Source organism: Cyanobacterium stanieri LEGE 03274, assembly GCF_015207825.1.
Taxonomy (GTDB): Bacteria; Cyanobacteriota; Cyanobacteriia; order Cyanobacteriales; family Cyanobacteriaceae; genus Cyanobacterium; species Cyanobacterium stanieri_B.
Map to the genome: position 1 here is coordinate 1 of NZ_JADEWC010000009.1, position 57,671 is coordinate 57,671.

Annotated in this window: 48 protein-coding genes and 1 pseudogene (1 of these 49 running past the window's edge); 23 read left to right on the forward strand and 26 right to left on the reverse strand. The window is 37.9% G+C overall.

What is annotated here, in order from left to right; translation table 11 throughout:
- Positions 1-135: 135 nt before the first annotated feature.
- Positions 136-1,206, reverse strand: a complete 1,071-nt coding sequence (mraY, locus tag IQ215_RS05560) for a phospho-N-acetylmuramoyl-pentapeptide-transferase (RefSeq protein WP_193800325.1) — start codon at positions 1,204-1,206, stop codon at positions 136-138.
- A 129-nt stretch (positions 1,207-1,335) separates the two neighbouring features.
- On the opposite strand from mraY, the gene IQ215_RS05565 reads away from it, so the two are divergent.
- The 6 genes from IQ215_RS05565 (at position 1,336) to purQ (ending at position 6,650) form a co-directional block, all read left to right on the forward strand.
- Positions 1,336-2,271, forward strand: coding sequence for a ribonuclease Z (locus tag IQ215_RS05565; RefSeq protein WP_193800326.1), 936 nt, complete (start codon positions 1,336-1,338; stop codon positions 2,269-2,271).
- 129 nt (positions 2,272-2,400) lie between these two features.
- Positions 2,401-3,732, forward strand: coding sequence for a TrkH family potassium uptake protein (locus tag IQ215_RS05570; protein WP_193800327.1), 1,332 nt, complete (start codon positions 2,401-2,403; stop codon positions 3,730-3,732).
- Positions 3,733-3,805: 73 nt separating this feature from the next.
- On the forward strand, positions 3,806-4,495 hold the full coding sequence (locus IQ215_RS05575; RefSeq protein WP_193800406.1) for an NAD-binding protein: 690 nt from the start codon (positions 3,806-3,808) through the stop codon (positions 4,493-4,495).
- 473 nt (positions 4,496-4,968) lie between these two features.
- Positions 4,969-5,565 carry a recombination mediator RecR gene (gene recR, locus IQ215_RS05580; RefSeq protein ID WP_193800407.1) on the forward strand — a complete coding sequence of 199 codons (597 nt, stop codon included), beginning with the start codon at positions 4,969-4,971 and terminating at the stop codon, positions 5,563-5,565.
- Positions 5,566-5,708: 143 nt separating this feature from the next.
- Positions 5,709-5,969, forward strand: a complete 261-nt coding sequence (purS, locus tag IQ215_RS05585; RefSeq protein ID WP_193800328.1) for a phosphoribosylformylglycinamidine synthase subunit PurS — start codon at positions 5,709-5,711, stop codon at positions 5,967-5,969.
- A 3-nt stretch (positions 5,970-5,972) separates the two neighbouring features.
- Positions 5,973-6,650: a phosphoribosylformylglycinamidine synthase subunit PurQ gene (gene purQ, locus IQ215_RS05590; protein ID WP_193800329.1), complete on the forward strand. Its 678-nt coding sequence runs from the start codon at positions 5,973-5,975 to the stop codon at positions 6,648-6,650.
- A 134-nt stretch (positions 6,651-6,784) separates the two neighbouring features.
- Here purQ and IQ215_RS05595 read toward each other — a convergent pair whose 3' ends face one another.
- The 3 genes from IQ215_RS05595 to IQ215_RS05605 form a co-directional block, all read right to left on the reverse strand.
- Positions 6,785-7,927, reverse strand: coding sequence for a radical SAM protein (locus tag IQ215_RS05595; protein ID WP_241735261.1), 1,143 nt, complete (start codon positions 7,925-7,927; stop codon positions 6,785-6,787).
- Positions 7,928-8,019: 92 nt separating this feature from the next.
- Positions 8,020-8,721 (reverse strand): hypothetical protein, encoded by a 702-nt coding sequence (locus tag IQ215_RS05600; protein WP_193800331.1) that lies wholly within the window; start codon positions 8,719-8,721, stop codon positions 8,020-8,022.
- Positions 8,722-8,848: 127 nt separating this feature from the next.
- Positions 8,849-9,844 carry a glycosyltransferase family 2 protein gene (locus tag IQ215_RS05605; protein ID WP_193800332.1) on the reverse strand — a complete coding sequence of 332 codons (996 nt, stop codon included), beginning with the start codon at positions 9,842-9,844 and terminating at the stop codon, positions 8,849-8,851.
- Between the two features lie 91 nt (positions 9,845-9,935).
- Here IQ215_RS05605 and IQ215_RS05610 point away from each other — a divergent pair, with 91 nt between their 5' ends.
- Both IQ215_RS05610 and gyrB read left to right on the forward strand, forming a co-directional pair.
- Entirely contained in the window at positions 9,936-11,138 is a 1,203-nt protein-coding gene (locus IQ215_RS05610) for a glycosyltransferase family 4 protein (protein WP_193800333.1), read from the forward strand.
- Positions 11,139-11,298: 160 nt separating this feature from the next.
- Positions 11,299-13,236, forward strand: a complete 1,938-nt coding sequence (gene gyrB / locus IQ215_RS05615) for a DNA topoisomerase (ATP-hydrolyzing) subunit B (protein ID WP_193800334.1) — start codon at positions 11,299-11,301, stop codon at positions 13,234-13,236.
- A 74-nt stretch (positions 13,237-13,310) separates the two neighbouring features.
- On the opposite strand, the gene moeB is transcribed toward gyrB, so the two are convergent.
- On the reverse strand, positions 13,311-14,489 hold the full coding sequence (moeB, locus tag IQ215_RS05620; RefSeq protein WP_193800335.1) for a molybdopterin-synthase adenylyltransferase MoeB: 1,179 nt from the start codon (positions 14,487-14,489) through the stop codon (positions 13,311-13,313).
- A gap of 183 nt (positions 14,490-14,672) precedes the next feature.
- Here moeB and IQ215_RS05625 point away from each other — a divergent pair, with 183 nt between their 5' ends.
- The 3 genes from IQ215_RS05625 (at position 14,673) to IQ215_RS05635 (ending at position 17,293) form a co-directional block, all read left to right on the forward strand.
- Positions 14,673-15,836, forward strand: coding sequence for a chromate transporter (locus IQ215_RS05625; protein ID WP_193800336.1), 1,164 nt, complete (start codon positions 14,673-14,675; stop codon positions 15,834-15,836).
- Positions 15,837-16,034: 198 nt separating this feature from the next.
- Positions 16,035-16,922, forward strand: coding sequence for an ABC transporter permease (locus tag IQ215_RS05630; RefSeq protein WP_193800337.1), 888 nt, complete (start codon positions 16,035-16,037; stop codon positions 16,920-16,922).
- 35 nt (positions 16,923-16,957) lie between these two features.
- Positions 16,958-17,293, forward strand: a complete 336-nt coding sequence (locus tag IQ215_RS05635; RefSeq protein WP_193800338.1) for a hypothetical protein — start codon at positions 16,958-16,960, stop codon at positions 17,291-17,293.
- Between the two features lie 163 nt (positions 17,294-17,456).
- Here IQ215_RS05635 and IQ215_RS05640 read toward each other — a convergent pair whose 3' ends face one another.
- On the reverse strand, positions 17,457-18,542 hold the full coding sequence (locus IQ215_RS05640; RefSeq protein ID WP_193800339.1) for a PIN/TRAM domain-containing protein: 1,086 nt from the start codon (positions 18,540-18,542) through the stop codon (positions 17,457-17,459).
- A 599-nt stretch (positions 18,543-19,141) separates the two neighbouring features.
- Here IQ215_RS05640 and IQ215_RS05645 point away from each other — a divergent pair.
- On the forward strand, positions 19,142-19,888 hold the full coding sequence (locus IQ215_RS05645; protein ID WP_206688520.1) for a DUF3153 domain-containing protein: 747 nt from the start codon (positions 19,142-19,144) through the stop codon (positions 19,886-19,888).
- A 41-nt stretch (positions 19,889-19,929) separates the two neighbouring features.
- On the opposite strand, the gene IQ215_RS05650 is transcribed toward IQ215_RS05645, so the two are convergent.
- The 3 genes from IQ215_RS05650 to IQ215_RS05660 all read right to left on the reverse strand — a co-directional run bounded on the left by IQ215_RS05650 (position 19,930) and on the right by IQ215_RS05660 (position 23,128).
- Positions 19,930-21,252, reverse strand: coding sequence for an AMP-binding protein (locus tag IQ215_RS05650; RefSeq protein WP_193800340.1), 1,323 nt, complete (start codon positions 21,250-21,252; stop codon positions 19,930-19,932).
- A gap of 345 nt (positions 21,253-21,597) precedes the next feature.
- Complete coding sequence (def, locus tag IQ215_RS05655; protein WP_193800341.1) at positions 21,598-22,158, reverse strand: peptide deformylase; 561 nt, start codon at positions 22,156-22,158, stop codon at positions 21,598-21,600.
- A gap of 100 nt (positions 22,159-22,258) precedes the next feature.
- Positions 22,259-23,128, reverse strand: coding sequence for a Tab2/Atab2 family RNA-binding protein (locus IQ215_RS05660; protein WP_193800342.1), 870 nt, complete (start codon positions 23,126-23,128; stop codon positions 22,259-22,261).
- Between the two features lie 264 nt (positions 23,129-23,392).
- On the opposite strand from IQ215_RS05660, the gene IQ215_RS05665 reads away from it, so the two are divergent.
- On the forward strand, positions 23,393-26,458 hold the full coding sequence (locus tag IQ215_RS05665; RefSeq protein WP_193800343.1) for a peptidase domain-containing ABC transporter: 3,066 nt from the start codon (positions 23,393-23,395) through the stop codon (positions 26,456-26,458).
- 68 nt (positions 26,459-26,526) lie between these two features.
- On the forward strand, positions 26,527-28,245 hold the full coding sequence (locus IQ215_RS05670) for an HlyD family efflux transporter periplasmic adaptor subunit (protein ID WP_193800344.1): 1,719 nt from the start codon (positions 26,527-26,529) through the stop codon (positions 28,243-28,245).
- A 431-nt stretch (positions 28,246-28,676) separates the two neighbouring features.
- Here the strand turns inward: IQ215_RS05670 and murD are convergent, their stop codons facing one another.
- From murD to mgtE, 6 genes are all read right to left on the reverse strand, one after another.
- Positions 28,677-30,035 (reverse strand): UDP-N-acetylmuramoyl-L-alanine--D-glutamate ligase, encoded by a 1,359-nt coding sequence (gene murD / locus IQ215_RS05675; protein ID WP_193800345.1) that lies wholly within the window; start codon positions 30,033-30,035, stop codon positions 28,677-28,679.
- Between the two features lie 43 nt (positions 30,036-30,078).
- Positions 30,079-30,687, reverse strand: coding sequence for an RDD family protein (locus IQ215_RS05680; protein ID WP_431355522.1), 609 nt, complete (start codon positions 30,685-30,687; stop codon positions 30,079-30,081).
- Between the two features lie 73 nt (positions 30,688-30,760).
- Entirely contained in the window at positions 30,761-31,096 is a 336-nt protein-coding gene (petJ, locus tag IQ215_RS05685) for a cytochrome c6 PetJ (protein ID WP_193800346.1), read from the reverse strand.
- A gap of 328 nt (positions 31,097-31,424) precedes the next feature.
- The gene (locus tag IQ215_RS05690) at positions 31,425-31,964 is read right to left on the reverse strand and encodes a DUF4330 domain-containing protein (protein ID WP_193800347.1); all 540 of its coding nucleotides are present in this window, start codon (positions 31,962-31,964) and stop codon (positions 31,425-31,427) included.
- Positions 31,965-32,044: 80 nt separating this feature from the next.
- Complete coding sequence (locus IQ215_RS05695; protein ID WP_193800348.1) at positions 32,045-33,568, reverse strand: WD40 repeat domain-containing protein; 1,524 nt, start codon at positions 33,566-33,568, stop codon at positions 32,045-32,047.
- 9 nt (positions 33,569-33,577) lie between these two features.
- A complete protein-coding gene (gene mgtE, locus IQ215_RS05700; RefSeq protein ID WP_193800349.1) occupies positions 33,578-34,978 on the reverse strand; it encodes a magnesium transporter in 1,401 nt (466 codons plus the stop codon).
- Positions 34,979-35,538: 560 nt separating this feature from the next.
- Here mgtE and IQ215_RS14365 point away from each other — a divergent pair.
- Positions 35,539-35,715 (forward strand): annotated as a pseudogene (locus IQ215_RS14365) (DnaJ domain-containing protein); the annotation flags it as partial.
- 761 nt (positions 35,716-36,476) lie between these two features.
- Here IQ215_RS14365 and IQ215_RS05710 read toward each other — a convergent pair.
- Positions 36,477-39,215 carry a phycobilisome rod-core linker polypeptide gene (locus IQ215_RS05710; RefSeq protein ID WP_193800351.1) on the reverse strand — a complete coding sequence of 913 codons (2,739 nt, stop codon included), beginning with the start codon at positions 39,213-39,215 and terminating at the stop codon, positions 36,477-36,479.
- A gap of 209 nt (positions 39,216-39,424) precedes the next feature.
- Positions 39,425-39,811 carry a thiol-disulfide oxidoreductase DCC family protein gene (locus IQ215_RS05715; protein WP_193800352.1) on the reverse strand — a complete coding sequence of 129 codons (387 nt, stop codon included), beginning with the start codon at positions 39,809-39,811 and terminating at the stop codon, positions 39,425-39,427.
- Positions 39,812-39,868: 57 nt separating this feature from the next.
- Between IQ215_RS05715 and IQ215_RS05720 the strand changes: the two genes are divergently transcribed.
- Entirely contained in the window at positions 39,869-40,837 is a 969-nt protein-coding gene (locus tag IQ215_RS05720) for an aldo/keto reductase (protein WP_193800353.1), read from the forward strand.
- A 118-nt stretch (positions 40,838-40,955) separates the two neighbouring features.
- Here IQ215_RS05720 and IQ215_RS05725 read toward each other — a convergent pair whose 3' ends face one another.
- Positions 40,956-41,381: a DUF4278 domain-containing protein gene (locus IQ215_RS05725; protein ID WP_193800354.1), complete on the reverse strand. Its 426-nt coding sequence runs from the start codon at positions 41,379-41,381 to the stop codon at positions 40,956-40,958.
- Positions 41,382-41,704: 323 nt separating this feature from the next.
- Here IQ215_RS05725 and IQ215_RS05730 point away from each other — a divergent pair, with 323 nt between their 5' ends.
- Genes IQ215_RS05730 through IQ215_RS05745 form a run of 4 tightly spaced genes read left to right on the forward strand, consistent with a single transcriptional unit; the run spans position 41,705 to position 44,918 of the window.
- Complete coding sequence (locus IQ215_RS05730) at positions 41,705-42,874, forward strand: FtsW/RodA/SpoVE family cell cycle protein (protein ID WP_193800355.1); 1,170 nt, start codon at positions 41,705-41,707, stop codon at positions 42,872-42,874.
- A gap of 13 nt (positions 42,875-42,887) precedes the next feature.
- Complete coding sequence (locus IQ215_RS05735) at positions 42,888-43,721, forward strand: hypothetical protein (RefSeq protein ID WP_193800356.1); 834 nt, start codon at positions 42,888-42,890, stop codon at positions 43,719-43,721.
- 6 nt (positions 43,722-43,727) lie between these two features.
- Positions 43,728-44,354 (forward strand): tRNA (adenosine(37)-N6)-threonylcarbamoyltransferase complex dimerization subunit type 1 TsaB, encoded by a 627-nt coding sequence (tsaB, locus tag IQ215_RS05740; RefSeq protein ID WP_193800357.1) that lies wholly within the window; start codon positions 43,728-43,730, stop codon positions 44,352-44,354.
- 6 nt (positions 44,355-44,360) lie between these two features.
- A complete protein-coding gene (locus IQ215_RS05745) occupies positions 44,361-44,918 on the forward strand; it encodes a hypothetical protein (protein WP_193800358.1) in 558 nt (185 codons plus the stop codon).
- A gap of 169 nt (positions 44,919-45,087) precedes the next feature.
- Here the strand turns inward: IQ215_RS05745 and ruvA are convergent, their stop codons facing one another.
- From ruvA to IQ215_RS05775, 6 genes are all read right to left on the reverse strand, one after another.
- Entirely contained in the window at positions 45,088-45,729 is a 642-nt protein-coding gene (gene ruvA / locus IQ215_RS05750; RefSeq protein ID WP_193800359.1) for a Holliday junction branch migration protein RuvA, read from the reverse strand.
- Positions 45,729-46,208, reverse strand: coding sequence for a 2-C-methyl-D-erythritol 2,4-cyclodiphosphate synthase (gene ispF, locus IQ215_RS05755; RefSeq protein WP_193800360.1), 480 nt, complete (start codon positions 46,206-46,208; stop codon positions 45,729-45,731). Before ispF ends, ruvA begins: the two co-directional genes overlap by 1 nt.
- A gap of 50 nt (positions 46,209-46,258) precedes the next feature.
- The gene (locus IQ215_RS05760) at positions 46,259-48,883 is read right to left on the reverse strand and encodes a DNA polymerase III subunit alpha (RefSeq protein WP_193800410.1); all 2,625 of its coding nucleotides are present in this window, start codon (positions 48,881-48,883) and stop codon (positions 46,259-46,261) included.
- A gap of 381 nt (positions 48,884-49,264) precedes the next feature.
- Positions 49,265-50,896 carry a DUF3352 domain-containing protein gene (locus IQ215_RS05765; protein WP_193800361.1) on the reverse strand — a complete coding sequence of 544 codons (1,632 nt, stop codon included), beginning with the start codon at positions 50,894-50,896 and terminating at the stop codon, positions 49,265-49,267.
- Between the two features lie 70 nt (positions 50,897-50,966).
- Entirely contained in the window at positions 50,967-52,214 is a 1,248-nt protein-coding gene (locus tag IQ215_RS05770; protein WP_193800362.1) for a glutamate-5-semialdehyde dehydrogenase, read from the reverse strand.
- 28 nt (positions 52,215-52,242) lie between these two features.
- Complete coding sequence (locus IQ215_RS05775; protein WP_193800363.1) at positions 52,243-52,629, reverse strand: hypothetical protein; 387 nt, start codon at positions 52,627-52,629, stop codon at positions 52,243-52,245.
- 100 nt (positions 52,630-52,729) lie between these two features.
- Between IQ215_RS05775 and IQ215_RS05780 the strand changes: the two genes are divergently transcribed.
- Positions 52,730-53,182 carry a nitrate reductase associated protein gene (locus IQ215_RS05780; protein WP_193800364.1) on the forward strand — a complete coding sequence of 151 codons (453 nt, stop codon included), beginning with the start codon at positions 52,730-52,732 and terminating at the stop codon, positions 53,180-53,182.
- Positions 53,183-53,224: 42 nt separating this feature from the next.
- Positions 53,225-53,806 carry an esterase/lipase family protein gene (locus tag IQ215_RS05785; protein ID WP_193800365.1) on the forward strand — a complete coding sequence of 194 codons (582 nt, stop codon included), beginning with the start codon at positions 53,225-53,227 and terminating at the stop codon, positions 53,804-53,806.
- A gap of 160 nt (positions 53,807-53,966) precedes the next feature.
- On the opposite strand, the gene cofG is transcribed toward IQ215_RS05785, so the two are convergent.
- Positions 53,967-54,896: a 7,8-didemethyl-8-hydroxy-5-deazariboflavin synthase subunit CofG gene (gene cofG / locus IQ215_RS05790; protein ID WP_193800366.1), complete on the reverse strand. Its 930-nt coding sequence runs from the start codon at positions 54,894-54,896 to the stop codon at positions 53,967-53,969.
- 96 nt (positions 54,897-54,992) lie between these two features.
- Here cofG and IQ215_RS05795 point away from each other — a divergent pair, with 96 nt between their 5' ends.
- Positions 54,993-56,294, forward strand: coding sequence for a DNA cytosine methyltransferase (locus IQ215_RS05795; RefSeq protein WP_193800367.1), 1,302 nt, complete (start codon positions 54,993-54,995; stop codon positions 56,292-56,294).
- A gap of 232 nt (positions 56,295-56,526) precedes the next feature.
- Here the strand turns inward: IQ215_RS05795 and IQ215_RS05800 are convergent, their stop codons facing one another.
- Positions 56,527-57,671 carry the 3' portion of a diflavin flavoprotein gene (locus tag IQ215_RS05800; protein WP_193800368.1) on the reverse strand. Its footprint extends 604 nt past the window's final position, so the window shows 1,145 of its 1,749 coding nt (coding positions 605-1,749); its start codon lies off the right edge, out of view; it ends in the stop codon at positions 56,527-56,529.

Genomic DNA, 57,671 nt, shown 5'->3' on the forward strand with positions numbered 1-57,671 from the left:
TACTAATATAACTAACTCTCCTCAAAATGGCAACTTTTTCTCGAAACTTTTTTTCAACTTCTGTCACAACTGTTACATATTAAGGCTTTTGACCTTTCAATCTTTTTTTCTTTTCGCTGGGCATCGCTCACTTTACTAATATAAATAGATGGTGATTAGGATAAGAATGGTGTTAATTAGATAAAAAATGCCCACTATTTGGGTTTCTGTCCAGCCGCTTAGTTCGAGATGGTGGTGGATGGGAGCCATTTTGAGGAGTCTTTTGCCTTTTCCATTTTCGTCTTTGGTAGCTTTGTAATAGGTGACTTGGGCAATGACGGAGATGGATTCGAGGAAGAAAAGCAGACTGATAATGAATAATGCCCAAAGATTTTGGCTTAAGAGTCCGATCGCACTTAGACTGGCACCAAGGGCAAGGGAACCTGTATCACCCATGAATACAGAGGCTTTGTTACGGTTGTGGAGAACAAACCCTAGACAAGCGCCACTGATGGCTAGGGAGAAAACGAGTAAGTCGGGGTGGGTGTTACTTATTAATATACCGATACCTAGAAAGGCGATCGCACTTGTCCCCCCTGCTAAACCATCTACTCCATCGGTGAGGTTGGTGGCATTACTTTCGGCGACGATAACAAAGGTAGCTAGAAACCAGAAGAAGAAACCGAGGGGCAAGATAATATTAAAAGGAAGGATGACGCTGGTAATTTCTGGGGGCTGACTGTTTGCCATCCAAATACAGAATAAAACGGCAAAAAGAATTTGGAGGGCGAGTTTTTGCTTGGCTGTTAAACCGAGGTTAGTTTTTTTTCGTAAAATTTGCCAATCATCTACCCAACCGATAAAGGCATAGGCAAAGGTAACGAGGGCGACGGCGATGGCATTACTAGAAAAGTTGGTAAAAATTAAACCGACAATGATGGCGGTGGGAATGAAGAAAATACCTCCCATGGTGGGGGTTCCAGCTTTTTTGAGGTGGGAGGAAGGGCCATCTTCTTGGATGATTTGACTGGCTTTGATTCTTTGTAGTTGAGGCACTATCACATAACCTAATGCCCCTGTGATGATAAATGAAGATAGAAAAGGATTAATTTGTTGAATATTTAAAAAGCTAAGGGCGATCGCACCTAATCCGCAAGTTAAGAGAATAAGTAAAGTTACCCCTGTAGGATTAGTGAGGGAATTAGTAAATTTAGAATTAGTTTGCATAGTCGATACTGATAGAAAATAAATTTATTATCGGTGGTTAGTTGTTTCTTGTCTATTTTTGTCAAATAAATTGTCCATGATGGAATGGTAAACTAGGATCAATCAAAAAGTATCAATAATATAGAAGTAGTGGAAGTAACTTTTTTAGGTACTAGTTCAGGAGTACCCACCAGATCGAGAAATGTATCCAGCGTGGCACTTAGACTAACCCAAAGGGGCGAAATTTGGCTATTTGACTGCGGGGAAGGTACTCAACATCAGATTTTACGCAGTGATTTAAAAACCTCCCAACTAAAAAAAATCTTCGTTACCCACATGCACGGGGATCATATATTTGGTTTGATGGGGTTACTGGCTAGTTGTGGTTTGGGCGCCCATGCGGAAAATGTGGAAGTTTATGGCCCCCCCGGATTAGATGCCTATTTAAAAGCCTGTATGAAATATTCTCAGACTTATTTCCCCTATGGTGTACATTTTAAAACTGTTTCCCCTGGGGTAATTTATGAAGATGATGAATATATAGTTAGTACAGAAATGTTAAAACATCGTGTTACTGCCTTTGGTTATCGTGTCAGCGAAAAAGATAAGGCGGGTAAATTTGATGTGGAAAAGGCGAAAAAGTTGGGGATTCCCAGTGGCCCTATCTATGGCAAGTTAAAAAAGGGTGAAACCATTACCCTTGATGATGGACGTACTATTAACGGTTCTCAATTATGTGGCCCTACGGAAATTGGGCGTAAATTTGTTTATTGTACCGATACTGTATTTTGTGAAAGTGCGATCGCCCTTAGTGAAGATGCAGACGTACTAATCCACGAAGCCACCTTCGCCCACCAAGACGCTCAAATGGCCTTTGAAAGAATGCACTCCACCACCACCATGGCCGCCCAAGTCGCCCTCGCCGCTCAGGTCAAAAAACTCATTATGACCCACTTTAGCCCCCGCTATGCCCCGGGAAACCCTCTTCAATTGAATGATTTACTTAAGGAGGCACAGGCAATTTTCCCTGAAACCATCCTCGCCCACGATTTCCTTAGTTATGAAATACCAAGACGAATTAATTAATTGATAATTGAGAATGGAGAATGGATAATGGATAATTACGGTAAATTGAAACAGTTTAATTTTTGGTAGAGAACCAAAATTGACTATCTATATTTCCGTAACACTTAATAATATGAGAATTAAGAACTGATGACCATTGCGCGTACTATTTGCCTTGGATTTTTAGCAGTTATTTCCGTTGGCACATTACTGTTATTATTACCTTTTTCTACGGTTGAGCCGGGCTGGGGAAATTTTACCACTGCCCTTTTTACTTCTACTTCTGCGGTATGTGTAACGGGCTTAATTGTCGTAGATACTGGGAGTTACTATACTTTTTGGGGAGAATTATTTATTCTTTGTCTTATTCAAATCGGTGGGTTGGGTTACATGACAACCACTACTTTTTTGATATTGTTAATCGGCAGAAAATTTGATTTTCGGGAAAAGTTAGCTATTAAAGAATCTTTTGATCGTCCTTTTCTCCATGGTAGTCAAAACCTTCTTAAATCCGTATTTGCCACTACCATTGCTTTAGAAACTCTGGGAAGCATCACTTTATTTTTGGTTTTTCAACAAGATTATGATAATCAACAAAGTCTTTGGTTAGCTATTTTCCATAGTATTAGTGCTTGGAATAATGCTGGATTCAGTCTGTTTGCAGATAGTTTAACTAGGTATCAAACTTCTATTCCTTTAAATATTATTATCTGTATTTTGATTATTTTTGGGGGGATTGGTTATCAGGTAATTATCGAATTCTATTTATGGTTAAGGGAAAAGTTAGACACATCTAGCAAGAAAGAATACCGATTTTCCCTTAATTTTAGGGTAGTTATCAGCACTACTATTTTTTTGTTATTGTTTGGGGCGATCGCCTTTTTAGTCACTGAATATAATAATCTGTTGGCTGAGTTTAACTTCAATGAAAAAGTAACTTTAGCGGTGTTTCAATCTGTAACTACTCGTACTGCGGGTTTTAATTCCATTGACTTAGGAGCAATGACCATTGCTAGTTTATTTCTTACCATTGGTTTTATGTTTGTGGGGGGTAGCCCTAGTGGTACGGCAGGGGGGATTAAAACTACTACTGTGCGCATTTTGTTTGAAAGTACCAAGGCGGTATTACAGGGTAAGCAAGATATTGTTATTTATGAAAGGGAAGTCCCTTCGTCTCTAATTTTGAAGGCGATGGCGGTGGTGTTTGGTTCAACAATTACGGTGTTAGTAGTTACTTTTAGTATTTCTTTTATTCACCCTAATTTTAATTTTATTAATATTTTCTTTGAGGTGGTGTCTGCTTTTGCAACGGTGGGACTTTCCACGGGCATTACGGCTGATTTATCTGGTTCGGCTCAAGTTTTGATCATTTTAACAATGTATATTGGGCGAGTTGGAGTATTATTATTTATGTCAGCTATTTTGGGTGATCCTCGTCCCAGTCGTATTCATTATCCAGAGGAAAATCTTTTAATCGGTTAATATTATTATGGCATCCAATCAACCTAATTCTGGTAGTAAGGGCGATCGCCCCAAGGGTATTTTTAGTCTTGATATTAGTTCGTTAAAATTTTTAACCAATTTACGAAAAGAAAGCCGTCAATTTGCGGTGATTGGTTTAGGCCGTTTTGGTAGGGCGGTATGTGAAACTCTCTACAATATGGGTTATGAGGTATTGGGTACGGATGTGGATGAAAAATTAGTCGCCCAAGCCTTGACTGACAAAATAACTTCTAGCGCCCTTCAACTTGATTGCACCGAAGTAAATGCTTTACGGGAAGCTGGTATTTTTGAACTGGATACGGTGATAGTGGCGATCGGTAATTATTTAGAAGAAAGTATTATTACCACCCTTAATGTCAAGGAGGGGGGTGTTAAATATGTGGTTGCTAAGGCTTCTTCTAGCACCCATGGCAAGTTATTAAAAAAAGTTGGGGCTGATTTGGTGGTATATCCAGAACATGAAGCAGGATGCGAATTAGCTTATACTTTAACAAAACCAGGTATTTTAGACCGTTTTGAACTAGATCCTGATAATAGCATTGTAGAAGTTTCCATCCCTGAGGAATTTGACGGTAAAACCCTAGCAGAGATAAAAATTCGTAGTCGTTTTGGTTTAAATGTGTTGGCGGTGGGTAATGATGATAAGTTTGTGATTAATCCTCCTCCTCAGTTTGTTTTACAAAAGGGTTTATCTATGGTGGTAATTGGTTCTAATAGTGATATAAATCGATTACAAGATTAAAATCTGGCTCAATGTTTGTATGGCTTTGTGTGTAAATTAAACTATGATTCATCAGGAATGGGTTGAAGATGTATTTTTTATCCGAATAATCTTGTTCATAAGGGGCGATGGTTAACATGGGTAGAGTATGGACTTTGGCAGTATAAACAATAATTAGAATGAACAGATTATTGTTTAACCAAGGGAAAAAATATAGAAAAATGGTAGGAAATTATCAATAGTGTTTACTGGATGATTAGCTTAAAAACTCACAGGTTACAGGTTTAAAATACCAGCAGTCTATGTTAATTCTTTGATGGAACTAAATACCAGAAAATTAATTAATATAAAGTTTTTGTAAATTTCTGAACCTGACACCCGATACCTTTACAAGACTATAAATTTTATCCCGAACTCAGGTTAATTAGTTGCAGTGCATTGAGAGCAAATCTGGGGTAAACTAGAATCGATTTTAGTTACGGAGACAAATAGCTATTTATACTGCCCCCCTCGCTCGTTTAATAGAGCAATTACAAAAGTTACCCGGTGTAGGGCCAAAAAGCGCTCAAAGACTCGCATTACACATCCTCAAACGTCCCGATAAAGACGCAGAAAATTTGGCTCAAGCTATTTTAGATGCTAAAAGAAGAGTCGGTTTTTGTCAGCGGTGTTTCCATCTCTCAGCCGAACCTATTTGTAATATTTGTAGTAATCCTAATCGTGATGAGACAATCATATGTGTGGTAACAGATTCTAAAGACGTAATTGCCTTAGAAAAAACAAGAGAGTATCACGGTAAATATCACGTTTTAGGGGGTGTTATTTCTCCCATGGATGGCATTGGACCAGAACAACTTAATATTACCCCATTAGTAGAAAGGGTAAGCCGAGAAAAAACCCAAGAAGTGATATTAGCTATTAATCCCAGTGTGGAAGGGGAAACCACCACTCTTTACGTGGCACAGTTATTAAAGCCTTTTACTAGGGTTACTCGTATTGCTTTTGGTTTACCCATGGGAGGAGATTTGGAATATGCTGATGAGGTAACTTTAGCTAGGGCTTTGGAAGGACGTAGGGACATTGACAATTGACGGTGGACAATGGACAATTGAAAAGGTTTTAGGTGTTCGCCTTGTGTACTCTATTTCTCAACTTCCTTATCGGTGGATATTTATCTGGGATTTGGGGGTAAGAGAATTTTTATTTAAGGTATTTTTATTTTAATTTATTGGTTATGAAAAAGTATTCTGTCCGTGTATATGTGACTTTAAGGGCTTCTGTACTGGATACAGCGGGAACGGCTGTGGAGTCTGGCTTACATCAATTGGGTTATGATGGTGTTGAGGGGGTGCGCATCGGCAAATATATTGAGTTGAATTTAACTGCTGAAAATGAGGAAAAGGCTCAAGCTGATTTACATCAAATGTGTGACAAACTTTTGAGTAATCCTGTTATTGAAAATTATCGTTTTGAGTTAAATCCTCTGGAGGCATAAACTATGAAGTTTGGTATTGTTGTTTTCCCTGGTTCAAATTGCGATCGCGACGTAGCCATGGTAACCGATGGGGTTTTTAATCAACCTACTCGTTTTGTTTGGCATCAAGATACTGATATTGATGATCTTGATATAATCGTTGTTCCAGGGGGATTTAGTTATGGGGATTATCTTCGCTGTGGTGCGATCGCCCGTTTTTCCCCCATTATGAATAGTATTATTAAACACGCAGAAGCGGGAAAATTTGTTTTAGGCATCTGCAATGGTTTTCAAGTTCTCACCGAAGCAGGATTATTGCCCGGGGCGCTCATCCGTAACCGAGATTTACACTTTATCTGTGATCAAGTTCCTGTCAAAGTAGAACATAATAACTCTATCTGGACAAAAAAATATTCCCCCGATGAAGTAATTCGTTTACCCATCGCCCACGGAGAGGGCAACTACTATGCCGATGAAGATACCCTCAAGGAATTAGAAGATAATAGTCAAATTTTATTCCGCTACTCCAATGAAAACGGTGATATTAACCAACAATCTAACCCCAATGGCTCATGTCACAATATTGCTGGTATTACCAACAAACAAGGTAATATTTTAGGAATGATGCCCCACCCTGAAAGGGCAAGTGACGAAGGACTAGGATTTATGGACGGTAAAAACCTATTTGCAGGACTTTGCTAATTACTGAATGAACTACCGTTAACCGTGTAATTAATTACACGGTGGGCGAGGATACAATCTATTTATAACGAATTATCCGACCTTGAGATAAAAGATTACAAAATGTGATCCCGAACTCTGGTTACTTACCCCCCTTAACTAGGAATCATTTCATTTTTTAAGGCAGAATCTTCGGAAACATCAAAACTATTTAACAAAAGTTTGCCCGAATCAGATTGCTCAATTTGATTGATGATAAATTGAATCATCGGTTTAGCGATGGTACATTCTAACTTGCCATCTTCATGGTAAACCCGTTCACTGGAAATAGCTTCGGCGATGGGTAATTGATTACAATAACCATAAAAAGAACAACTACGACAGTTTTCGGCACGATCTTTACGCACGGAAATAGTATGTTTATATTCGGCACTTTGTTTAATATCCGACAATGATTGACGAAAAATATTGCCCATCAAACCATCAGGGGAGTAAGCATCTCCATGGCTATAAACATCCCCATTGGTATTGACAATATAAGCCCATTCTTCCCGCTGAGGATCATAAATAGCCTGTCTTGCCCCTGCTAAATAACGCACTGCGGCTTTAAAATAATCCCAGATGGGTAAAACTTTGATGTTAGTGGGTTGAGCAAATTGAGCCTTGGCTACTGCTTGAAGGGCTTTTACAGTTTCTTCGTGGCTCACTAAAATAGGTTCAACCCTTGGGGGTGGATCGTTATGGCTAAAAATGGGTAACATTCTATAGTTAATATGCAGGTCATTATAAAACTCATAGCTAGGTAAGACATAATCGATATTTGCTCCGTGAAGTACCATAATGGCGGCAAAAGGAATTTTTCTATCTATCAGTCGTTGCATATTGTCCAAGACTCGATCTTGAGAGTCATTTCCTTTTATATCTACTCTTTGATTACCGAATACATCAAAGGAGATACCTAGGCTGATGTCTAATTCTTCTAATAAGTCTAGGGTGGCATCGGAAATCTGTACTAGGTTACTTTGTACGCCGTTGTTATATTCTAAGCCTTCTGCATCTAAATATTTACGTTGTAGTTCTTTAAAAGCCCGTAAATAACTGTGGGGTAGTAGTAGGGCTTCTCCTCCGTGTAAAACAAAATTGGCGGTTCTATTTTCTGGGGGTTGTGATTTTAAGTAGGTGGCTAAATTACGGAAGAAAAAATCTAATCCCTCTAAGGGCATTCTTTCTTTGTTGTTTAATTCTTCGTACTCGTAACAGTAGTTACAACGTAGGTTACAAAGTTTACTCAATTTCATGACAAAGTGCATTTTTTATCCTCCTAATTTATTAAAGGTCATGGAAAATAGGAGAAAAAGCCAGGGTTTCTCCTATCGTTTTAGTATTTAAGTTATCGACCAAAATTAGGGTTAATGTTGTTTTGAGGGGTGGTGTTAAATCCTCCTGGTCGAACTGGTGGTCTTAGGGGACTGTTGGGATCTACGGGGGTTATAATACGGGGAGAGGTGCGATCGTTGTTTATTTGAATCCGATCAAAGCTATCTCTTACACGGGGAGTGCTATTATTATTTTCTAGGGTACGACGCATTTGGTCATCTCCACTGGCATCCCTTTCCCAAGTGCCTCCTTCTCTCCAACCTGCTTCCGACCAGGGGCCTGCGTCAGGGCCTTGAGCCCATGTACCTCCTTCGTTCCAGCTTTGACTAATGAGGTTACAGTTAACGATGCAGTCTTTGACTACTTGTCTATTAGTTATTGTGCCATCTTGAACGGTGAGGATTTCTCCGTTGGCAAATCGATAAAATCCATCTTGTAAGGGGGTGCGCATAGCGTTTTCGTCTATCTGATAGGCTCGATCGCCTTCTAGTTGAATTAGACTTTCTTTTATTTCTTTTACTTGTAAGCTAGGGGCGATCGCACTTTCATCCCTAGATAGGGTTGTATTTTTTGCCGATGCAGATTGAACTATACTTTTATCTAAAACTTGAAGTAGTTGACCTGCTAAGCCACTCTGGTGAGCAACGGAAAAACCCGCCACGGCCACTAGGGCAAGAACTATATTTTGAGATTTGTTATTGGGAGTTTTATCCATAATGTATCAAATATATTAAAAGCATTGTGAAAATGTTAACACATATTGATTACGATGATGAATTGTTGTTAAGTGCTTTAATATTTATTTTTAAAGAATAATCGCACTTTTTTTCATTTTTATCTGATTAATTATTTGATGAATTAGATCTTACTTGATCGGCATAATCTTTTGGTTTAATTTTTTTATTAGTTTGAAAGATAAATTGGTTAATTTGATAAGGTAAATAGGATAAAGTTTTTCCTATTAAGCTACGATTAGATAAGCCTAAAACTTCTTCTGCTTCTCTAATTAATCTTCTTCCTTCTTTATTTTGATTATTTTCAATCATTCTCAATCCTAAACATAAATTAATATCTGCGAGTTTTTTATGCCTAATTTGTTCTATATTTTGTTGAGCAAAATTATAGGTTTCCAAACAATATTTTTTTGCTTTGAGAAAGTGTAAATTCTGTTTTAAACTATTTTGTTGTCCATGGAAACGATATTCCATTAAAAATTCAGGTAAAAAATAACCATTCTTCCCTGCTATTGCCATTCTCACTAAAAGATCAAAATCTTCACAACCATCAGCTAAAGGATTCATATAATCTACTTTTTTTAATGCTTGATAACGAAATAAAGTAGAACCAACTTGTAAACTTTGTAAAACAAAAGTTTGATAAATTAAATCGTCAATTACACCTTCTTTTAATTTACTTTTTCCCCATTTATCAGAGTTTTCTTTTGTGGCAATTTCATTTCTATTACTATTAGCATCTATAACCCAATGGTTTGTACAAACAAAGTCAACATCTTTATTTTTATCCAAAATCGCAACTGTTTTGGTTAAAAAATCAGGGGTTAAAGCATCGTCATCATCAAACTTAATAAAATATTCGCCCGTAGCATTTTCAAAACCAGAGCGCATATTTTTACTACGTCCAATATTATTTTTATGACGAATATATTTTATGCGATTATTTTGAAAATTTTTAACTATTTGTGCAGTGTTATCCGTTGAACCATCATCACATATAATTAGTTCAAAATCTGAGTAAGTTTGACTTAAAACACTGTTAACAGAATACTGTAAATAATCAGATCTATTATATGTAGGGATACAAACACTAACTTTAGGCATAATTAGATTCAGATGATGATTTTATGATTATAATAACCAAAATCTCTTTAATTATTAATAGTAATATAAGTGCGATCGCCCTTAATTGTGCATGAAAATCTTAATAATATCTAACACCTTCCCCTACCCTCAAACTAAAGGAGGTACTCACTGTCGTAACTTTAATCTCATCGATTATCTTAGAAAACATCATCAAGTGACATTAATTACCCAACAAACCCCCGATGTCAAACCAGAAGAAGTTAACGAATTAAAAGAAATTGTTCAAGAATTAGTCATCTTTCCGTCTAAACCACCTTCAAAAACCAGTATTTTCAATAAAATAAAGCGTTTTACCGATTTTATTATCCAAGGTAAGCCCCCCAGTGTAATGGCAAACTATTTGCCAGAAATTCAACAATGGATTGATGATGCCGTCAGCAAAAATAAATTTGATTTAATAGCAGGAGAACATACCGTTAATGAAATTTATATTAGACCAGAATGGAAAAACAAAATTTCTACTCTCATAGACATACATAGTTCAGTGTATCGCACCTGTCAAGATCAACTCGCCACAAAAACATCAGAAAATCCCTGGCGCGATCGATTGAATAAACCACTACTATATCGTTATGAAAAAAATTACTGTCAAAAATTTTCTAAAATAATTGTCACCACCAAAGAAGATAAAGCAACCATCAACCAACTATCCCATCGAAAAGATATTGAAATTATCCCCAACGGAGTAAACTTAGATATGTTTCCCTGCCGAGAAAATACCATCACCGAACATACCCTAATGATTGCTGGTGGTATGGATTATATTGTAAATGCTGATGGGGCTTGTTTTTTCGGCTTAGAAGTTTTCCCCTTAATTCAAGAAAAATATCCTCGAGCAAAATTATTGATAGTAGGCTCTAAACCAACACAAGCAGTACAAAGTTTGTCTAAAAATAATAGTATTATCGTTACTGGCAGAGTTCCTTCTATGGTTGATTATCTTCATCAAACAACCATTTCCGTTGTACCCCTTCGCAGTGGCTTTGGCATGAAAATAAAAACTCTCGAAGCCATGGCCGCGGGAATTCCTGTGGTAGCAAGTGACAGAGGTTTAGAAGGATTAACGGTGGACAATCCTCTTTGTGCCTTAAGGGCGAATACCATTGATGAATATGTTAAACAAATCAGTAAATTATTCGATAATAGTGATTTAAGACAAGAAATAGCGTATAATGCTCGTAAAATGATTGAAAACCATTACACTTGGGAAAAAGCCGCCATGGGCTATGAAAAAATTATCACGGGGGAATAACTTCAACACACCATAAAATTAACTGTACACCCCTCCTAGAAAAATTGTTTCTAACCCCATTTAAATCGTGATAAAGTAGAATGTGTTATAATTTTTGATAAAAATATCATTCAACAAAAAACAAGGCAGACTATAGCCTTAACAAGGGGAATAGAATAATATGGCTACCGAAAAACAAACCTCCAACTATGGAGCAGAGCAAATCCAAGTATTGGAGGGGTTAGAACCTGTTAGAAAGCGTCCAGGGATGTACATTGGTACAACAGGTCCTAGGGGACTACACCATCTAGTATATGAAGTGGTGGATAACTCCATTGATGAAGCCTTGGCAGGGCATTGTAGCCATATTGAAATAGATATTAACGAAGATGGTTCTGTAAGTGTAACCGATGATGGCCGGGGTATTCCCACCGATGTTCACCCTAGCACGGGAAAATCTGCCCTCGAAACCGTGATGACGGTACTTCACGCAGGGGGTAAATTTGGGGGCGGTGGTTATAAAGTTTCTGGAGGTTTGCACGGGGTTGGTATTTCCGTAGTAAATGCCCTATCTGAGTGGGTAGAAGTAAAAGTATGGCGTAATGGTAATCTTCATACCCAACGTTATGAGAGAGGGATTCCCGTCACCGAATTAGTTCCTCAACCTGATAATGACCATTCTACGGGTACATCCATCAGTTTTATGCCTGATGCTCTAATTTTTAGTGAAACCACAGAATTTAATTATGGCACTCTTTCCAATCGTCTTAGAGAATTGGCATATTTGAATGCGGGAGTTAAAATTACCTTTTGCGATCGCCGCTTAGACTCTCAACGAGAAGAAACCTATTGTTATGAAGGGGGTATCAAAGAATATGTTACCTACATGACCAGGGAAAAAGAAGTATTACACCCAGATATTATCTATGTAGAAGGAGAGAAAAACGGTGTACAAGTAGAAGTCGCCTTCCAATGGTGTGTCGATGCCTATAGCGATACTATTTTAGGTTTTGCCAACAATATCCGTACTGTAGATGGTGGTACTCATTTAGAAGGATTAAAAACCGTCCTTACCAGAACTTTAAATAACGTAGCCCGTAAACGCAACAAAATCAAAGATAATGAACCTAATTTAGCAGGGGAAAATGTCCGAGAAGGTTTAACCGCCGTTATCTCCGTTAAAGTACCAGATCCAGAATTTGAAGGACAAACCAAAACAAAACTAGGTAACTCCGAAGTTAGAGGTATTGTCGATTCCCTCGTGGGTGAAGTTTTAAACGAATACCTAGAATTTAATCCCCACGTAGCCGACAGCATCATTGAAAAAGCCGTCCAAGCCTTTAAAGCCGCCGAAGCAGCCCGTCGTGCCAGAGAGTTAGTACGCCGTAAATCGGTTTTAGAATCTTCCCCCCTACCCGGTAAATTAGCAGATTGTAGTTCCCGTGATCCCGCCGAATCAGAAATCTTCCTCGTGGAAGGCGATAGTGCGGGTGGAAGTGCAAAGCAAGGGCGCGATCGCCGCTTCCAAGCAATACTACCCCTCCGAGGTAAAATCTTAAACATCGAAAAAACTGATGACGCTAAAATCTATAAAAATAACGAAATTCAATCCCTCATTACCGCTCTTGGTTTAGGTATCAAAGGGGATGAATTTGATGCAAGTCAATTAAGGTATCATCATGTGGTAATTATGACGGATGCTGATGTAGATGGTGCACATATCAGAACCCTTTTACTGACTTTCTTCTACCGTTATCAGAGGGAATTAGTAGAGCAAGGATATATCTATATTGCTTGTCCTCCCCTTTATAAACTAGAACGAGGAAAAAATCATTATTATTGTTATAGTGACAGGGAGTTACAACAGAAAATAGCTGAGTTTCCCAGTAATGCTAACTATAATATCCAAAGATTTAAGGGTTTAGGGGAGATGATGCCCCAACAACTTTGGGATACGACCATGAATCCTGAAACCCGCATGATGAAAAGGGTTGAAATTGAGGATGCTGCAGAAGCCGATCGCATCTTTACCGTGTTAATGGGTGACAGGGTAGCCCCCCGACGGGAATTTATCGAAACCCATGGTCCACGATTAAATCTCACAGAACTAGACGTATAAGATTAGTCATCTTGAACCACTCCCAGCCCCTCCTTACAAAGGAGGGGAGAATTGAGGGTCTTTCTTTGGTGAAGTTAATATTGAGGTACGGAAGAATCAACTTCTTCACTCCAAGCCGCAATACCGCCTTTCACATTAATTCCCTCAATTCCTGCTTCTTTGAGGATATTAAGAGCCTTGGCAGAGCGTCCACCCAATTTACAATGGGCAATTAAACGTTTATCTCCCATCAACTCCTTAACTTTTGCTACTCCGTCACCATCTTCAATGTCAGGTAAAGGAATTAAGGTTGCATTGGGAATTTTAGCGATTTGATACTCGTTAGGATTACGTACATCAATTAATACATAATCATCGGCATCACTATCCAATAACTCTTTTAACTGGGTTACGGTCATTTCCTGTAACTCAGCTTCGCTTTCACTGGCTTGGGCTGCTGCTTGGGGAATACCACAAAATTGTTCATAGTCAATGAGTTTTTCAATGACGGGGCGCACAGGATTAGGACGTAATCTTAATTCCCTAAATTTCATGCCCATGGCATCATAGAGTAATAATCTACCACTTAAGGTTTTGGCAGGATCGACCCCTAAAATAATTTTAATGGCTTCGGTGGCTTGGATTGTACCGATAATACCACATAAAACCCCTAAAACTCCTCCTTCGGCACAGGAAGGAACCATCCCCGGCGGTGGGGGTTCGGGATATAAGTCACGGTAGTTGGGGCCTCCCTCATAGTTAAATACGGTGGCTTGTCCTTCAAAACGGAAAATAGAGCCGTAAACGTTGGGTTTATTTAACAATACACAGGCATCGTTGGTGAGGTAACGGGTGGGGAAATTATCTGTACCGTCAATGATTACGTCGTAGGGTTCAAGAATTTTGAGGGCATTTTCTGAGCTAAGACGGGTTTCGTACAAGTCCACCTGACAGGTGGGGTTAATTTCTAAAATACGATTTTTGGCGGATTCAATTTTGGGTTTACCTACCCATGAAGTACCGTGAATTACTTGTCTTTGGAGGTTGGAATGATCGACTACGTCAAAATCTACTATACCAATCCGCCCAATACCGGAGGCGGCTAAATATAATAAAAGGGGTGAACCTAATCCCCCCGTGCCTATACAGAGTACACTCGCTGCTTTGAGACGTTTTTGCCCTTCCAATCCGACTTCGGGCAAAATGATGTGTCGTGCATAGCGTTCGTACTCATCTTTATTCAGTTCTATAGAGTCTAAATTAGGATTGAGCATTTTTAAATTTAATGTTAGCAGAAATTTTTTCTGTAAGTGATCATTTTAACAAATTTCCAGCTAGGGGGTTAATGGAGAATGAAGAATGGAGAATTAAGAATTATTTTTTTACTTTACGGATTTTAAACTTTAGATAATGTTCGTCTATTAATATCAGATTGTTTATGTCATCAAGTTTGATTAATGAACTCTGAATCTAATTCCCATAGTAAAGCCACTGATCTCAAAGAGTTAGCCATGGTTTTTTTTCGTTTAGGTGCGATCGCCTTCGGGGGCCCTGCGGCACATATTGCCATGATGGATGAGGAAATTGTTCAGAAAAGAAAATGGATTACTAGGGAAAGATTATTGGATTTATTAGGAGTTACTAATTTAATCCCCGGCCCTAATTCCACGGAGTTAGCCATTAATATTGGTTTTGATAGGGGAGGCTGGAAAGGTTTGATTGTGGCGGGTTCGGCTTTTATTTTTCCTGCCATGGTCATTGTCTGGATTTTGGCTTATATTTATGTACAGTATCAAGCCCTACCCCAAGCTCAATGGTTATTGTATGGCATCAAACCTGTGATTGTGGCGATTATTCTTCAGGCACTGTGGAAGTTAGGCAAAAAAGCCGTTAAGGATAATGTGACGAAGGTGACGGGAATTTTGGCGGTGGTGGCCTTTTTTTTTAATATCAACGAAATTCTGATTTTATTAATTGTGGGCTTGGGGGTAATGGTTTATAAGGAAAGACATCGCTTTAATTTTCGTAATGCTTGGGTAGCACCGATGACAATTTCTCCTTTTCTCGCCCAAACTAATGTTAGTGAAAGTGTTACTTCTCCTTCTGGATGGGGGGTGTTTTTATTTTTCCTCAAGGTAGGCTTTTTTTTATATGGTAGTGGCTATGTGTTATTGGCTTTTTTACAAAATCAATTAGTAGAACAAAATCAGTGGCTTACCTCTGAGCAGTTGATAGATGCCATCGCCATTGGGCAATTTACCCCAGGACCTATTTTAACTACGGCAACTTTTATCGGTTATCTTTTGGCAGGAAATATGGGCGCTGTGGCCGCCACTGTGGGCATTTTTTTACCTAGTTTTCTGGTTGTTTTAATTATTAATCCTTGGGTTGACAAATTGAGAAATTCGCCCCTTACTGCTTCTCTCCTAGATGGAGTAAATGTGGCATCCTTGGGATTGATGGCAGGGGTAACTTATATTTTGGGTACAGAGGCGATCGTTGATGGGATTACTGTTACCATGGCAATAACTGCGACTTTCTTGGTATTTCGTTATAAATTTAATTCCCTGTGGTTAATTTTGGCAGGGGCATTAATTGGATTAGTGGTTAATTTACTCTGAGGGTTGGTTGGGCGAGGTAAAATGAAGTTAGAGAAATCAGGCATTGCTTAATCATGGTATGAAATATAATTGAATGACGGTAAAAATTGAGATGTGAAAATCTTATCACTGTTCCCCGTTCCCTATTCCCTGCCCCCATGAGAAATCATATTTAAAATCAGCAATGTCGGAAATTATTATAATTGTTAAAAAAATAAAATGACTCAGACTATAGATAATCAAAAATATCAGGCAATTTTAGCTCCTAATTCTGAAAATATTACCTTTGATAGTAATGGCTTAAATGATTTTTTGCAGGAAACTTTTGCCCTGACTAAGCGTCTTTTCATTCAGTTACAGCGTCGTCCTTCTACCCTTGTGGCGGGGGTTATTCAACCTTTTATGTGGTTAATTTTATTTGGTGCTTTGTTTTATAATGCCCCTCAAAGTTTATTTGGTGATGATTTTAGTTATGGGCAGTTTTTAGCCCCCGGCATCATCGTTTTTACGGCTTTTTCTGGGGCTTTGAATGCTGGTTTACCCATTATGTTTGATCGAGAATTTGGCTTTTTAAATCGGCTATTAGTCGCCCCCCTAGCCTCTCGATTTTCCATTGTGGCCGCTTCGACTATCTATATTATTAGTCTTAGTTTGATTCAAACCGCTGTAATTATTACCGCCAGTGCTTTTATTGGGGCTGGTTTACCTAGTTTTGCTGGGCTAAGTGCGATCGCTCTTATCACCTTTTTGATCGTCTTAGGAGTAACAGGATTAAGTCTAGGACTAGCTTTTGCCCTACCCGGACATATCGAATTACTCGCCGTAATATTTGTAATTAATCTACCCCTATTATTTGCCAGTACAGCCCTCGCCCCCATGGCATTCATGGCAAACTGGTTACAAATCATCGCCAGTCTAAACCCCCTAACCTATGCTATCGAACCCATCCGCTATATTTATCAAAATGGTGATTGGAACTTAGCTAGTATAGTGGTTAATACCCCTTGGACAGAAATTAACTTCGGCGTTGTACTACTGCTACTCTGTGCCTTTGATGCTCTCATTCTTCTGGCCATTAAACCCCTATTAAGCCGTCGTTTTGCTTAATCATCAACATCAATCAACATTAGGAATAATTAATCATGAAAAACAAACTTGTATATACAACCCTTCTTAGCCTAGGTTTAGTAATGGGCTATGGTAATCTAGCCTCTGCCCAAAACATCAATTCCAACCAAGACGACATTTTTCAATCCAACGAACAAAACTCCCTCTATGGAGATAGTATTAACCCCATGCAACTAATTCACAACGCTAACATGATGAATCGCATGAGTGGTGCGCCTTCCCCCGAAGAAAGAGGCAATAATATTCGTAATGCAGCCCAAAGTTTTAGGGAAAGACAACTACAGAGAATGATGGAAATGGAAAAACAAAACAACAACTCTGGAGAAGTCAAGCTAGAAAACGAACTTTAATATCAACCTTACTTGGTGATAATCTTTATAAGTATTAGGGCGATAATAATTGAATTATCCATTATTCATCGCTAATATTAAGTTCTGATAAATTTTTACAATAAAATTCCCCCAGAATTGGGGGATTTAGGGAGCGAAACAATAATAAGGATTCATCCTAATTTTAATATTGATTCACCGTAGAACTATTGGTTTTTGCAAAAATCATTCTACCTGCTGAAGTTTGTAAAGCGGAAGTCACCGTAACCCTTAATTCTTCCCCTACATGATCATTAGCATCCTCCACCACTACCATAGTACCATCATCTAAATAACCAATACCTTGGCTTGGTTCTTTTCCATTCTTCAAAATTTTCAAATCGATATAATCCCCTGGTAAATAGATAGGGCGAATGGCTTGGGCTAAATCATTGATATTGAGAATCAGAATTTTTTGTAAACTCGCCACCTTACTTAAATTAAAATCATTGGTAATGAGAGTGGCATTAATATCATGGGCAAGATGTAATAATTTTGCATCTACCGTTGCGACATCTTCGTATTCTTCCGGGTGAATCACAATGGTATCAGGGTATCTTTCTTGCATTTGATTGAGAATGTCTAACCCCCTGCGCCCTCTGACTCTTTTTTGGTCATTGGTTGCGTCAGCTAATTGTTGTAATTCCTGTAAGATAAACTGGGGTACTAAAATTTGTCCTTCAATAAATCCTGTATCCAATAACTGTTGAATACGTCCATCAATAATACAGCTAGTATCAAGAATTTTGGTAGCTACGGGTTTTAAAGTGCCTTCTGCCACTAGCATTGATTCGATACTGTTAGGGTTGATTAACCTTAAAAAAGTTCTGCCATGGGTGTCGGCAAGGGATACCCCCAATACGGCAAAAATCACACTACCGAGTATTGCCAACATGGGTTTGAGGAAACTAAATTCGCTGGGAATTGGTAGAAGGAAAATAGGTGCTAACATTAGGTTTGCTAACAATAAACCCAGTACCAAACCGATCGCCCTTGTTATAATAACTTCAATGGGAGTGTTTCTGATTCTTTGTTCTAAACGACGGTAGGTAGTTTGAGCCACTAAACCCATGGCTAAACCAATGATAGATGAAAAACCTGCGGCTAACCATCTTAGGGCTTGAATGTTGGAAACTTGTCCTTGAATTTCACCTGGTAAAACTTGTACTATGTCAAAGCCTACCCCAGCAAAGGCAAGAACAAATATAAAAATAATAATAGCGTCAATCATAATAAATAGTGTTATCCTTGTTTGGATACAGATAGTTAATTATATCTTTCCATCAGCAGTGCCTTTAATTATTCGGCAAAGTCTTAATCTATTTTAACTTTTCATCGTAATTTCAGAAGTTCGGTTATCTTTTCTGGTTTAGGTTTAGTGAAGGTAACACTTTTTGTTAGTCAGTGGTTTTAAGTTCGACTAATTCCTTCTAACAACATAATATTTATCTATTTTCCCTACAGTAATTTATCACGATGGTAATGTTTTTTTTCAATAAATATAAGTAAAATTTACTTGATAATTAGTTAAATTATTAGTTGCTGATGATAAATATTATAATATACGAATAATTATTCAAAAAACATATTGCTTATTATTTTAGGCTGTTATTAATTATTTTTCGTTGTTTCTGTTATTGGGATTATTAACAAAATAAATATTTCAGTAAATAATATTCATCTTTTATAAAAAAGTACGGATAATTATAATGAGTTTTTATTAATGATAAAATATCGTTTTATAGTTGAGAATTTTAGATTAAGGGTGTAAAATTTAGGGATAATTAAATTTTAGGCTACAACAACAATTGCGATTAAGGTTATTAGATAATGAAAACTATTTTACGAAGGTTAATTTTATTTGTTGTTTTAATTGTTTTTCTGACGGGCTGTGTGCGTTATGATGTGGGGGTGAATTTTTCTCAAGCTAATAATGGTACGATTATTCAACATATTAAATTAGGTGAACAATTAACCAGTTTTAGTGAAGGGGAAGGGAATGCTTGGTTGAATGGTATTCAAAAACAGGCGTTGAGTTTACATGGAAAGGTAAAAAGATTATCTGCTGAAGAATTGGTAGTTACCATTCCTTTTAATAATGGGCAAGATTTGGTAGATAAGTTTAATCAATTTTTTGTTTCTGGGGTTGATGCTTCTGGTTTAACTCGGGCGCGGGGCGAAAGTCTGTTGGATTTAGATGCTAGTATGAGTATTCAACAAAATAATGGGATTTTCTTTGAGCGCAATGTGTTACATTTTTCGGCGGATTTAACTCCTTTGGGGGTGGTTTCCGATGAGGGTAATATTATTATTTCGTCTGGTGATTTGATTAATTTACAGTTAAATTTTAATTTTCCTTGGGGCGCAAAGTTAGTGACTAATGATTTTCCTACTTGGCAACGGGGAGAAGATAATCAATATCATGTTACTTTGAAAGCCGGGCAGGTTAATGATGTGAGGGCTATTTTTTGGCTACCTAATTATATCGGTTTGGGGGCAGTAGCGATCGCCCTTTTTACTCTTTTGGGTTTTATCCTCAAATATCCTGAGTCTCTCAAATCCCTTAAAAAAAGTTAGCTTTTAATTATTTTCAACACCCCTGAATATCTTATCTTTAATTAGATAGTGATCATTTTTTCTAGGTAGCCATAATTTACTTTACCCTGAGGATTACGGGGAATTTTATCGACTTTTAACCATATTTTTGGTATTTTATAATGACTAAGATGCGATCGTAATTTATCCTTCATGCTATCTAAATTATATAGTTCATTATTTTTAACAATGGGTACATATATGGCACAAATAATTTGTCCCCAATAATCATGGTTTTTACCAATAATAACTACATCCTTCGCTAACCCTATTTTGACAATTAATTCTTCTATTTCTAAGGGGTGAACATTTTCCCCTCCTGAAATTATTTTACGACTATTACGACCAACAATATGTAAATAATTATCTAAGTCAAAATAACCTAAATCATCAGTTTCAAAACTATCATAATCTTGATAATTAGGATAATATCCCTTAAACAAAGACGTACCCCTAATGGTAATTTTACCAATTCTTTCTTTTTCTGATTCTATGCTAATTTTAGCATGGGGCAAAACCCTTCCACTACCCTTTTGATGAGCAAAAAAATCATCTGGTTTTAAAATGGTTATCCCTGAAGCTGTTTCCGTCATACCATAGGTTAGAGCAAGATTTATTTGTTTAAATCTACATATATTTTGTAAGTTTTGAGAAGTGTGACAACCCCCCACCAAAACTGTTTTAAATTTTTTTAACCAACTAGAATTATTGTTCAAAAAAAAATGTAATTGTGTGGGTACAAGAGAAATGAAAAAGTCTTGATAATTAATGTTTAAAGGAACTACTTTTTTTAATATAGAATAGTCATGAATATGTAATTTTCCCCTAGTTATAAAAGCTCTAACAATTTGCATTAAGCCACTGACATGACAAAGGGGAAGACAACAAAAACAATTAATCTTTTCTTCTTGCCAAAAATCTCTAAATCCCATGGCTGAATTGCTCAGGGTTTCCCATGTGTGAATGGCAAATTTTATTTTGCCTGATGTTCCCCCGGTGGGAATCATAATACCTTGATATTGATGATGATTTTGATGATTATTATATTCTTTTTCTATATTTTCACTAAAGAAGAAGTCAGGTTTTATTAATTCAGTAACTTGCTCTAATTCTTTTCTTTTCCATTGGGGATTAATTAAAACAATAGATGATTTAGTTACCAGGGTTGCTAAAAAGATACTGATAAATTGTTGGGGATTTTTTGTCGATAAACAGATAATTTTAGATTGCTTTTTGTTATTTTTATTAATTTTATCAACGTAGTAGCTTGTCTGACCTTGCAAAAATATTTTTTGGTTATTATAGGTGCAGTTATTTTCAAATTCTTTTAATTGTTCTAATATCATAAAAAATCTATTGAGCTAAGAAAAATAAGATTTTTTTGACAACTTAATAGGCGATTGATTAATAAAAATTGATACCAATTATTTTAAGTTAATTTATCTTTTTGTAGTGTAAATTTTTTTAAATAAAATACTATTTTATGGATAGACTAGCATAGTCTATATTATGTTTATTTTATAGTGGAAACCTATGTTTTTTAAATTTTTGTAAGAAATAATTATTAAATATATAAATATAATTATGAAATAGTTAAAGCTAATAAGTCAATAATCAGAGTAATTTTTGTAACTATTTTTAACAAAAAAAAGGGGGACAACGTCCACCCTTAAAATAAGAAGGTTGATAATTTAAGAAATAGATCTAACAGCATTAACATTTAAGCCTTGCTTAGTCAATTCTTGGGTTAGAGCAAGGTTATTTTTGATTCTATCGACAAATAAAATCCCTGTAAGATGATCCATTTCATGTTGTATTACTCTTGCCATCCATCCCGATGCTTTAATTCTTTGTTTTTTACCGCTTAAATTCTTGAATTCTACTTCAATTTTTGAAGGGCGGGTGACATCGAGAAAAACATTAGGTATGCTTAAACATCCTTCCTCTAGGACGCAAACTTCCTTGCTATATTTTTTGATGACGGGGTTAATCATAACAAGGGGAGGATAATTCTCATTATCAGGCTGAAGATCAACTACGATCATTTGTTTATTAACTCCGACTTGGGGAGCTGCTAAACCGATGCCATTTTCAGCGTACATGGTTTGAAGCATTTTTACCGCTAATTCTTTCACTGATTCATCAATTTTGGCGATGCGTTTAGCGTTTTGTCTGAGAACTTTATCTCCTAATATATGTAGTTGTAACGGTGCTTTTACTTTCTCTTTTTCGACAACTAATGTATTGGTCATAGTTTAATTTTTTATGCTAAGGTTAACAAGTCTCTTTTCTTTGATCATAAAACATTGTTGTATTGATGTTGAAATGGTGGGGGTGATGGGCAAGGATATATTATGACTCTTGTTTGAGTAACCAAAAACCTTCAAAGGATTCTGAGTCTGGAGAAGATTGAATGGCAAGGAAATGGACTCCATGGGCTTGTTGTTTGGTATTTTCAAAGCCTTCCCCTTCGGCTAGGGTTTTGTCATCGGTGAGGTTAGCTAATATCCAACTGTCGCTGACTCCTGTTTCTAGGCAAATGCGGGGAAATTGTCCTTTTTCTAGGCGTAGATAGCCTAACTCTAGCCCAGACATCCAAGCGGCGAGGGGTAATGCTCGTTTTGAGAAGATAATTAAGCCTGGGATTTTGGTATTTTCTTTGATGTTAGCAAGGGAGAGGGGAAATGCTTCACCAAATGCGATCGCCCACTGGTTCATATCTTGAAAATCATCACTACCCAGAGAGACTAAAGCCCATTTATCGGTGCGATCGCCCTTAACCGCATCGGGTAAACTAATGGCATTACCTTGGGGATATTGTACCGAAGCAGTATTTTTAGGCGCTTGGTAACCCTCTTGATGGGGATAAAAATCAACCTCCCTTTCATCCAACCAACGATTGAGGGCATAGGTGTGACGGGAAGGAAAAACAGGAATACCAGCATCATCACAGGCTTTGATGATCATATTATTCATTTGACGGCGAAAAAATCTAATTTTACTAGGAGTTTCCCCCGCTTTTTCCATGGCAGAGGCGATCGCACCTCCTAAAGTGATAGAATTAACGTCACTATTAGAGCAAAACTGAGAATAGCGAAACAAAGAATTATAATCACTATCAATATCCGTCGGACTTTCGCAAATCAAAATTTCCCAAAGTTTTTTATTATTTTCATCAAAAATTGGACGTGAATAAAAATCTAACTCCCAAATTCTTCCCATATTAATAAATTTTTAAAATAAAACAAACAATATTATCAACTTAGTATCATATCACCCCCACTCCTCATCACCCCCACTCCTCATCACCCCCACTCCCCATCACCATAATTAAATATTTATAAGGGAAAGATGTTATTTCGGATAATCTCACCTATAATTAGCCCTAGAAAAACTAGACCATAGATTGTATATTTACAAAAAACTATACTAACTCCAACAATCTACCAGAAATATATAAAACTAATTGCTCAAGATAAATAAATCATGGTATATACTCTAGGTTCAGTAGAAGAATTTATCGCTACTGTAGCGCCCTTTGATCGTCTTTCACCCAGCGAAATAAAACAACTAGCCCAAGAATTTAACCCCTTAAAATATGAAATGGGGCAAATCATGCTAGTCAAAGATAAAATTCCTCCCTACATTTCTATCATATATGAAGGACAAGCCCGTTATATCGGTTACGATCCTCGTACCAGTTTACCCCTAAGTTTAAAACTAATTAGCCATGGTAACGTCATCGGTTGGCAAAGTTTGATGAGGGGTTTTGCCTGTGAAACGGCGATCGCCTCTACCCCCGTAGTAGCCCTCACCCTCGCCAGGGAGAAATTTTTAAACCTACTCCAACAAAAACGGGAAATTAAAGAATATTACCAAAATACTCCCGGATTAATCGAAATTTTTGATAGCCTAGGTTATCAACTCAGCCATCGTGCCACAGGGGAAGGAAACCTGAAAATATTGAGTCAAGAAGCCCTGAAAACATCCCAAGTAACCCACCTAGAAAAAGGGAAAATAAATAGCCTACCCCCGGCCCCCGAAGGACATATCTGGTGCTTTAGTGGCGGTAAAATTCAAAACCTTTCCATCGGCGCCACCGTCAACCCCCGAGAAACCCTAGAAGCTGATACCGAAATAAGGCTAGTATCCCTCGATATTACCCTCATTGAATCAGCCCATAGTAATAGCGTCGAGGCTCGTGACAACGGCTCAACACCAGCCCCCACAGAAAATAAAGACGATCCCTGGCAAGACAATAAAACTCCCTCTCCCTCAAGGGAGCAAAACCCCCCCGTTACCCCTGAAATCCTCATGGACGAGGATAATATTCCCCAGGCCGATAACAGCATTTTACAAGAGCAACCCCAAAACCTATTTAAAGAACCCAAACAAGCCCTTAAAAGTTATCCCTATTTTTCGGGGAGAAGTGAGGCAGACATCGGAATTGCCTGTTTTCGGATGTTAAGTAAATACTTTAATATTCCCTACAAAGGTGATATTTTGACTAGGGTGATTAAACAACAAGTGGAAAACAATGGTGCTTTATCCCTTGATGTGTGCGGTGCGATCGGTGAATTATTAGGCTTAACCAGTCAATTAGTAGAAGTTCCCGCAGGGGCATTTGCCAGACTAGAAGCCCCCATATTAGTCAAACTAGAAGATTCCCTCGTCGTCATCTACGCTACAGGGGACAAAACCATCGTCGTAGCAGATCCCACCCTCGGTAGAGTTAGGGAAATGAAAACCATCAGTTTCCTAGAAAGATGGGGACAAAAAGGCAAGGCCTTACTACTGAAAAAAAATAAAGAAACCGCCCAACAAAAATTTGGTTTAAATTGGTTTATTCCCTCCCTAATTAAATTTAAATGGATGTTAGTGGAAGTGTTTATCGCCTCCTTCTTCGTCCAACTCTTTGCCCTCGCCAATCCTTTAATGATTCAGGTAATCATCGATAAAGTAATTGTGCAAAATAGCCCCGATACCCTGCAAGTATTAGGGATTTTCCTTGTGGTTCTCGCCGTTTTTGAAGCCATTCTCAGTACCCTGCGCACCTATTCCTTTGTGGATACCACCAACCGCATCGATATGGCCTTGGGTTCAGAAATCATTGACCATCTTTTGAGATTACCCCTGAGGTACTTTGAAAAACGCCCAGTGGGGGAAATTTCGACCCGTATCAACGAGTTAGAGAACATTAGGTCATTTTTGACAGGAACAGCCCTAACCGTGGTGTTAGACGCTGTTTTCTCGGTGATTTATATTGTGGTAATGGTGATTTATAGCCCTACCCTTACCCTCGTATCCATGGGTATTATTCCCATTTTTATTGTTTTAACCTATATCTTTTCTCCCTTGATTCGTCGTCAATTGAGAGAAAAAGCAGAACGGAACGCCGAAACCCAATCTCACTTGGTGGAGGTGATGTCAGGGATTCAAACCGTTAAGGCTCAAAATATTGAATTAAGATCCCGTTGGGAATGGCAAGAACGTTATGCCCGTTATGTGGGTACAGGATTTAGGACGGTGATTACTCAAACCTTAGCGGGTTCGGCTAGTAACTTTCTCAATCAACTTTCTCAACTATTGGTGTTGTGGGTAGGAGCTTATTTGGTATTACAGGGAGAGTTAACCCTAGGGCAATTAATTGCTTTCCGTATCATTGCGGGTTATGTAACTTCCCCCATTTTACGCCTTGCCCAACTATGGCAAAACTTCCAACAAACAGCCTTATCCCTAGAGCGTTTGGCAGATATTGTTGATCATCCCCAAGAGGGTGAGGAGGATCGGGATAATATTCCTATGCCGAGTATTGAGGGTAATTTGAAGTATGAAAATGTTTGTTTCCGTTTTAAACCTAATACTCCTTTACAGCTTAATAATGTTAGCATTGAATTCCCCGCGGGTACTTTTGTGGGTATCGTCGGCGAAAGTGGAGCGGGTAAGAGTACCCTAACCAAATTGGTGGCAAGACTTTATGAACCTGAGTCGGGAAGAATTATGATTGATGGTTATGATGTTAACCGAGTGGAGTTATATTCTTTACGTCGTCAAATTGGGGTTGTACCTCAGGAGAGTTTGTTGTTTGAGGGAACTATTATGGATAATATTGCCCTGACAAATCCTGATGCCACCACTGAAGATATTATTGAGGCCGCTAAAATTGCTGTGGCCCACGAATTTATTATGAATTTACCCAATGGTTATAATACAAGGGTAGGAGAGAGGGGGGCATCTTTATCGGGAGGACAAAGACAGCGCATTGCGATCGCCCGTTCGGTGTTGCAAAATCCTCGGATGTTAATTTTGGACGAAGCCACCAGCGCCCTTGACTACAATACAGAAGCTCAAGTATGTCAAAATTTGATCTCTGCTTTTAGCGATCGCACCGTATTATTTATTACCCACCGTCTGGGCACGATCAAAAACGCTGATACCATCGTGGTGATGGATAAAGGAACAATCGTAGAAGTGGGCAGTCATGAAGAATTGATGGAACTACACGCCCGTTACTACTACCTATATCAACAACAACTAAAAACCGAAGTATAAAAAATATTTCCTCAGTCGTGGCTTAACCCTCGGCTGACTCCTCAATTAACCCTATCTAAGCAAAAACTATGCAATCTACAGATAATCGAAATTCAGGTCAAGAAAATCTTTTACGACGGGATGGCAGAGCCGAAACCCCTGAGAGCGAACAAAAAAACATTAACCTAGATACCTCTGGTTTTGAAAAAGGAGTTATTCTCAAACAATCTAGGGTATGGTCACGGGCGATCATCTGGAGTATCATGAGCGTCACTGTCTTCGCTGTTTTATGGGCTTATTTTGCCAAAATTGAACAGGTGGTGGCGGCCCGGGGCCAACTCAGGCCAGAAAAATCGGTACAGGAAATCCAAGCCCCCATCAATGGGGTGGTTAGTAGAGTAAATGTGGAAGATGGTCAAAGAATTGAGGCCGGAGATCCCCTCTTGGTGTTTGATTCGGAGGCCTCGGAGGCTCAATTAGAGTCTTTACTTAGTATTCGAGAATCTTTGGTTAAGGAAAATCGCTTTTATCGGGGTTTGACTAACTCTCGTTTTAGTACCTCCATGGTGGAACAAAATTTGATGGATTTGGAAATAGATCCCGATATTCAAGCCTTAGCTCTTAATCGTGCTTCCATTGTGGAAGAAATTCAATTTTATGAGTCCCAAATCGGCAGGGCTAGTGGCAATAATCTTAGCCCAGAACAAGCCTCCCGCCTAGCGGCAGCTAATAATGAGTTAGATTCCCGCGCCCAGATTGCACAGTTGAAAATTAGTCAGTTAGAGCGCCAAAGAAGCCAAAATAGCACTCAGTTAAGGGATGCTCAATCACAGTTGAATAACGATCGCACCATACTACAACAAATTAAAAGTCGTAATCAAGAGGCGATCGCCCGTGCCGAAGAAAGTTTAAAAATTGATGAAGATATTCTCGCTAATTTTGCTCCCCTCTCCGCAGAAGGAGCAGTATCTAGGGTACAAACGGATTTACAAAGACAAAAAGTCCAAGATCGTCAAGCGGCCTTGATTGAACAAAGAAGCAACGGTAGAATTGAGCAAGAAAGACAAGAACAACAAATTCAATCCCGCCTAGCTCAAATTGAACAACTTCAAGAAGAACAAGCAAGGATTAATTTAGAAATTTCCCAAGCCCAACAAGAATTACGTAACACCGTTTCCGTCAGTGAAAGTGATGTGCGCGATCGTTTAGCTGGAAATAATCAACGACTATCAGAAATTGATAGTCAACTTAACCGCATTATTGTGGATAACGAAAAAAGAATTGCCGAACTCAATAGCCAAATCAGTTCCGCCCAACAAACCCTACGTTATCAAGAACTCAAAGCCCCCGTATCAGGTACAATCTTCGACCTCCAAGCTAGTCCTGGTTTTGTTCCCCGTAGTGGTATCTCTGAACCTCTCTTAAAAATAGTACCCGATCCTAGTCCCGATAATCCTCTAATTGCCGAAGGATATGTTACCAACCAAGACATCGGTTTTGTACAAATTGGGCAACAGGTGGACGTAAGAATTGATAGTTTCTCTTACAGTGAATTTGGCGACATTAAAGGCACAGTGGAGTTTATTGGCTCTGATGCCCTTCCCCCGGATCAAACCTATAATTTCTACCGTTTCCCTGTCAGGGTAGAGTTAGAGGAACAAAATTTGGTGGTGCGGGGTAATCCCGTTGATTTACAGGCGGGGATGTCTGTTAGCTTGAATATTAAGGTTCGAGAAAATAGAAGTGTCCTAAGTCTATTTACGGAGTTATTTAGTAAGAAGGTTGATAGTTTAAGGCAAGTACGTTAATTTTTTGATATTTATGGGGTTATTTTAACCCCTTTTTTTATAGTTATATCAAGTTTGCTTGATCACTTACAAATTAGGTTGAGGTTTTAGGTGACGGCTTAGAGTTTATTGGTGGGGCAACTGGGATAGAATCTGTTTATAACGAATTATCCGAACTTTATATTAATCCATATTGGAATCATAGCAAGTACAATTTAGAAAATATGTCATCATTCGCCTTGCAATGAATTACAAGGCTAACAGTCTATCGTTCAATAAATTGAACTAAGGTATATTTTGATTCATGGATTTAGTATCAAACATTATTGAATAACACTAGAAATTAAGACATTAAAATAGTATCACTATTGCCTGTTCCCCGTTCCCTCCCTCAATCAAAAATCATGCCTTAATTCACCAACGCCAAAAATATTATCCTTAACTCAAGTTAATCAGTGAGCATTAACCAAATGACGAAAGTCTTCCCCCCGCTCCTCAAAACTATTATATTGATCGAAACTAGCACAGGCAGGAGAAAGTAGCACTACCTTAGCGCAGGTTTCCTGAGCCAATGTTTGAGCTGTAGTGATGGCATTAGCCATATCACCCACTTTGTAATAATAATTATATCCTTCGGCTTCTAAACGAGAAGCGAACAAATCCGAGGCTTCCCCAATTAACAACACGGCCTTGCACTTTTGTTTAATTACGTTTATCCAAGCCTTATCATCCCCCTCCTTAGCTTTACCCCCAGCAATGAGAATAACGGGGGAATTCACCGATTCTAAACCTACTTGGGCGGCATCGTAGTTGGTGGCTTTACTGTCGTTGATATAATCTACCCCGTTGATGGTTTTAATTAACTCTAAACGATGGGCTACCCCTGTAAAAGAAGTAATGGTATGGGCGATCGCACTTTTACTAACCCCTACTAATTTAGCGGCGGCGACGGCTAATAATAAATTTTGTTGGTTATGACAACCTACCATTTTAAAGAGGGAAATGGGGGCTATTAATTCCCCGAAAGCCACAATCCAACTATCTTGCAAAAAAACTCCTCGACTTTCATCACCGATCAAAAAATCTTTTCCTTTAACACTGGTCCAGTAGGAGTTTTTCCAAGATCTTTCTAATCCCATATTATATATATATGGGTCATCACCGTTAAAAATTTTTGAATCAGAGCGTTCTAAAAGACTTGCTTTAATGTTAGAGTAATTACCGATGGTTTTATGACGCTCTAAATGATCAGGGGTGAAAGTCGTCCAAATACCGATACTAGGAGCTAATTCCCGACTTGATTCTATTTGATAACTACTAATTTCGGCTACCACCCATTGGGGAGGATTTTCCAAGGATTCTAGGGCTAATTCCGAGGCGGCATAGCCGATATTTCCACAGGCAGATGTGTTGATATTTCCTGCTTTTAACATGGCTTCGACAAGGGCGGTGGTGGTGGTTTTACCGTTAGTGCCTGTGATGCCAATCCAAGGAAAAGAGTTTAAATATTGCCATGCTAATTCCATTTCTCCGATGGTGGTGATGCCTTTTTCTCTTGCTTCTAGGAGGATAGGTATATCCCAAGGCACTCCGGGGCTAACAACGATTAATTCAGGGAGATTATGGGGGTTTAGGGGCAGATTTTGTCCTAATTCAACGGTAATATTTTCTTGGGCTAATTCTTGCTTAATTTGACGAAAACTATCCGATTCACGGGCATCATAGATGGTTACTTCTTTACCTACTTTCTTGAGTAGTTTGGCTGCGCCGATGCCTGATTTACCTAAACCGATAATCTCTACTTTTCCCATGCAAGTGATCTTGGTACGATGTCAACTTTATGATTGTACCGTTTTATCTCACTTTTTTTCTATTTTTATCCCATGCTTTTTGCGTTTCTTTAAGCCATTTTTTGATACGTAAATCGAGGGAAAATCCTCTTTTTGTTTGTACTATAATTGTTTTTGAGGTGCGATCGTGAAATGCTTGATTGTAATCTTCATCGGTAAGGGCTGTAAAACCATCAATCATGATGGGGGTTAAAAATAGCAATAGGGAGATAAAGTTACGAAAATTAATCTTTAGCCCTATCATGGCTAGAAATGCTATTATGCTGATGATAATTTCTCTTTTGGTGAGATTGGCAAGGGATGGACGACGTTTTAATTCCGCATCAATTACTTTTAAATCAAAGGCCCATTTTCCTAGACTTTGCCCCTGATTTTTATCTACTACAATCACCCTTAAGACTAACCATAACAGCACAAAAACAAGAAATTCGGCAAACACATTGGTAACAAGGGAAGATATTAACCATACTAAGACAAAATCGACCAAAAAAGCGTATGCTCGTCTTTCGGGGGGGGCTTTTGGTTTTCTCCTAATCAGGGATTCTTCTTGATACATGGTGAGGGTTTTTTGGGTTACTTGCCATGTATTTAGTATAGGTGATTTTTTGTTCAACCTATGGGGGAAACACTTTTTTTGTGGTGTTGGGTTTTGTTTCCTCCACCCAACCTAGTAGGCAAAATGGTGTTTAATTCCAACCTTTTTCGGCTTGGGATAAGACGTAACTGGCTACGTCTTCAATTTGTTGATTATCTAAACGCCCTAGGAATGATGGCATAGCTGCTTTTCCTTTGTTTACCTGATTGATAATTTTTTCGAGGGAATACATATCATATTTTTCTAAGTCTGATTTTTGCAGGGTTTTGGCTGGGTTGACTACGTTTCTACCACCCATATGACAAGATGCACAGTTGGCACTAAAAATGGTTGCCCCTTTGCTAATATCTCCTGCTAGGGCGGGGGAGGGCAAGGAAAAGCTAATGAAGGTTATTAATAGTAAAATTAGGGTAAAAATTTTTTTCATTTTTCTTACGGTTTTTTGTTTCTTTCCCTATTTTTGATTACTCTAACTTTTAATGTCAAAAGACGATTTGTCAATGTTTGAGCTTTTGTAATTATTCTTTACAATTGATTTCAAATAATGTTTATTAGGATTAGAAGTTGTACTAAATCTTGTTTTAACCCCGATTGGGGATAATGTAAATATTGGTTAGGTTTTAGGTGACTGGTTGCAGGTTATGGTTTATTAATTGTCCATTGTTTAAGAAAGATTTGATATTGGTTATTAACATTCAGTTTGAATCATGAGTTATCAAAAAAATAACCTGAAATGGACTATTATTTATGGGGTGTTAAGGGGCGCTGATAACATCAATTACTGTGCCTCGGAAGTTGTAGCGGGGGTTATCTAATTCTAAGACTGTGCCGATTTTAACTTTTTGGTTGGCGATAACATAGCCATCGTTGGTGGTTTGCCCGTTACCTGTCATGGTTAAAATCATATCAACGCTATTTTTTACTATGGGGCGTGGATCTAGTTGTGCAATTACGCTACCATCAGGCTGGGTAGCTGCGACGTAATTGGGTAATTCTTGGGCTGATTCAATGAGTAGTTTTCCTGCTGGTTCGTTTCTGACGATGACGTTTACTTCGGTGTTATCATTTAATTCGGCGATGGTTTCGTCTGAATTTCTGGTGTTTAATCCTCTGACAATAAGGCTGACTTGTACTTTCTCACTACTGCTATTGCCTCCTGTCACTTGGGCAAGAGAGCCTGTGGCACCTGGTACAATGAATATGCCAATTATTACTAATAGTATGACGGCGATCGCCCCTAAGTCAAGAATGTTTAATTTACCAAATAAACGACCTTTACCATCGATAATTTTCATATTTATTTTCTCTACACCGTAAAACTTAAAATATTATATCTCAATCGATGTTTGGTAGTAGGCTACTTTCTTATCTTTGATTAATTAATGGTTGTTTTGGTTTGTTGCCAAATTTTTATGATGCCGTCAATGCCTCCGGCGGCGAGGATTTCTCCATCATGGGAAAGGGTTAGGGAAAAAATACGATTATCTTCACTAATTTTAAGATGTCCTAATTCTTTACCTGTGGCACAATACCAAATTTTGAGGAAACCATCTACCCCCACGGTATATAGTAATTGATCATCGGGATGAAATGCTATATCCATTATTTGTCCATGATGCCCTTGGAGTTGAAGGGTGGGGGATACTTCTTGGAAAAGAGTAAAAATGGAGGGTGGTAAGTACCAAATTTTAATATCTCCGTTGGCACAACCTGCGGCTACATATTCCCCTGAGGCACTAATGGAAATGGATTCTAAGGAGATGAGATTATCTACTAGCAGGGCTAATTTACGGTTACTATTTATTTCCCAAACTGAAATGGTGCCATCTCCTCCTCCACTTACCATAATGCCTATTTCATCATTAAGGGCGATCGCATTTATTGCCCCACTATCATCATAACAAGTATCAATTAAAGTACCTTCTATTAAATCCCATTTTTTTAAAGTTTGATCATAACTACCACTAATTAAAAAGTTATTTTCTGGAGCAATTTCTAAACCATGAATTGAACCAGTATGTTCACTTAAAATATGTTCTAATTTAAATTTTAAGGATTTTTTACCCTTTTTTTCTAAGGACCAAATTTTAACATCTTGATCTAAACTTCCCGTGGCAATACCATGATCTAAATAATTATTTAAATGGGTAGCAACGGTAACTAGTCCTTGCTCTGAGCCTTGTATGGCATCTATTTCTAAACCATCTTCTAAGGACCATAATTTTAAATATTGATCCCAAGAAACACTGACTAAATATTGTTTATCCATGGTAATACTCATATCCGTTACCGATTGATTATGAGCTTCAATAACATGAATACATTTCCAAGCAATTTTAGGGGGAGAATCGTAGTTATATTCTGGTAATTTTTGCTTAATTATTTCAGGTTTTGGTAATTTAATAGTATCATCGTTATCGGAACTATTACTATAATTTGAGGAGTCAATATAAGGTAACTTTTGTTCAATTACCGAGATTCTGTCTAATAAATTATTGCCATTTATATAATCAATCATACTACTTACCGACTGATTGATGCTTTCAACGTCTTTTTGTAAACAAGCAATGATTTCATTTTCAGATAAACCCATTTTGCCACTGGATAAGGTGCGCTGGTTCAAGGAATTATTATTAATTAATATATCTATTCTGCTATTAACTTCTAATAATTTTTCTGAGAATTTTTTTAATTGAATATTAAGAGCCGCTGCGATTCTTTGCTTATTTCTATATTCTAAAGACTTACGATTAATGATATTTAAAATTAAAACTATTGCAACGACAAAAACTACCCAAAAATTGTCTGACCAAGGATTATTTACAAGGAGTAAAATTAATAAAACAAAGGTGGTAATATATTCCCCAATTTCCCACCAAGTCAAACTCTTAAAAATCATTGCCTTCTCCTAAAATGGTAATAAAACACGGGCGATACTAAAATAAATTAAAACCCCTAAAACATCCACCGCTGTAGTGATAAAAGGGGCAGACATCAACGCAGGATCTAATCCTAAAGAGCGAAATAAAAATGGTAATGCCGAACCTGCCACTGAAGCTAAAACGGCGATCGCAACTAAACTAAATCCTACCGTAATACATACCATTAAATCCTGATTTGTTTGAGGTAAAAAATAAGCCCAAACTGTAGCCAATAAACCTAATATTAAACCTAATATTAAACCAGCGATCGCCTCACGAAAAATAATTTTTTTAGGTCCATAATCATTAACTTTATCAGTGCTTAAACCCCTAATTACCACCGTAGAAGATTGAGTACCAATATTACCCCCCGTGCCAATTAAAAGCGGAATAAAAGCCGCTAACACCGTTACCCTTGCTAATATATCCTCCTGCGCCCCAATGATGCCCCCTGTTACCGTATTAGTCAAAAGTAATACCAACAACCAAACTACCCTTCTCCTCGCCACTACAAACAAATTAGTTTTAAAATAACTATTATCTCCATCCGACTGCACCGCCCCAAGGGCGTAAATATCCTCCGTCGCTTCCTTCTCGATAATATCAATAACATCATCCACCGTCACAATACCCACCAAGCGTAATTCCTTATCCACCACAGGCACTGCCAAAAAATCATACCTTTGAATCAATCTGGCCACTTCCTCTTGATCCATATCGGTGTTAACATAAACAATCTCTTTAGTCAATACCTTATCAAGGGTATCATCAGGAGAACTAACAACCAAATCCCGCAAAGAAACAATGCCCAAAAGATGGCGAGAAGCATCGGTAACATACATATAATATATTAATTCCGAAGCCCTTGCCTCCGAGCGAATTTTTTCGAGGGTTTGTCCTACGGTTAAATTTTCCTTCAAAGCAATATATTCGGGCGTCATCATCCGCCCTGCGGTATCTTCCCCATATCCAAGAAGTAGATTTGTGGCTTGTCTTTCCTCTGGGCTAAGTTGCTCTAAAATACGACTAACCACCGCAGCGGGTAATTCATCAAAAAGTTTTGCCCTATCATCAGGAGACATTTTATCAACAATATCCAAGACTTCCTGACGTTTAAATTCTTGAATCAAAGATTGTTGGCTATTATAGTCTAGGTGTTCGTAAACATCAATGGCTTCAGTTTTATTCAGTAGTCGAAAAGCAATTAGTTTTTGAGTTTCGGGTAAATCGCCGATGGCTTCGGCAATATCTACTGGTTGCACTGGTAATAATAATGATTTTGCCCCTTCGAGATTATTTGCATCTAACATCAATCGCAGTTGCGAGTTGAGTAATTCTCTCAATTCATGGCGAGAATCTTGTTTATTGATGGTTATATTATCACTCACCTAGTTCCTCCCTTAATAGTTGATACGATAGTCACTGAATGTTTATTCTAGCCAATGTTGACCATTCTGGAAATTTTTCTAAAATATAGTAATGGCTAATTATTATACAAATATTTAAATATTTTTTTTCTGATTCGATCTGTAATCAACGACACAAGTAATACGACTATATGTGCTAAAAATGATTATATTAAATGAATGTTGGATAATTATGATTAATGAGTAACTAAATCAAAGTATCCATAAAAATATATTTAGAATATTAGTATTAAAGTTAATTTTAAAAAGTAATAATCAATGAAATTAAAATAAATAATGCTAGGTTATCTACTATTTATGTGAGTATTTTTAATTGTTACCTTAATATAAAATAGCTAGTATAATCAAATTAACTTATTTAACATAATATAATATTCGTATATTTTTCTTGCTAAAAATAATGATCATTTGATCATTTACAACAAATATTATCTAGTTCAGCAGGTTTTTATTATGTAATGTTAAGTTTATAAAAAAAAGATAATAATGTCAAGTTTATTGATATTAATAGTTAAATATCCATGGAATCCATAAATCAATATTACGAAATTTTGGGCATAGATATAAATGCTGATATTAATGAAATTAAACGAGCATATCGCAAGTTAGCGAAAAAATATCATCCCGATTTAGTTAATCAAAATATTCAAAAACAAAAAGAAGCTGAGGAAAAATTTCAAATTATCACTAATGCTTATCATCAAATTAAGTCATATGTAGAAGATAATAATTTAGAAAAATCAAACATAGTTCTTCAATGGGATATAAATAATCAAGAAGTCAACGCAAATTTGTATTACAATTTAGGGGCGCTCGAGGCAGAAGCAGAAAACTGGGAAGATGCAATACTATATTTTAATCAGGCAATTAAGCTCAATTCTAATTTTTTAAATGCTTATTATTATCGTGCCGCCGTGTTGGAAAAGTTAGGTTTGCAATTACGTGCTAATGCTGATTTATCAACGGCTGAAAATCTTAAGATTAGATTAGAAAATGTTTCTTTTTCCAATGATTATGAAAATAATATGACCATTCGTAAGGGTAAAAAGTACGGATATTCTTCCCGACTTCGCCATGGGTTTTCTGGTAATAATAAAAACCAATTTATTTCCCGTACATCCTATAAGAAAAATTTTCGGTATGGTTGGTATATTATGATCATCTTTGTGTTGTTTGTCTCTTTTACTGTGGCGATAATAAACAGTCAATCGGAAAATAATAACCGTGATTCTTCTCAATTAGATGAGTTATATCAAGTTCGGAAAATTCTTTATAAATAAATCGTATCTCAGTTGCCCCACCATTACTATTATCCACCGTGTAAGTATTGATAATAAATAATTAATAAAATCTAACCTGTCACTTGAAACCTCACTCTAATTTATAAGTAATCAAATTACCGCACAAAAAAAGGTGGGCAAGGCCCACCCTAGAATTTACTTACGAAACCAATTAAAATTTATTTAATTGATGCAGCTGTACCAGTGGCAGGGGCAAAACTAGGTACAACAACTTCGTTATCTTGTTTAGTTAACTTATTATAAAGTCTTTCAGTGTTGGGGAAATTGGCTGCGGGTAAGGTGGGATAACGACGATAAGGCACGGTATCTTCACCAAACACCTGAGAATATTCCATACTACCGACTAAAGCAGTGATAAAGGCACGAATACCTTGACTTGCCAAGATGCGGTTGTAGTGCTGAATCTCTTTTTGATTCATGGGCGCACGACCTAAGAAATGTTTAGTACCCAATTCAATTACTTTAGTATTGGGGAAGGGGGTATAAAATTCCTTGAGGTATAAATCGGAACAACCTAAGGCTTCTATAAATTCTTTAACGCTGATTTCACCATTGCCGAGTTTACTTTCTAGGTTGGTAAAGTTCGCATTTACTACGTAAGGTTCAACGTCACGTTCAAAAACTTGACGATAGGCGGCACGGATAGCATTTTTGAGGGCTACTTTGTCAACGTTGTTGGTAAGTTTAAATACCTTGGTTTGTTGACGTTGGACAGTAACACCTTGGTTAACACGGGATTTAACGTCGGGTTCGGTACGCATATCGTTAACCTGTCCGAGTTCAATAAATCTGGGGGTAGTTTCCTTGTCAACTCTTTGACCAACATCTTCACGAATTGTACCGACTCTGGCGTTACGCATTTGTAATCCTGCGGGGGTTAAATAACGTTCGTAGGGAACGGTATCTTCGCCAAAGGCTTCGCTGTATTCTTTGCTATCCATCATGGCATCTACGAGGGCGTAGAAACCTTTTTTGGATGCTAAGTCGAAGTAGGAGTTCATCTCACTACGTCCATAGGTAGGACGACCTAACAAACGACGGTGGATGTATTCGATCGCCTTGCACACATAGAAAGGAGTCCAGTAGGTTTTGAGGAATAGCTCGGATTTGGCTAACATACGGATAAAGTCTCTGAGGGAGATTTCACCGTTTTCGAGCTTGATTTCAGCTACTTTTAATCTTTGTCCTTCATAGACATCACGACCAAATACTTGGCGATAGGTGGCGTTGATTACCGCTTGGGTAGAACTTTCACCAAATTTAACTCCTAAACCGTTACTAGCTCCGGGTAATTCGTTGTTGAGACGAACTACTTTAGGCCCTAGGGTGCCGGGGAATTCTCCACGGGCGCGGGGGTTGCTGTTTTGGTTGTTGATACCCGGGCCACGGTGGATTAAGATACGTTTGGTATCTTTGCTAAATGGTGCAGGGGCGCTGCTAGGATTACGGGTTTCTTTGGGGAAAATCGCTCCGAATTGGATTTCAAGGGGATCGTTGCCAGAACCGTAAACATGTTGATCGGGTAAGGGGCGATCGTATTTTGCAAAGGTAGTCACAAATTGAGGTACTTTGCGGAAAGGTGCGCTGTAGTTGAATAGATCCTGTTGCATACCCCAGTTACGACATTCTTGGGCTTCTACCCCTAAACCTCTGAGGTAAGGTACGGTTTCTTCTCCGAAGTAGTCGGCATATTCTTGGGAATCTACTAAGGCATCAACCAGCGCCCCTAAACCACCACTAGAAACAATGGAGAAGTATTGTTGAACTTCTTCACGGGAAGAAGGGCCACGTCCTAAGATATGACGGAAAGCAAGTTCTAAGGCCCGGGAGTTGATAAAAGGCTCAAAGAATTGCTTACGATATAAAGGAGATTTGGCAAGGCGACGGACAAATTCTTTCATGGAAATGTCGCCGTTTTTAACCTGAGACTCAAGGTAAGAAATGGATTGAGAATAGGCTTTGGTGATGTCACGCTCGAATACTTGACGATAAGCGGCTTTAACTACGTTGTTTTTCTCGGTGGTAGATAAACCTGGCTTCATCACAAATTTAGGACGACGCTCAGAAGCATTGAAGTAGCTTTGAGGTAGTTCTAAACCTTGTAAGTCCTTAGAAGGTCTTTGACGTAGTTTATTGGCAGGGGTGGGGGCTTGTAGCTCGGCTAGTAAAATGTCAAAGTATTGAGCAATAATTTCTTTGGCTTCTACGTCGTTTTGGAAGTAGCCTAGACAAGAGGCTTTCATATCCAATAATGCTACTACGGTGGCATCGATGGAACAGGCTCTTTCTAAAACTTCCCTTAATCCTCTGGTGTTGACTACCAGAATGTTAGGATCTCCTGATACGATCGCATAGCTGACATAGCGCAAGAACCAAGACATATCCCTTAAGGATTTGGTCATGTTGCTAGGACCATAACGGGATACGTTAATGGGTCTAAAACCTACGGGAATTGCTCCAATGCTAGGTCCTGCACTAAAGGAGGAGAATAAACCGCTGAAAAAATTACCTTTTTTGGTTTTCGATTTTTCTTCGGTAAAGGTTGCGGTGGCATTTTGTTCCGCTTTAATGTCACTAGGTACACTTGTACCACCACCTACCCCAGCCAAAACCATTGAGGGTGCTTCTACAGGGGGCTTTTCAAAGAAAGCCATGGGAGAACCACCGGTAAAGATACGGTTGGCAGCACGGGAGACGATTATGTCTGAATTATTGGTGATGGTTTCGGCGATCGCCAATCTTCTTAAACCAGAATCAAAGTATGTTTTTAATTCACCTAACTCTCTTTGATCGGGGAAGCGATCTTGCTGTTCTGCTTGAATAATAGTTGATACAGCTACAGTTTGGTATAATTGCGGTTTCGCTAAGGAACTACCGCCACTTGCTTTTATAGTCATTGATTCTTTTTATTTTAAAACTTTGTTTTTTAATCAATTCATTCCATATAGATTAAATCTTTTTGGGCTTTCTTAGGAGTTTTATTAAGTTTTGTTTCATTTTTTACCGACTCTAAGCAATACTAGATAAGGGAATGGGCAATTAGGTGTCAGGTTTCAGGTAGCGGGTGGCAGGATGATGTCAGGGGGGTGATTATGTTAGTTTTCCATTATTTCACACCATGTTGAGAACGGTAGGTTTCTAGTCTTTTACCGAATAGCTGATAACGGTTATCTCTAATCATGGCATAAAGGCGATCGCCCATACCCTTAGCCAAAGGCAATCCTTGATAGATATTAACAAACCAAGCACCATAGGGCAAAATTTGGGCAATTTCTTCGGCCGCATCACTTCCTTGCCACCGTTGATTGTTTTGTGTGTCAATCAAAATCATTCCTTTCTCACAATCACAAGAATTCACCTGTACCGATTGCAAAACCTGCTCATCTTGCATGGGAGTATATACAAAATTCCGACCTTGATCAAAACTTTCTAATAATTGCACCAAATTAGTACATAGATTGCAATTACCGTCATAGATTACATGGTATCTCATGGGCTTTTGTTATAATTTTTGATATATCGCAATAATTCTTAATATTACCAATTATCCATGACTACCGATAACATTACATTAACCAAAAAGCTAGGAAATACAGATATAGAAGTATCAGCCCTCGGTATAGGCACATGGGCTTGGGGAGATTCTTTTTTCTGGGATTATGGCAAAACCTATGGCAAAGATGACATTGAGGAAGCCTTTAAAGCAACGGTGGCAGGGGGTGTAACTTTTTTTGATACGGCTGAAGTGTATGGTAATGGTAAATCAGAGCAACTTTTAGGGGAATTTTGTCAGGCAACCGATCAAAAAATTGACATTGCCACTAAATACGCTCCCTTTCCTTGGCGCTTATTTGGCGGTTGTGTAGCCGATGCCCTCACTCAAAGTTTAAAAAACCTTCAGATGGACTATATTCCTCTTTATCAGGTACATTGGCCTTTTATGCTCATGGGTCAGGAAACCTTGATGAATGCCTTGGCAGATGAGGTAGAAAAAGGTAGGATAGGGGCGATCGGGGTTAGTAACTATTCCGCCGAAGAAATGAAAAAAGCTAGTGAAATTTTAGGCAAAAGAAACATCCCCCTAGCAGTAAATCAAGTCAAATATTCTTTACTTACCCGCAAAATCGAATCAAAAGGTATTCTTAAAACTGCCCAAGAATTAGGGATAACCCTTCTTGCCTATAGCCCCCTAGCCCAAGGGTTACTCACGGGAAAATATAACCTTGATAACGCGCCCAATCCAGAAGGGGCAAGAAAACTAGATTCCCGTTTTAGTGCAAGTGGTTTAAGCAAAATTACCCCCGTACTCGAACTTTTAAAACAACTCGGGGAAAAATATCAGAAAACCCCTGCTCAAGTATCTTTAAACTGGTTAATGGGGCAAGAAAATGTAATACCTATCCCCGGGGCGAAAAACGCTAAACAAGCCAAGGATAACACCGGGGCTTTGGGGTGGAGTTTAACCACCGATGAGATAGCACAATTGGCAGAAATTACCCAACCTTGGCTCAAATCCTAGAGGTGTGAAGGGCTTACCAGCTTTTGGTTAATGGGAAAATGATTATAAAAGGTTAATTATTTATTCTCAATTAACCTTACATTTTTTCTATTCTGTATCCTTGTTTGGACACATTTTATTAACACTTAATACCTTTTTTTTCATCAAGGGCATCGGCTTCTTTTTTCAACATTGCCAATAAACGATAGTTTTCATTAGTTTGGGCAACTTCCATACGACGCTCTAAATTACGACGTAAATTGGCTTGATGGATGATGGCTAAGTTAGACTTTGTTTCCTCGCTAACAATGGTTTGGGTAGATAAATTTTCTTCTGGTTGGGCTTTTGCGTCATGGGGAATGAAGTAGGGTTGAGCGTTAGGGTTACTACTGTAGGCGATGCCACGATATTTTAAATAAATTTTAGGTTGTAGTTGGGGAATATGTCTAGGTAATTTTCGATGACATTCTACCCCTCTATATTTTCCTAATACATCTCCTTCTTTTACTTCTAATAAGGCTGTTTCGCTAGGTTGATGTTTATTTCCTCTATAGGACATTTTCATTTATTGATACCTCTTACAATCTATCTAAAAATTTATTTATTAATCATTCACTGTGGCTCTTGGGGTTGTTTTATCTGCACATTTTCAAGAGTTTTTGACACCACTGATCATATAGTTCCTTTACGGAGAAACTATTTTTTTCCTTATATTCAATTTAGCATCTTTTAAATAAGTTGCATTTTTTCTGTATCAATCGTTACAATAAATGCTATTTTTTGTTTTATTTTGTAATAAGATGAGGATTTGTTGACATGGGGCCTGTGGTTCATTGTTGGTGGTGGTGAGATATACTGGTACTACTATTTTTTGTAAGTCGTGGGTGTATGTTTCATCATCTAATTCCTATTTATGATAATGAGGTTGAAAATTGGTGTTTTGAGGCAAGGCTAGTGAGGTGGTTAACCTTTATTTGGTTATCTCTGGGCCTGGTTATTCTATTTTCGGCATCTTATCCTGATTCTCTGACGGAGAATGGCAATGGGTGGTATATTTTCTTGCGACAGGTGGTGTGGATTTATATTGGCTTGATGGCGAGTAAGGTAGTGTATCGGATACCCCTCAAACAGATTTTAAAATATTCCCCTTATATTTATGGATGTGTTTTAGTTTTAGTTTTAGCTACTATTTTAGGTTTTGGGCAAGAGGTTAATGGCGCTGAAAGATGGTTAAATTTGGGGATTGTACAGATTCAACCTTCTGAACTTTTAAAGCCTTTGATAGTGTTACAGGGGGCTTATGTTTTTGCAACGTGGAATCATAAAACATGGACTTTTAAGGGTGTTTGGTTGGTTGTTTTTGCCATGAGTTTGGTGGCTATTTTGATTCAACCAAATTTAAGTACAACGGCTTTATGTGGTATGACTTTTTGGTTAATAGCGGTGGGAAGTGGTGTGCCTGTCATCCAACTTTTTGGGGTAGCTGTATCAGGATTAGTAATGGCTTTGATTAGTATTGCTCTTAATCCTTATCAAATGCTCAGGATAGCATCTTTTCGAGATCCTTGGTCAAACCTTGAAGGAAGTGGTTATCAATTGGCTCAAAGTCTTATTGCGATTGGTTCTGGGCGATTGTCGGGAGTTGGTTTTGGCATGTCTCAACAAAAATTGTTTTATCTTCCTTTCCAAGATACTGATTTTATTTTTGCTGTTTTTGGGGAAGAGTTTGGGTTCATAGGGGCGATCGCCCTTATGCTTTTTTTAGCCACCTATGCTACCATGGGCTTGATTGTAGTCTTAAAATCTAGTCACCCCATCAATAAATTAGTAGGCTTGGGTGTTATCGTAATGTTAATCGGACAATCTCTCATTAACATCGGAGTAGCGGTGGGAGGCTTACCCACCACGGGTGTACCGTTTCCTATGTTGAGTTATGGCGGAAGCTCAGTGTTAAGTAGTATTTTATTAGCATCCCTTCTCATGAGGGTAGCCATAGAGGTTGAACCACAGGAAAAGATAATTTCTGACTATAATCAACAATTAAGCCCAAAAAAATAGCTTAATCAGCACCATGGAAGATATAAAAATCGCCTCGGATAATACCATCGAAAACTATATCCAACGAGTCACGGAATTATGTCAGTCGGGGCGCAAAACCCCTTCCCCCCAAGAATTAGAAAAAATAGTCTCAGAAGTTGGTATAACCGCCGAAGAAATCTCCCTTGCCCAAACCCAATCCCAAGCAAATTTCGCTAGGGCAAAGGGTTACATTAGTTTACGCCATTGGGATGATGCCATCGGGGAATTAGAAGAAGGACTGGCTTTCGACCCATATAATATAAGTATGATTCATTGTTTAATTTCGTCATATTTTGGACGTTGGCGAGAAAATCATCATCCAGAAGATGAGCAACGAATTAGGAAAAGAATCAAGCAATGTTTAGAAATAAAACCCGATGATGAGGAAAGTTTACAACTTTTAGGTAAATTAACTCAATCTATCAAAAATAGACAATTAATTAATTTAAGTCTGGGGTTATTGGGTATTTTATCTATCGGCACAATGATTGGATTATTTACCCTGAATAGGATTTCCCTTGATTTTTTGAATAACAACACCGATGAAAAAATCGAAAATATGGAAAGTAATTTACGTAGTCAAATGAGAAGATTAGATAACGAGAGTATTCGGCGTAGCCAAGATTTATCTCAAAAAATTATTAATCAAGAAAATATGACTCATAGTTTTTATAACAGAATCAGGGAGTTAGAGCAAATAAATCAAAAACTACAAAATGATAATCAGGTACTATTACAAAATAATGATAACTTAAATAAAAGATTAGAAATTGTTGAACAACAAATGCAACAATTAGAGCAAGAAAATATTATCTTACCAGAATAATTTGCAATGAAAGCAACTATCGCCCTACACACCACCAGCCCAGAATTAGGTATTACTTTGGTGGATAAGGAAGGTCACAAAAAGTCTCAAATATGGAATTTAGGTAGAAATTTAGGAAAAGAATTACATCAAATATTAACAGATTTTATTAACCCTTTAACATGGCAAGATTTTGAATTTATTGGAGTAGCAAAAGGACCTGGTAGTTTTACAAGTACAAGGATTGGGGTAGTTACGGCTAGGACGATTGCTCAACAGTTAAATATCCCTGTTTATGGAATTTCTACCCTGAAATCTTTGGCTTGGCAAGAAGGGCAAAGGCATAGGGCAGAAATAATGTTAGTCCAAATGAGAGCTAATAACGAGGAAGTTTTTGGCGGTATTTATAAGTTAAAAAATAAGGCTAATTTCTCGGTTGTGGTTGGAGATAAAATATATAAAAATGATGATTGGAAAAATATAATTAAAGAATATGAAAAACAGTATGGAGAAGATTTATTAGTGGTGGTTAGTCCACAAAATTTAGGGGAAAATAGTGATAGTGTTTTAAGTTTAGCTCGTCTAAAATATGAGCAAGAATGTTTAAATCGTGTTTTTTCTTCTTGGGAAGGCTTAATTCCTTTTTATCAATAGGTTACTATGATCAAGAAAATATTGCCCTTAGTTGTGATTCTCACTAACTTAGCTAGTATATCAGCTCAGGCTCAGATCACTCCTTCCCCTGTTAATCAAGATTCGAGAGTGCCATGGTCGGAGGTTGTTAACGATCCCTTTGATGGTAAGATTGTGTATGATAAGGATTTTGGCTCAAATCATGCCACTGTCAGTAGTTGGACGAGGAATTATATTAAACTTAGCTATTTTCAGAGAGAACAAGAAATAGTTTCTTATCGTAATGTTAGACGCACTAGGCAAGTATGGCGTAAAGATAAATATGTGGAAGAGGTATATTGGGAAAGAGAGCCGATTTATCGTAGTTATTGGCTGAGTGATAGTCCTGAGCAAATTTTATTTGCCATTGATGGGGTAGTGTATAGGTATGATGGTGATGTGGTTTCTGATGAGTTAGCCAGTGCGCTCGCTAATGCCCCAGAGGGTAATATGAGAATACGTTTGGTATGGCAAAACCAGCGCACCCAGGATGTGATGATTGGGGGAGGCACTGTGAAGGCATGGAAGGAGGTTTATGGGAATTAGGATAAATGGGAAATATTTTTTTGTTTTAGTGGCATTGCTGATTTTGAGTATGAAACATTATTGAATTACACAAAAAACTAAGACTTCTAAATATTATAACTGTTCCCTATTCCCCGTTCCCTGTTCCCTTCCTCAACAAGAAATCATACTTTAATTCACCAACGCCGTTTTAGTTAATATCGGCGGATAGGTGGGAAATTGCCCTTCTAATCCATTCCTCGACCATGGTATTTTTGAGTAAGATATTATCTTGACTAATGACAGAAATAGCCTGTTGAATTTCATCGTTAGTGTAGCCTAGGGCTAGGAGAGTCATTTCTAAGTCAGCTAGGATGTCGGCGGGGGGAGAAACTCTTTCTTGATTGACGTTGATTCCTGCTTCAATGCGCCATTGGGAAAGTTTTGTTTTTAATTCTAGGGCGATTCTTTCGGCGGTTTTTTGTCCTACCCCCGGGGTTTTGGATAACATTTTAATGTTACCTGTAACGATGGCTTGAACTAAATCTTCTAACCCTAAAGTATCGATAAGGGCGATCGCACTTTGAACCCCAATACCAGAAACCCCTATCAATTGACGAAATAAATCCCGTTGGGCAGTGGACATAAAACCATATAAAATTTGTTGGTCATCTCGAATCTGTAAATGGGTAAAAATCTGTAAACTTTTAATTTCCTTGGCCTCAATTTCCCTAGCAAAACGGGAAAAAATTTGAATTTCATAACCGATATTATTAACCTCCAATACCAGCATAATTCGTTTATTATGGCTTCTGAGAATAGAAACCACCTCACCCCGAAGAAAATTAATCATTAACTAACAGATTCTAATAAAACAACCGTATAAGCACAGATGGCCTCCTCCCTACCAATGGCATCTAGCTTTTCATTAGTGGTAGCCTTAATACTAATTTGGTCTGAATTAATGTTCATAGCCCGTGCTAAACTGTCAATCATAGCAGGTAAATGGGCTTTTAGCTTAGGACGTTCGGCAACAATTACATTATCCATGTTAACCACCGTCCAACCCCGTTGCAAAACTAACTGATAAACCTCCTTTAACAACTTAATACTATCTGCCCCAGCCCATTGAGGATCAGTAGGAGGAAAATAATGACCAATATCACCCAAACTTAATGCACCCAATAAAGCATCCATAATAGAATGGGTTAAAACATCCGCATCACTATGGCCTAAAAGTCCGAGGGAATGTTCAATTTCGACACCCCCGAGAATCAACTTGCGTCCTTCCACTAGACGATGTAAATCATAACCATTACCAATTCTAATCATTTAGTTTTTTTTGTTTGCTAATAACTGCACCCCTAGTATTTTAGCCAAAATTAGCCCGAAACCATGAGTAAGTCTAAACCTTGCTCAAAAATTTTGTCAATGGGTAACATTTGATGGTCAGAAGTCATCATTTTATGATCCTTGGTGGCTTTGATGATAGCACCATTTTCCAACTCATATTCAAATATCTCTTGCTCTCCCCTATCATGCCACTGGGCGATCGCCTGAGTATATACAAAACCGTTTTGATCTACACTATAGACCGTACACTGAATTTGTTCCTCAACAATTTTACTAATGGGCAAAACCCCATATTCCACGGTCAAAATTTCCGTATCATAACTCAAGCAATACTCCGCAAACTTAACCATCTGGTCAAATAAACTCTCAGCAATTTCCTTAGATACCCCATTTTTCATTGAACCATCGATAAACTTTTCTTGGTGCTTGGCCATCTCCGCCGCCTTTTTCTTACCCATGGCACGACGCAATAAATCCGCTTCTCCGAGGGAATAACCAGCCAAATCCTGAGCCATTTTCATAATTTGCTCTTGATACACCAATACTGCATAGGTTTCTCGGAGAATAGGTTGTAACAAGTCATGTTCGTAGGTGATAGGCTCTCTACCATGTTTACGATTAATAAAAATGGGGATTAAACCAGCATCCAAGGGGCCAGGGCGATAGAGGGCCAAAATAGAGGAAATATCCTCAATGCCTGAGGGTTTCAAATCCCTAACAATTTGTTTCATACCATCGGACTCTAATTGAAATATTCCCTGTAAATCTCCCCTTTCCAAAAGATTATGGGTTTGTGCCACATCTTGGGGTAACTTTTTACTTGTACCCTTTGCCAAAATTTGTAGGGCTTTTCTTTCCCCTAGGGGTAAGTCATCGACGTTGATTTCAATGTTACGATTAAGTTTAATTAGCTCCGCTGTTTTTTGGATGGTGGTTAGGTTTCTTAAGCCCAAAAAGTCCATTTTGAGAAGCCCTAAGGACTCTAAGTCTTCCATGAAATATTGGGTAATGACTGAGCCTTCGTTATTTTTTTGTAGGGGAACTATTTCGTCTAATGGCTCACTGGAAATAACTACCCCCGCCGCATGAACTCCAAAGGTTTTATTCATTCCTTCGATGCGCATGGCCATATCTAACCATTTTTTAACCCGTGGTTCGTTGTCGTACCTTTGTTTAAATTCGGGGGTCGGGCTGTCGTCGGATACCATGACTTTTAACTTGGTAGGTTTTCCCCTAGCTACGGGAATCATTTTGGCCATTTCATCGGCTTCGGCGTAGGGGACATCTAACACCCGAGCAACGTCTTTTAAGACGGCTTTGGACGTCATTCTGTTAAAGGTGATAATTTGGGCTACTTTATCTTCTCCATATTTGGCGGTGACGTATTTGATCATTTGATCTCTTTTATCGATACAAAAGTCGGTATCAATGTCGGGCATGGATTTACGTTCGGGGTTTAAGAAGCGCTCGAATAGTAGTCCGTGGTGGACGGGGTCAATGTTAGTGATACCAAGGGCGTAGGCGACTAATGATCCTGCGGCTGAACCTCTGCCTGGGCCTACGGGGATATGGTTATCTCGGGCATATTTGATGTAATCCCAAACTACGAGGAAGTAGGTGCAAAAGCCCATTTGTTCCATCATCCGTAGTTCGTATTCTAGTCTTTGTCTATATTCGGGGGTGATCTCGCTTTTTTGCTTACAGTTGAATCTTTGCATTAAGCCTTCCCAGGTGACGGCTTCGAGGTAGCTTTCTGGGGTGTGTCCGGCGGGGATGTCAAAGTTGGGGATTCTTGGTTCTCCAAGGACGTTATAAGGTTTTATTTTGTCGGCAATTTCGAGGGTAGTGGCGATCGCCCTGTCTATGATTTCTGGTTCGAGATGATCTCTAAATAGTAGTTTCATCTCGGCTTCGGATTTGAGGTATTCTGTGCCTGAATAACGAAGTCTTTTTTCTTCGTCGATGCTTTTTTTGGTGTTAATACATAGGAGAGCGTCATGGGCTTCTACGTCGTTGCAGGAGAGAAAATGAGAATCGTTGGTGGCGATGATTTTGATGTTTAATTCTTGACTGATTTTGGCTAATTCTACGTTAACGATTCGATCTTGTCTTGAGCCATGATCTTGAATTTCGAGGTAAAAATCATCTTTAAATATTTTTTGATACCATTTGGCTACGTCTCTGGCTCTTTGGTAGTCACCTTTAAGGATGGCTTGGGGAATTTCGCCCCCTAAACAGGCACTTGTCAAGATTAAACCTTCGTGGTATTGCTCTAGTAGTTCTTTGTTAATACAGGGGCGGGAAAAGATACCTGAACCTTGCATCCCGTGTAGGTGGGAAATGGTGGTTAGTTTGACGAGGTTTTTATATCCTTGTTTGTTTTTGGCTAGGACTATTTGATGATATTTTTTGATGCCTCGATTTTTCTGGGTTATGTCGCCGTTGATGACGTACATTTCGTTACCAATGATTGGTTTTATGGGTTTGTTGAGGCAGTTTTTGATTAGTTGAATTGCTCCATACATTACTCCATGATCGGTAATGGCGATCGCGGGCATTTCTAGTTCTACGGCTTTTTCAACGAGGGATGGAATTTGGGATGCTCCGTCTAATAAGCTATAGTCGGTGTGTATGTGTAAACCAACAAAGGACATTTTATCAAGGGGAATGGGGAACGGGGAATGGTTCAACAATTCATGAACCATAGATACAGTATAATGCCAAATCTGATTTAGAAAATGGCGTTGCTGATTTTAGGTATGATTTTTAATTGAGGAAGGGAACGGGGAACGGGCAATAGTGATACTATTTTAATGTCTTATTAACTGATGCTACGCAAAAAAGATAATTAGTTCTTGGTTTGAGGTGTTAGGTATCAGGTTCAAAAATTTAGAACAACTCTACATTAATTAATGGTCTTATTTTCACTTTCCCAATAACCTCATAAAAACTATTCATATTTTTAACCTGCCACCTGCTAAAAAAATATGAGTACCTAACATCAGTTATTAATTAAATCTGCTAATCCTCAATTTTTATTTTTTCTGGAGAGAGATATTAATATCAATTTGGCTAGTGTTAGGGTCATTACTAGAGCTGGTAATGGCGATTCCTTTGAGGGCGTTAATAATTTGTTGGCTTTCAGGGGGGGCATTTTCAAAAAGTGTGGGGTCGAATTCGTTGAGAATATTAACGGTTTTTTCTATATCAAAATAAACGTAGCCAAAGTTATTTTGGGGAAGGGTTTGGGTAGTTTGGGTATAGTTTTGGCTGTTGGTTAGGGGGGAGTTATTATTAATGGTATTATCGATATTTTCTTCTTGACTTAAGTTGAGGAATAGTTTATTATTTTCAAACCAACCATAGGATAATAGTTGTCCTTCTGGGGTAATCCATTTAGTAGTTGGAATGCCGTTATTTTCTTCTTTTTCTATGGTTAAAAATTGATCAAAACTGGCTATTTCTTCTAGTTTATTGAGGGTGGTTTCTCCTAAGGTGCGATCGCCCGTTTCCATTAAAAATAGTCCCTTAAAACCAGTATCAGCGAAGGAATTATTTTCATTAAGAGATAAACCGAAAGCAAATTCTCCATCTAACCAAGCAAAAATATCATCTTGTAAATTAAGATTTAAAGCATTTTGGGTAAAAGATTCTAAAAGGGAAATAGCCTCATCTAATTCAGGAATTAATTGACGATTTAATTCTACCTGTTGCCAAATATTTTTCAGGGCAATGCCATCAACCATAAAAATAACTTCATCGGAAATATTATTAACTAATCCATGGGTGGTAGTAACATTTATTTCTGAAGGTAAAGGTTGGGATAAACCAACAACGGTGCTAAGATTAAGACCATGATCTTGAATATTAAGGGTAGTGGCGGTGGTTTCAATCACAGGTATTTCTATAGACTCTGGTAATTCAAAAGATTCTAGTAATACATCATCAATAAAGTAACTATAGTCAGTGATATAAACTTGAAATAAAGGATTACTTTCGGTTAACTTTTGGTTGGTGGCTTCGTTGGCTTGTTTAACTTGGGCAACGGATTCGGCACCCCGATAAGTATCAATAACTTGTTGAATAACGGTTTCCCCATTACCCATCACCAATTGACTACCAAAAAAAGTAAACCAGATACCTTGGGGATTGTCTGGGGTGGTAAGTTGATAGGTAGTGATATTCTGATATTCACCTTCGGTTATTTCCATTTCGGGATTATCTTTCATTTTGTTGAGAAAATCCCTTGCTTTGAGTTTATTTTTGATCCCTGCTACTACACTAATATTAGGCTCAGAAATATCCTCTACATTGGGTAAAAAAGCTATCATCAACCCCCCCAACCAAGGCTCAATATCTTCTTGATAGTTAATGGGGGTTTCCCCTTGGGCTAATTCATCTTGCCATTGTTGCCATGTTTCTTCGATAACTTGTTGAGCATTAAAAGTGTCGAATTGCTCGAGTTGTTGCCAATCATTAATGTCGGTGGAGATAAAACCTGTGGCGACGGCATCGGCGGGAATTACTTGCGCCCCTCGTAGGGGTGTTAATTCTTCCCCTAATAACATTCTACGTCCAAAATAATAACCTAATCCACCCCCTACTAAAATCAGTAGAGAAATGCCTAAACATCCAATCCCTAGTTTATTTTTTTTCTGTACTGTCATTGTTTTTTACCGACTTTTCCCCTCATGGTATCAATTTTTTTGGTCATGGGTGGAAAACCTAATAATAGTTTTACATTTGTCCGTCTCCGACTACGATTTGTTTTAGGGTGGTAAAGGTTTCAAGGCTAATTAATCCTCGGCGATGCCCTTTTTGGTTGGATACCCCTAAAAATACGGAGTTACTTCCCTGTAGGTAACGATAAAAGCGGGGGGATGAGTTGATATAAACTAGGGCGCTGTCGGCTTCCATGGCAAAGGTGCGCCCTTCTTGGTAGGAGTCGGTAACTAGACAGTTGGCATGACCACTGCTATGCTCGTTTATATAGGCGATCGCACTTTGTAGATCATCTGTACGTCTAAAGGCAATGGTTTTTGTTAAAAAAGGTTCATACCATGAGGATTCTTTGACGGGGTTAAGATAATCGGGGAATTCTTCCACTAGAGATGGCTCACCTTTAAGGATAAAATCATTTTCTTGGAGGTGGCTAAATAGACGGGTAATAGAGGTGGATTTTTGTTGGCTGTTAATTAATACTTTTTCAATGGCATTAACAGGATCTGGTAAGCTATCATGGCTATCTATAATTACTGACTTTACTATATCAAGATCACTGGATAAAGACCAGTATAAATAACAATTACCCATGGCTGATTTTAACACGGGGGCGGTGGCCATTTCTGTTACTTGTTGTATTAAACTAGGACGTCCGTAGGGGATAATTAAATTTAAGTATTGATCTTGAGTAATTAAATCTTGGATAGAATAACCTTGTTCTGAGGGTAAAAATTCGATACAACTAGGGGGAAAGTCGGCTTCTTCTAGGGCTACTTGTAATATTTGTGAAATGATGGTGTTAGTATTACTTGATTCACTACCGCCCCTCAAAATCAAACTATTTCCTGTTTTGATGGTTAATCCTGCGGCGATAATGGCTAAATCGGGTAAGGCTTCATATACCATGGCAATTACCCCTAAGGGCATCAATTGGGAGTAGTTTTGACAGTAGGTAACTTGGTAGGGGGCGTTAATTACTTTTTGAAAAGGATCGGGTAATTCTGCTAAAGTTTTTAATATCTCTACTGCGGCTTCTAGTCTTTGGGGGGTGAGTTTTAGCCAATCTAGGATTAAGTCTGGCACTGACATTTCTCGACTAATTTCTAAATCGAGGGTGTTTGCTTGTAAGATGTCATCGAAACATTCTTCTAGTTTTTCTGCCATTAATGATACGGCTAAGGAGCGCTCGATGCCTTTTGCTCGGCTCATTTCGAGAAATGCTTGGTGGGCTTTTTTTACCCTTTTTTCAATGGATTCTGTCATAGAATTTGTGATTATAACCTAAACAATTTTAATACCTGTATGGCAATAAAAGTATGATTAATACGGAGGAGATAATCATCATAGTGGCTAATACCCATGGAAGTGAACTTATGAGCGAAAATACTAGGGATAGGGAAGTTATGCCAATGGTAAACCAGACTAGGAATAGTAGGTAGTTTTTGGAGATGCCTTGGCGGTGTAATACCCATTTTTTACCATTCCAAGACCATTTTTTTTTGTAGGGTGATAAATCTACTACGGGTTTTAGGTATTTATGTTCTTCCTCTGTGACAAATATTTGTTGACATTCGTTACAGCCTAGGGCTTCTGTTAGGGTGATGGGTTGTAATTTTCCCTCTCGGCGACAAGGGCAGGGATATTCACATTTTAGGTCGATTGGTTGTTCTTTAAACACTCAAGCCCCTCTTTTTTCCTATTAATCTTTTTTTTGTTTATTTTAATGCAGAATTTTGTATAGTATTTATTTTAAGGTTATTTTTTAAGGGCGATCGCACATGACCGATTTTTTTCAATTTGAAGCTGATTTCGTAGAATCTTTACGCTGTATTCCTTTAGTGGTAAGAATGAAATTGGATACCTGCGGAGTTAAACTAAAACTTGACCATTGGCATCAATTCACCCTTGAAGAAAGGGAAATATTAGTAAATAAACCTTGTAAGACTTCTTCTGAAGCTATGGAATATGCTAATTTTTTACAAGATTTAGTACATAGCAAAACAGGTAATTACGCTAAAAATTTAGAAATTGACTCTCATCCATTATGGCAACAAAAAGATAATATACCACCACAAATTTTAGAAAAAGCACAGGAATTTGATCTAAAATTAAATATTAATCAATGGAATAATTTAAGCGATTTACAAAGATTTGCCTTAATAAAACTGAGTCGCCCTAGCCATGAAAATCGTAATTTTTTACCCGCACTCCAAGAATTTAATTTGGTGTAATTAACTAGGAGAACATAAAACTAAAATTATTTATTTTACAAAATGAATCCTATTCTTTTAATTCATGGCTTTATGGATAGAAGTATTGTTTTTGATCAAATGTTATCCTATTTAGTCAATGAAGGTCATAATGTTCATACAATAGATTTAACTCCCCGTTATGGTACGGCAGATTTAAAAGTATTAGCTCAACAAGTAAAGAAATATATTGATGATACTTTTAATAAGGAAGAAAAAATAAATCTACTCGGTTTTAGTATGGGTGGTTTAGTTACCCGTTACTATTTACAGAGATTGGGTGGTGTGGAAAAAGTCAATAAATATATTAGTATTTCTGCCCCTAATAATGGAACTTTTACAGCCTATTTTTTACCCTTTGTAGGTATAAAACAAATGCGTCCCCGTAGTGACTTTTTATTAGATTTAAATAAAGATATAATTAGTGAGTTAGATAAAGTTAAATGTCTGTTTTTATGGACTCCTTTTGACTTGATGATTTTCCCTGCTCAAAGTTCTATCATGGCATCATTTAACGCAGAAACTATTCCCGTATTAACCCATAAATGGATGGTAAGTGATGATCGGGTATTAGAGAGAATTAATCTTTTTTTAAAGGATGAATAGATTTAATGGCGTTCGTGAATTAAGATATGATTTTTAGTTTAGTTTGACAATAGGCAATAGAAATAATAGTTTTAATACTGTATATTTACTGTAATTCAATAATGTTTTATCCTCAAAATAAGCAATGCCTATTCAATAATAAATACCATTGTAAAATATCTTAATTACAAAGAATTTTTAAGCGACTAAAAGTTTCTTGATAATATTGAGGATAAACAGGTAATCGAGGTTTTAAAATCCAACCATGGTTTAATAAAGTATTCTTTAAATCGGTTAAATTATCATGGCTATAATTGGGGTTAACTTCGTCTTTAGGTACAATTCCTCCTAGATCTCTTACTCCTAATTCTAAACATTGAATTAAGACTTTTTCATCTTGAATTAAATTAGGTGGAATCTGAACAGTGATATTATTAGGAAGAATTTTTTTTGCATTATTAATGGTTTCTAATAAGTCTAAATTATTAAAATTATTTTGTAAATAACTATCCTTACTACCTTTAGAATAGGGTTGTAATATTACTTCTTGAATATGTCCATATTTTTCTTGTATAAGGGCGATCGCCCTTATACTTTCCATACGATCAAAAGATGATTCCCCAATCCCTAATAGAATACCAGTAGTAAAAGGAATTTGTAACATCCCTGCCCATTCTAGTTGTTGTAGCCTCAATTGTGGAACTTTGCTAGGGGCAAAACGATGGACAGTATCTAGTAAACTGGGGTTAACCTGTTCCACCATCAAGCCCATAGAGGCATTTACCGTCTTTAATAAAGCCATTTCTTCATAACTCAAAGGGCCCACATTGCTATGGGGAAAAAAGCCCATAGAAAGTGCTAAATGGGCAATATCATAAATCCTCTTTAACCAATCTTTACGCCTGTTAGACTGAGGATGCACTTCACCACTAAGGATAAGGATTTCCGTAACTTCCTTACCCTGTAAACTGGTTAAAATTTCCCTTGCCTTATCTAAAGTTAACCATAAATCCTGTTTTGGATCGGTGCGAAAATTACAGTAACTGCAACGATTAAAACATTCATAGGTTGGCACAAGGGTAAAAGCAGGGCTATAGGTTACTAGGCGCATTTTTTGATCATTGGTTTTACACTCATTTTATTATATATAGTCTTAAGTTTTATCTTAATTTTACTATCTCGAATAACCAAAGTTTTTATATAGAAAATGTCTAAACAAATTATCACAGATGCCTTATTAGCCGATATTTTATCTGTCTCCCGTAGCACTGTCGAAAAATGGAAAATAAAGGGTAAAATAAAACCATCAAAAAATGGTCAATATTGTTTAGAAAACTTACAACATTTTGAGCCAATAAAATCTATGATTAATTCTCAATGGGAAAAACAACAAAATATAAATCCCTTGAGAAAATATCAATCTATAGAACTTTTTGCGGGGGCAGGTGGTTTAGCCATTGGTTTAGAAAAAGCTGGTTTTGGTGCGATCGCCCTTAATGAAATAGATAAAGACTCATGCAAAACTTTACGTTTAAATCGTCCTAATTGGAATGTCATTGAAAAAGATATTAGTAAAGTTAATTTTGCTAATTATAGTAGCTATGATATTGATTTATTATCAGGGGGGTTTCCTTGTCAAGCATTTTCCTATGCCGGAAATAAATTAGGATTTGAAGACGTAAGAGGGACACTTTTTTTTGAATTTGCAAGGGCTATTAAAGAGTTAAAACCAAAAGTTTTTTTAGGAGAAAATGTTAAAGGTTTATTGAACCATGATCAAGGAAAAACCTTAGCCACCATTAAAACTGTAATTGCTGAATTAGGGTATGTTTTAATAGAACCAAAAGTATTAAAAGCTATTTTTTATCGTGTACCTCAAAAACGAGAAAGATTATTTTTAATTGGCATTAGAAAAGATCTATTTAAATATACCAATTTTATTTGGCCAGATCCTTTTTTCAGAATTATGACTCTAAAAGATGCCCTAAAAAAAGGAGATTTATATGATCAAGATTGTCCTCCATCTCTTGGTCAAAATTACCCCAACAAGAAGCAAAAAATAATGGAAATGATTCCCCCTGGTGGTTGCTGGATAGATTTACCCGAAGACTTGAAACGAGAATACATGGGTAAAAGTTATTTTTTGGGGGGTGGGAAAACGGGCATCGCCAGAAGGTTATCTTTTGATTTACCCAGTTTAACCTTAACTTGTTCCCCTGCCCAAAAACAAACGGAAAGATGTCACCCCCAGCAAACTAGACCCCTCACCATTAGAGAATATGCTAGAATCCAGACATTTCCTGATGATTGGCATTTCACGGGTTCAATAAGTAGTCAATATCGCCAGATTGGTAATGCTGTACCTGTTAATTTAGCTTGGGCTTTGGGTAATCAATTGGTGGCAGTGTTAAACCAAATTGAAAATAGAGTGGAGCATATTAATAAAAGGGTTAATATTGCTGAAAATAGTGGTCAAATGAATTTATTTGATTTTTATTCCACGGTTTAAATAATGTTAATTAAACTTTGTTCCAATTCAAGTTAGAAGAACAAATCTGATGAGTAAACTTTATTATTACCCACCGTATAATATCAAGTTCCCTTGATTATTTACAAACTAGCAATATCAATGTCCTAATTCAATTTATTGAATGAATTACCGTTAGCCGTGTAATAAATTACACGGTGGGGCTAAAACATTCGCTTTTACTAAATCATGATCCAGCGCCCCTTAACCGTTATCAATAATGAGTGCCAGATTTACGATGATGTACCGCAGTAATACCATCATCCTTAAGCAATTTACCAGCCTTGGCGATCGCATACATAACCCAATGATCACCACATTCGAGGCGATTTTTTACCTCACATTCCACATAGGCAAGGGCATTATTCAAAACAGGGCTACCATTGTCTGCCACATCATGATCAATATTAACAAAACGATCTTCCCCCGGGGCAAAGGGTTTGAGAAAATGCTTCATCAACTCCACATATCTGCCTTCCTCAAGGATATTGAGGGCAAAACAACTACCAATGGGTAACAAAGACTCGATCGCCCTTTCCTTTGCCACTGCCACCGTTAAACCGGGGGGGTTAAAAGTAGCCTGAGATACCCAAGAAGCCACCATGGCGCCCTTGATTTCATCCCTTTGGGTGGTGACAATACACAACGAACCCACTAAACGCCCCAAAGCCTGTTCAGTTCTGGCGGTGAGGGAATTAGCGGCGGCGGATTCCTTCGATTTGAGAGCCTTTTTACGTTTTTTCAGGGCTTGGGCGAAATCTGTACCCGCTTCCTCACAGGTTTTTAACACCGCTTCAGTGGGTTTAAACTTGACTCGGATGGTATCAAAACCAAAACGATAACCCCCATCTTTGAATTTATTTTCTAATAAATCGATGGCCTCTCCACTCCAACCAAACGAACCGAATGCCCCCACTAATTTATTCTTATCGGCGTTGGCAAGGGCTATACCGAGGGCGCTTTGGATTTGGGTAGGGGCGTGGCCGCCGAGGGTGGGAGACCCGAATATGAAGCCGTCACAGCCTTGTATGGCGTTTTTAATTTCCTCACTTCCCGCAAATTCAGCGTTAATGGATTCTACCCTTACCCCTGCTTTGGTGATGCCACGGGCGATCGCATTGGCTAGGGTTGCTGTGTTACCATAGGCGGACGCATAAACAAGGGCAACGTTAAGAGTCTGATTTTTTTGGACTTCCAACCACTGTTGATATAACCCTGTTAATTCCGTCAAACCATAACGCACCAAAGGGCCATGGTTAGTGGCATAGATGAAAGACTCTTTTTCCTTCACCTTCTCTATGGCTTTACTTATTTGCGTGGCATAGGGCGCAATGACACAATCGAAATAATGTCTTCTGT

Excerpts from the sequence above, each read along its gene's own strand:
- IQ215_RS05780 (WP_193800364.1), top strand. The coding sequence starts at position 52,730 with ATGACCGATTTTTTTCAATTTGAAGCTGATTTCGTAGAATCTTTACGC.
- def (WP_193800341.1), bottom strand. The coding sequence starts at position 22,158 with ATGACCAATACATTAGTTGTCGAAAAAGAGAAAGTAAAAGCACCGTTA.
- IQ215_RS05695 (WP_193800348.1), bottom strand. The coding sequence starts at position 33,568 with ATGATTTTTAAGAGTTTGACTTGGTGGGAAATTGGGGAATATATTACC.
- IQ215_RS05600 (WP_193800331.1), bottom strand. The coding sequence starts at position 8,721 with ATGGATAAAACTCCCAATAACAAATCTCAAAATATAGTTCTTGCCCTA.
- purQ (WP_193800329.1), top strand. The coding sequence starts at position 5,973 with ATGAAGTTTGGTATTGTTGTTTTCCCTGGTTCAAATTGCGATCGCGAC.
- IQ215_RS05665 (WP_193800343.1), top strand. The coding sequence starts at position 23,393 with ATGGTATATACTCTAGGTTCAGTAGAAGAATTTATCGCTACTGTAGCG.
- IQ215_RS05715 (WP_193800352.1), bottom strand. The coding sequence starts at position 39,811 with ATGAGATACCATGTAATCTATGACGGTAATTGCAATCTATGTACTAAT.
- IQ215_RS05660 (WP_193800342.1), bottom strand. The coding sequence starts at position 23,128 with ATGGGAAGAATTTGGGAGTTAGATTTTTATTCACGTCCAATTTTTGAT.
- gyrB (WP_193800334.1), top strand. The coding sequence starts at position 11,299 with ATGGCTACCGAAAAACAAACCTCCAACTATGGAGCAGAGCAAATCCAA.
- petJ (WP_193800346.1), bottom strand. The coding sequence starts at position 31,096 with ATGAAAAAAATTTTTACCCTAATTTTACTATTAATAACCTTCATTAGC.
- IQ215_RS05760 (WP_193800410.1), bottom strand. The coding sequence starts at position 48,883 with ATGTCCTTTGTTGGTTTACACATACACACCGACTATAGCTTATTAGAC.
- IQ215_RS05610 (WP_193800333.1), top strand. The coding sequence starts at position 9,936 with ATGAAAATCTTAATAATATCTAACACCTTCCCCTACCCTCAAACTAAA.
- IQ215_RS05785 (WP_193800365.1), top strand. The coding sequence starts at position 53,225 with ATGAATCCTATTCTTTTAATTCATGGCTTTATGGATAGAAGTATTGTT.
- IQ215_RS05690 (WP_193800347.1), bottom strand. The coding sequence starts at position 31,964 with ATGAAAATTATCGATGGTAAAGGTCGTTTATTTGGTAAATTAAACATT.
- ruvA (WP_193800359.1), bottom strand. The coding sequence starts at position 45,729 with ATGATTAATTTTCTTCGGGGTGAGGTGGTTTCTATTCTCAGAAGCCAT.
- IQ215_RS05745 (WP_193800358.1), top strand. The coding sequence starts at position 44,361 with ATGATCAAGAAAATATTGCCCTTAGTTGTGATTCTCACTAACTTAGCT.
- IQ215_RS05625 (WP_193800336.1), top strand. The coding sequence starts at position 14,673 with ATGAACTCTGAATCTAATTCCCATAGTAAAGCCACTGATCTCAAAGAG.
- ispF (WP_193800360.1), bottom strand. The coding sequence starts at position 46,208 with ATGATTAGAATTGGTAATGGTTATGATTTACATCGTCTAGTGGAAGGA.
- IQ215_RS05770 (WP_193800362.1), bottom strand. The coding sequence starts at position 52,214 with ATGACAGAATCCATTGAAAAAAGGGTAAAAAAAGCCCACCAAGCATTT.
- IQ215_RS05650 (WP_193800340.1), bottom strand. The coding sequence starts at position 21,252 with ATGATATTAGAACAATTAAAAGAATTTGAAAATAACTGCACCTATAAT.
- mraY (WP_193800325.1), bottom strand. The coding sequence starts at position 1,206 with ATGCAAACTAATTCTAAATTTACTAATTCCCTCACTAATCCTACAGGG.
- IQ215_RS05795 (WP_193800367.1), top strand. The coding sequence starts at position 54,993 with ATGTCTAAACAAATTATCACAGATGCCTTATTAGCCGATATTTTATCT.
- IQ215_RS05730 (WP_193800355.1), top strand. The coding sequence starts at position 41,705 with ATGTTTCATCATCTAATTCCTATTTATGATAATGAGGTTGAAAATTGG.
- IQ215_RS05725 (WP_193800354.1), bottom strand. The coding sequence starts at position 41,381 with ATGAAAATGTCCTATAGAGGAAATAAACATCAACCTAGCGAAACAGCC.
- IQ215_RS05735 (WP_193800356.1), top strand. The coding sequence starts at position 42,888 with ATGGAAGATATAAAAATCGCCTCGGATAATACCATCGAAAACTATATC.
- tsaB (WP_193800357.1), top strand. The coding sequence starts at position 43,728 with ATGAAAGCAACTATCGCCCTACACACCACCAGCCCAGAATTAGGTATT.
- IQ215_RS05630 (WP_193800337.1), top strand. The coding sequence starts at position 16,035 with ATGACTCAGACTATAGATAATCAAAAATATCAGGCAATTTTAGCTCCT.
- purS (WP_193800328.1), top strand. The coding sequence starts at position 5,709 with ATGAAAAAGTATTCTGTCCGTGTATATGTGACTTTAAGGGCTTCTGTA.
- IQ215_RS05595 (WP_241735261.1), bottom strand. The coding sequence starts at position 7,927 with ATGAAATTGAGTAAACTTTGTAACCTACGTTGTAACTACTGTTACGAG.
- IQ215_RS05570 (WP_193800327.1), top strand. The coding sequence starts at position 2,401 with ATGACCATTGCGCGTACTATTTGCCTTGGATTTTTAGCAGTTATTTCC.
- IQ215_RS05670 (WP_193800344.1), top strand. The coding sequence starts at position 26,527 with ATGCAATCTACAGATAATCGAAATTCAGGTCAAGAAAATCTTTTACGA.
- cofG (WP_193800366.1), bottom strand. The coding sequence starts at position 54,896 with ATGCGCCTAGTAACCTATAGCCCTGCTTTTACCCTTGTGCCAACCTAT.
- IQ215_RS05640 (WP_193800339.1), bottom strand. The coding sequence starts at position 18,542 with ATGATTGACGCTATTATTATTTTTATATTTGTTCTTGCCTTTGCTGGG.
- moeB (WP_193800335.1), bottom strand. The coding sequence starts at position 14,489 with ATGCTCAATCCTAATTTAGACTCTATAGAACTGAATAAAGATGAGTAC.
- IQ215_RS05605 (WP_193800332.1), bottom strand. The coding sequence starts at position 9,844 with ATGCCTAAAGTTAGTGTTTGTATCCCTACATATAATAGATCTGATTAT.
- IQ215_RS05635 (WP_193800338.1), top strand. The coding sequence starts at position 16,958 with ATGAAAAACAAACTTGTATATACAACCCTTCTTAGCCTAGGTTTAGTA.
- IQ215_RS05720 (WP_193800353.1), top strand. The coding sequence starts at position 39,869 with ATGACTACCGATAACATTACATTAACCAAAAAGCTAGGAAATACAGAT.
- IQ215_RS05710 (WP_193800351.1), bottom strand. The coding sequence starts at position 39,215 with ATGACTATAAAAGCAAGTGGCGGTAGTTCCTTAGCGAAACCGCAATTA.
- murD (WP_193800345.1), bottom strand. The coding sequence starts at position 30,035 with ATGGGAAAAGTAGAGATTATCGGTTTAGGTAAATCAGGCATCGGCGCA.
- IQ215_RS05645 (WP_206688520.1), top strand. The coding sequence starts at position 19,142 with ATGAAAACTATTTTACGAAGGTTAATTTTATTTGTTGTTTTAATTGTT.
- IQ215_RS05765 (WP_193800361.1), bottom strand. The coding sequence starts at position 50,896 with ATGACAGTACAGAAAAAAAATAAACTAGGGATTGGATGTTTAGGCATT.